50 protein-coding genes, 2 pseudogenes and 1 riboswitch (1 of these 53 running past the window's edge) are annotated in these 57671 nt (G+C 71.9%); of the genes and pseudogenes, 41 read left to right on the forward strand and 11 right to left on the reverse strand.

What is annotated here, in order from left to right:
* Window positions 1-481 (forward strand): annotated as a pseudogene (locus IA22_RS35450) (amidohydrolase family protein); the annotation flags it as partial.
* On the opposite strand, the pseudogene IA22_RS0128700 reads toward IA22_RS35450, so the two are convergent.
* Together IA22_RS0128700 and IA22_RS0128705 are read right to left on the reverse strand one after the other, a co-directional pair.
* Window positions 470-1051 (reverse strand): annotated as a pseudogene (locus IA22_RS0128700) (hypothetical protein); the annotation flags it as partial. The pseudogenes IA22_RS35450 and IA22_RS0128700 overlap by 12 nt on opposite strands.
* A gap of 130 nt (window positions 1052-1181) precedes the next feature.
* Entirely contained in the window at window positions 1182-2252 is a 1071-nt protein-coding gene (locus tag IA22_RS0128705) for a glycoside hydrolase family 43 protein (RefSeq protein WP_014153528.1), read from the reverse strand.
* Window positions 2253-2645: 393 nt separating this feature from the next.
* On the opposite strand from IA22_RS0128705, the gene IA22_RS0128710 reads away from it, so the two are divergent.
* From IA22_RS0128710 to IA22_RS0128720, 3 genes are all read left to right on the forward strand, one after another.
* Window positions 2646-3854: a CaiB/BaiF CoA transferase family protein gene (locus tag IA22_RS0128710; protein WP_030125277.1), complete on the forward strand. Its 1209-nt coding sequence runs from the start codon at window positions 2646-2648 to the stop codon at window positions 3852-3854.
* A gap of 500 nt (window positions 3855-4354) precedes the next feature.
* Window positions 4355-5902 (forward strand): pectate lyase family protein, encoded by a 1548-nt coding sequence (locus IA22_RS0128715; RefSeq protein WP_030125278.1) that lies wholly within the window; start codon window positions 4355-4357, stop codon window positions 5900-5902.
* Window positions 5903-6222: 320 nt separating this feature from the next.
* Window positions 6223-7440 (forward strand): cysteine desulfurase-like protein, encoded by a 1218-nt coding sequence (locus IA22_RS0128720; RefSeq protein WP_030125279.1) that lies wholly within the window; start codon window positions 6223-6225, stop codon window positions 7438-7440.
* A 121-nt stretch (window positions 7441-7561) separates the two neighbouring features.
* On the opposite strand, the gene IA22_RS0128725 is transcribed toward IA22_RS0128720, so the two are convergent.
* The gene (locus IA22_RS0128725) at window positions 7562-8350 is read right to left on the reverse strand and encodes an IclR family transcriptional regulator (protein ID WP_015579129.1); all 789 of its coding nucleotides are present in this window, start codon (window positions 8348-8350) and stop codon (window positions 7562-7564) included.
* Window positions 8351-8466: 116 nt separating this feature from the next.
* Here IA22_RS0128725 and IA22_RS0128730 point away from each other — a divergent pair, with 116 nt between their 5' ends.
* The gene (locus IA22_RS0128730) at window positions 8467-9804 is read left to right on the forward strand and encodes a gluconate:H+ symporter (RefSeq protein ID WP_030125280.1); all 1338 of its coding nucleotides are present in this window, start codon (window positions 8467-8469) and stop codon (window positions 9802-9804) included.
* Between the two features lie 58 nt (window positions 9805-9862).
* Complete coding sequence (locus IA22_RS0128735; RefSeq protein WP_015579131.1) at window positions 9863-11191, forward strand: enolase C-terminal domain-like protein; 1329 nt, start codon at window positions 9863-9865, stop codon at window positions 11189-11191.
* A 6-nt stretch (window positions 11192-11197) separates the two neighbouring features.
* Here IA22_RS0128735 and IA22_RS0128740 read toward each other — a convergent pair whose 3' ends face one another.
* On the reverse strand, window positions 11198-12172 hold the full coding sequence (locus IA22_RS0128740) for an SDR family NAD(P)-dependent oxidoreductase (protein ID WP_030125281.1): 975 nt from the start codon (window positions 12170-12172) through the stop codon (window positions 11198-11200).
* A gap of 45 nt (window positions 12173-12217) precedes the next feature.
* Here IA22_RS0128740 and IA22_RS0128745 point away from each other — a divergent pair, with 45 nt between their 5' ends.
* Window positions 12218-13153: a LysR family transcriptional regulator gene (locus IA22_RS0128745; protein WP_030125282.1), complete on the forward strand. Its 936-nt coding sequence runs from the start codon at window positions 12218-12220 to the stop codon at window positions 13151-13153.
* Between the two features lie 52 nt (window positions 13154-13205).
* On the opposite strand, the gene IA22_RS0128750 is transcribed toward IA22_RS0128745, so the two are convergent.
* Window positions 13206-14135, reverse strand: coding sequence for a hypothetical protein (locus IA22_RS0128750; protein ID WP_030125283.1), 930 nt, complete (start codon window positions 14133-14135; stop codon window positions 13206-13208).
* A gap of 191 nt (window positions 14136-14326) precedes the next feature.
* Between IA22_RS0128750 and IA22_RS0128755 the strand changes: the two genes are divergently transcribed.
* Together IA22_RS0128755 and IA22_RS0128760 are read left to right on the forward strand one after the other, a co-directional pair.
* Entirely contained in the window at window positions 14327-16600 is a 2274-nt protein-coding gene (locus IA22_RS0128755) for a heavy metal translocating P-type ATPase (RefSeq protein WP_030125284.1), read from the forward strand.
* Window positions 16601-16695: 95 nt separating this feature from the next.
* The gene (locus IA22_RS0128760; RefSeq protein WP_014153517.1) at window positions 16696-17148 is read left to right on the forward strand and encodes a flavodoxin family protein; all 453 of its coding nucleotides are present in this window, start codon (window positions 16696-16698) and stop codon (window positions 17146-17148) included.
* A 6-nt stretch (window positions 17149-17154) separates the two neighbouring features.
* Here IA22_RS0128760 and IA22_RS0128765 read toward each other — a convergent pair whose 3' ends face one another.
* Window positions 17155-17550, reverse strand: coding sequence for a TOBE domain-containing protein (locus tag IA22_RS0128765; RefSeq protein WP_014153516.1), 396 nt, complete (start codon window positions 17548-17550; stop codon window positions 17155-17157).
* A gap of 340 nt (window positions 17551-17890) precedes the next feature.
* Between IA22_RS0128765 and IA22_RS0128770 the strand changes: the two genes are divergently transcribed.
* From IA22_RS0128770 to IA22_RS0128785, 4 genes are all read left to right on the forward strand, one after another.
* Entirely contained in the window at window positions 17891-18538 is a 648-nt protein-coding gene (locus tag IA22_RS0128770) for a TetR/AcrR family transcriptional regulator (protein ID WP_015579136.1), read from the forward strand.
* Between the two features lie 92 nt (window positions 18539-18630).
* Window positions 18631-19815, forward strand: a complete 1185-nt coding sequence (locus tag IA22_RS0128775; protein WP_015579137.1) for an NAD(P)/FAD-dependent oxidoreductase — start codon at window positions 18631-18633, stop codon at window positions 19813-19815.
* Window positions 19816-19863: 48 nt separating this feature from the next.
* A complete protein-coding gene (locus IA22_RS0128780) occupies window positions 19864-21087 on the forward strand; it encodes a cytochrome P450 (protein ID WP_015579138.1) in 1224 nt (407 codons plus the stop codon).
* A 90-nt stretch (window positions 21088-21177) separates the two neighbouring features.
* Window positions 21178-21369: a ferredoxin gene (locus IA22_RS0128785; RefSeq protein ID WP_014153512.1), complete on the forward strand. Its 192-nt coding sequence runs from the start codon at window positions 21178-21180 to the stop codon at window positions 21367-21369.
* A 427-nt stretch (window positions 21370-21796) separates the two neighbouring features.
* Here IA22_RS0128785 and IA22_RS0128790 read toward each other — a convergent pair whose 3' ends face one another.
* On the reverse strand, window positions 21797-22027 hold the full coding sequence (locus tag IA22_RS0128790) for a hypothetical protein (RefSeq protein WP_014153511.1): 231 nt from the start codon (window positions 22025-22027) through the stop codon (window positions 21797-21799).
* A 383-nt stretch (window positions 22028-22410) separates the two neighbouring features.
* A riboswitch (cyclic di-AMP (ydaO/yuaA leader) is annotated at window positions 22411-22570 on the forward strand.
* A 2-nt stretch (window positions 22571-22572) separates the two neighbouring features.
* Between IA22_RS0128790 and IA22_RS0128795 the strand changes: the two genes are divergently transcribed.
* Together IA22_RS0128795 and IA22_RS0128800 are read left to right on the forward strand one after the other, a co-directional pair.
* On the forward strand, window positions 22573-23427 hold the full coding sequence (locus IA22_RS0128795; RefSeq protein ID WP_030125285.1) for a transglycosylase SLT domain-containing protein: 855 nt from the start codon (window positions 22573-22575) through the stop codon (window positions 23425-23427).
* 237 nt (window positions 23428-23664) lie between these two features.
* Entirely contained in the window at window positions 23665-24231 is a 567-nt protein-coding gene (locus IA22_RS0128800; protein WP_015579143.1) for a hypothetical protein, read from the forward strand.
* 112 nt (window positions 24232-24343) lie between these two features.
* On the opposite strand, the gene IA22_RS0128805 is transcribed toward IA22_RS0128800, so the two are convergent.
* Window positions 24344-25237 (reverse strand): SIS domain-containing protein, encoded by an 894-nt coding sequence (locus IA22_RS0128805; protein WP_014153508.1) that lies wholly within the window; start codon window positions 25235-25237, stop codon window positions 24344-24346.
* Between the two features lie 405 nt (window positions 25238-25642).
* On the opposite strand from IA22_RS0128805, the gene IA22_RS0128810 reads away from it, so the two are divergent.
* From IA22_RS0128810 to IA22_RS0128890, 17 genes are all read left to right on the forward strand, one after another.
* Window positions 25643-26629 (forward strand): MBL fold metallo-hydrolase, encoded by a 987-nt coding sequence (locus tag IA22_RS0128810; RefSeq protein WP_014153507.1) that lies wholly within the window; start codon window positions 25643-25645, stop codon window positions 26627-26629.
* Between the two features lie 81 nt (window positions 26630-26710).
* Window positions 26711-28153, forward strand: coding sequence for an ATP-binding protein (locus IA22_RS0128815; RefSeq protein WP_030125286.1), 1443 nt, complete (start codon window positions 26711-26713; stop codon window positions 28151-28153).
* Window positions 28150-28572, forward strand: coding sequence for a roadblock/LC7 domain-containing protein (locus IA22_RS0128820; protein WP_014153505.1), 423 nt, complete (start codon window positions 28150-28152; stop codon window positions 28570-28572). The genes IA22_RS0128815 and IA22_RS0128820 overlap by 4 nt, the downstream gene beginning before the upstream one ends.
* The gene (locus tag IA22_RS0128825) at window positions 28569-28922 is read left to right on the forward strand and encodes a DUF742 domain-containing protein (protein ID WP_030125287.1); all 354 of its coding nucleotides are present in this window, start codon (window positions 28569-28571) and stop codon (window positions 28920-28922) included. The genes IA22_RS0128820 and IA22_RS0128825 overlap by 4 nt, the downstream gene beginning before the upstream one ends.
* The gene (locus tag IA22_RS0128830) at window positions 28900-29514 is read left to right on the forward strand and encodes a GTP-binding protein (protein ID WP_030125288.1); all 615 of its coding nucleotides are present in this window, start codon (window positions 28900-28902) and stop codon (window positions 29512-29514) included. The genes IA22_RS0128825 and IA22_RS0128830 overlap by 23 nt, the downstream gene beginning before the upstream one ends.
* Window positions 29511-30755 (forward strand): cytochrome P450 family protein, encoded by a 1245-nt coding sequence (locus IA22_RS0128835; RefSeq protein ID WP_030125289.1) that lies wholly within the window; start codon window positions 29511-29513, stop codon window positions 30753-30755. Before IA22_RS0128830 ends, IA22_RS0128835 begins: the two co-directional genes overlap by 4 nt.
* A gap of 126 nt (window positions 30756-30881) precedes the next feature.
* Complete coding sequence (locus tag IA22_RS0128840) at window positions 30882-31289, forward strand: cell division protein SepF (RefSeq protein ID WP_014153501.1); 408 nt, start codon at window positions 30882-30884, stop codon at window positions 31287-31289.
* Between the two features lie 7 nt (window positions 31290-31296).
* Window positions 31297-32517: an AAA family ATPase gene (locus IA22_RS0128845; protein WP_030125290.1), complete on the forward strand. Its 1221-nt coding sequence runs from the start codon at window positions 31297-31299 to the stop codon at window positions 32515-32517.
* Window positions 32514-32873 carry a nucleotide pyrophosphohydrolase gene (locus tag IA22_RS0128850; protein ID WP_030125291.1) on the forward strand — a complete coding sequence of 120 codons (360 nt, stop codon included), beginning with the start codon at window positions 32514-32516 and terminating at the stop codon, window positions 32871-32873. The genes IA22_RS0128845 and IA22_RS0128850 overlap by 4 nt, the downstream gene beginning before the upstream one ends.
* Before the next feature lie 136 nt (window positions 32874-33009).
* Window positions 33010-33540 carry a DUF6099 family protein gene (locus IA22_RS0128855; RefSeq protein WP_014153498.1) on the forward strand — a complete coding sequence of 177 codons (531 nt, stop codon included), beginning with the start codon at window positions 33010-33012 and terminating at the stop codon, window positions 33538-33540.
* Between the two features lie 156 nt (window positions 33541-33696).
* Window positions 33697-34620, forward strand: a complete 924-nt coding sequence (locus IA22_RS0128860) for an LLM class F420-dependent oxidoreductase (RefSeq protein WP_014153497.1) — start codon at window positions 33697-33699, stop codon at window positions 34618-34620.
* A 153-nt stretch (window positions 34621-34773) separates the two neighbouring features.
* Window positions 34774-35709, forward strand: coding sequence for a homocysteine S-methyltransferase (gene mmuM, locus IA22_RS0128865; RefSeq protein WP_030125292.1), 936 nt, complete (start codon window positions 34774-34776; stop codon window positions 35707-35709).
* 43 nt (window positions 35710-35752) lie between these two features.
* Complete coding sequence (locus IA22_RS0128870; protein ID WP_030125293.1) at window positions 35753-37228, forward strand: 3' terminal RNA ribose 2'-O-methyltransferase Hen1; 1476 nt, start codon at window positions 35753-35755, stop codon at window positions 37226-37228.
* Window positions 37225-39768 (forward strand): polynucleotide kinase-phosphatase, encoded by a 2544-nt coding sequence (locus IA22_RS0128875; RefSeq protein ID WP_030125294.1) that lies wholly within the window; start codon window positions 37225-37227, stop codon window positions 39766-39768. The genes IA22_RS0128870 and IA22_RS0128875 overlap by 4 nt, the downstream gene beginning before the upstream one ends.
* A 66-nt stretch (window positions 39769-39834) precedes the next feature.
* On the forward strand, window positions 39835-41067 hold the full coding sequence (locus IA22_RS0128880) for an arginine deiminase (RefSeq protein ID WP_014153493.1): 1233 nt from the start codon (window positions 39835-39837) through the stop codon (window positions 41065-41067).
* Window positions 41068-41232: 165 nt separating this feature from the next.
* The gene (argF, locus tag IA22_RS0128885; protein WP_014153492.1) at window positions 41233-42249 is read left to right on the forward strand and encodes an ornithine carbamoyltransferase; all 1017 of its coding nucleotides are present in this window, start codon (window positions 41233-41235) and stop codon (window positions 42247-42249) included.
* A 191-nt stretch (window positions 42250-42440) separates the two neighbouring features.
* Window positions 42441-43913, forward strand: coding sequence for an amino acid permease (locus tag IA22_RS0128890; RefSeq protein ID WP_030125295.1), 1473 nt, complete (start codon window positions 42441-42443; stop codon window positions 43911-43913).
* Here IA22_RS0128890 and IA22_RS0128895 read toward each other — a convergent pair.
* A complete protein-coding gene (locus IA22_RS0128895; RefSeq protein WP_030125296.1) occupies window positions 43867-44313 on the reverse strand; it encodes an ATP-binding protein in 447 nt (148 codons plus the stop codon). The genes IA22_RS0128890 and IA22_RS0128895 overlap by 47 nt on opposite strands.
* Before the next feature lie 270 nt (window positions 44314-44583).
* Between IA22_RS0128895 and IA22_RS0128900 the strand changes: the two genes are divergently transcribed.
* Together IA22_RS0128900 and IA22_RS0128905 are read left to right on the forward strand one after the other, a co-directional pair.
* Complete coding sequence (locus IA22_RS0128900) at window positions 44584-45411, forward strand: enoyl-CoA hydratase family protein (protein ID WP_030125297.1); 828 nt, start codon at window positions 44584-44586, stop codon at window positions 45409-45411.
* Between the two features lie 4 nt (window positions 45412-45415).
* Entirely contained in the window at window positions 45416-47722 is a 2307-nt protein-coding gene (locus tag IA22_RS0128905) for a bifunctional salicylyl-CoA 5-hydroxylase/oxidoreductase (protein WP_030125298.1), read from the forward strand.
* Between the two features lie 84 nt (window positions 47723-47806).
* Here IA22_RS0128905 and IA22_RS0128910 read toward each other — a convergent pair whose 3' ends face one another.
* Both IA22_RS0128910 and IA22_RS0128915 read right to left on the reverse strand, forming a co-directional pair.
* On the reverse strand, window positions 47807-48628 hold the full coding sequence (locus tag IA22_RS0128910; RefSeq protein ID WP_030125299.1) for a GNAT family N-acetyltransferase: 822 nt from the start codon (window positions 48626-48628) through the stop codon (window positions 47807-47809).
* Between the two features lie 3 nt (window positions 48629-48631).
* Complete coding sequence (locus IA22_RS0128915) at window positions 48632-50299, reverse strand: AMP-binding protein (RefSeq protein WP_030125300.1); 1668 nt, start codon at window positions 50297-50299, stop codon at window positions 48632-48634.
* A 91-nt stretch (window positions 50300-50390) separates the two neighbouring features.
* Here IA22_RS0128915 and IA22_RS0128920 point away from each other — a divergent pair, with 91 nt between their 5' ends.
* The 7 genes from IA22_RS0128920 to IA22_RS0128950 form a co-directional block, all read left to right on the forward strand.
* Window positions 50391-51524: an acyl-CoA dehydrogenase family protein gene (locus tag IA22_RS0128920; protein ID WP_030125301.1), complete on the forward strand. Its 1134-nt coding sequence runs from the start codon at window positions 50391-50393 to the stop codon at window positions 51522-51524.
* Window positions 51521-51922, forward strand: coding sequence for a RidA family protein (locus IA22_RS0128925; protein ID WP_014153484.1), 402 nt, complete (start codon window positions 51521-51523; stop codon window positions 51920-51922). Before IA22_RS0128920 ends, IA22_RS0128925 begins: the two co-directional genes overlap by 4 nt.
* Window positions 51923-52088: 166 nt before the next feature.
* Window positions 52089-52322, forward strand: a complete 234-nt coding sequence (locus IA22_RS0128930) for a hypothetical protein (protein WP_015579163.1) — start codon at window positions 52089-52091, stop codon at window positions 52320-52322.
* Between the two features lie 159 nt (window positions 52323-52481).
* Window positions 52482-55385 (forward strand): Na+/H+ antiporter subunit A, encoded by a 2904-nt coding sequence (locus IA22_RS0128935; RefSeq protein ID WP_015579164.1) that lies wholly within the window; start codon window positions 52482-52484, stop codon window positions 55383-55385.
* The gene (locus tag IA22_RS0128940; RefSeq protein WP_014153481.1) at window positions 55382-55975 is read left to right on the forward strand and encodes a Na(+)/H(+) antiporter subunit C; all 594 of its coding nucleotides are present in this window, start codon (window positions 55382-55384) and stop codon (window positions 55973-55975) included. Before IA22_RS0128935 ends, IA22_RS0128940 begins: the two co-directional genes overlap by 4 nt.
* Entirely contained in the window at window positions 55972-57618 is a 1647-nt protein-coding gene (locus IA22_RS0128945; protein ID WP_015579165.1) for a Na+/H+ antiporter subunit D, read from the forward strand. Before IA22_RS0128940 ends, IA22_RS0128945 begins: the two co-directional genes overlap by 4 nt.
* Window positions 57615-57671, forward strand: partial view of a Na+/H+ antiporter subunit E gene (locus IA22_RS0128950; protein WP_030125302.1) — the 5' end (the start) only. 624 nt of this gene lie beyond the right edge of the window; only the first 57 of its 681 coding nucleotides appear in the window; its start codon is at window positions 57615-57617; its stop codon lies beyond the right edge, outside the window. Before IA22_RS0128945 ends, IA22_RS0128950 begins: the two co-directional genes overlap by 4 nt.

Here is a 57671-nt window from a genome sequence, read left to right on the forward strand (position 1 = left end):
GGAGTTCAAGTGCTGTCCGCCGATTCGTGAGGCGGTCAATCAGGACGCGTTGTGGGCGGGGCTGGCGGACGGCACGATCGACTGTGTCGTCTCCGATCACTCGCCGTGCACCACGGACCTGAAGACCCCTGACTTCGCGTCCGCCTGGGGCGGTATCTCCTCCCTCCAGCTGGGGCTTCCGGCGATGTGGACGGAGGCGCGTCGTCGTGGTCACAGCCTGGAGGATGTGGTGCGTTGGATGTCGGCGGGTCCGGCGGCTCTGGCCGGGCTGGGACGGAAGGGTGCGATCGAGGCGGGGCGGGACGCGGACTTCGTGGTCCTGGCTCCCGAGGAGAGCTTCACGGTCGATCCGGCCGGGCTCCAGCACCGCAACCAGGTCACCGCTTATGCGGGGAAGACCCTGCACGGTGTCGTCAGGTCCACCTGGTTGCGCGGGACGCGGATCGTGGCCGACGGGGTACTCGCCGAAGGCCCAGGGAGGTACCGGCCCGTCGAGGGGCCCGTCCGCCCCGGTGCGCGGGCGCAGTTCGTGACTGCGGTCCGCGTCCCAGAGGTGCCGGTGCAGGTCCAGGCGGAACCGCCGGTCCGGAGGGCGGTAGCCGCTCGGGCCGTACCCGTGTCCGTGCGGTGCGAGGCCGTCCCACACCGTGAGGCTGATGCGCTGCCCGCCCTCCGCCCACGCGGGCGCGGTACGCACCACGAGACGTACAGGACGGGGATGCCCCGGTTCGTCGTACCTGGCGAGCGTGAGCGTCGTGCCGGTGCGGAGCAGTCCGTCGGGCGCGGTCCTGGGCATGTGCCACCGCAACAGGTCCGGTGCCAGTCGGCGCAGGTCCGCCCGGAGACGGGCGGCCAGGTCACTGCCGTGGACACGTGCGACGGTACGCAGGTCGAGATCGACGTCGAATCCGGCGGCGGCGCAGGCCCCCGCCCAGTCGCCGGCGCGGCGCCGGGCCGTCGCGGTCCCGATCATGGAGGGCGGCACGGCGATCTCCCGCACGCGCGGCCAGAAGGAAATGCGGGAATCCTGGAACGCGGTCGTGGTGAGCATCAGCACTCACCTTGCGCGGTCAGGACCCCCAATCTGCGGAAACCTCGAGTAGTCATCGGCGGGAGCGTAGCCCGCCCGGGCGCCGGGGGCCACGTCTTTTTCCGGCGGCGGGCGGGTAGGCCGAGCGGTGTCACTCGAAGAACTTCAGGCTCCAGCCGGTGCTGGTGTTCGAGCCGGGGACGTTGGCCCTGCTGTACGTGGTGCCGCCCCACCAGGTGAACGTGCCGGTGTACCAGTAACGGTTCGCCCACGAGTACGGAGTCCCCTTGGCGACCGCGTGGAACATGAGGGGGAAGCGCGGGCCGGCCGGCGGGCTCGTCCCGATGTCGCCGTCGAGCAGGACGAAGCTGTGGTGGCCGGGGCCGTCGACGTACAGGGTGGGGTCCCAGCCGGACATCATCGTCGCGCGGGAGGAGCCGAAGAGGCAGCCGTTCGACTTGTACCAGTCCCATACGTACGTGGGGTCGCCGCCGGCCCGGAGCCGCAGATCGGCCAGGCAGTACTGGTCGCTCCAGCTGCCGTTTGCGCTGTACACGATGTGCAGCTGCCCGTTCGGGTCCTTGATCGCCTCGGGTGCCTCGTTGATGAACGGGTTGCCGACGACCCGTTCCCAGCTCTCGCGTGGCTGCGAGATCACGTACCGCGCGCCGGTCGGCGTCCTCGGGCCGCTCATCCGGCTGATGTAGAGGTTCTGCTCGACGTTCGTGTCGCCCGCCCAGCCGGACCAGACGAACCAGCGCTGCCCGTTGAAGGTGAACAGGGTGCCGTCGATGGCCCACTTGTCGTCGGCCAGCGCGAGCTTCGACTCCCCGGTGTATCCGCTGTCCGGTGCGGCCGAGTCGATGACGTACATCCGGTGGGCGGCGCCCCGGCCGGCCGAGAAGTAGATGTAGTAGCGGCCGCCGTCCCGCACGATCTCCGGGGCCCAGACCTCGCCGAGGCCGCGGGCGTCCGACCAGACCTGGCGGGCCGGTGCGGAGGCCAGGCCCGCCGTCGACGAAGCCTGCCGCACGGCTATGCCGCCCCCGGTCGACTGCACCGAGATGTAGGTGCCGCCGACGCGCAGGACGCTGGGATCCGCGGCCTGCATACCGGTACGGTCCGCCCGCGCGGTCCCGGCGGAGACGAGACACATCGCGGCGGCGAGCAGGACGGAGAGAGCGAACGCGGCGATACCGGAAAGGTGACGAGGAAGCTTCATCATCCCGCTCCATGGTCGGCCTCCGCGCCGCGCCGCGGCAACCGGGGGAGCGGTTGCCGGCACGCGGGCAGGGCTGGTCAGGGCCATGCCGGCGAGGGACGCGGGGATGACGGGCGGTCATGTCCCCGCCTCCGCACCGACATGTACATCGATGAAAAGAGCGCTCTCACAGCATCACGAGTGGATCTGCCCATGTCAATATCGAGGTGCCGTCGAGGACGGCCCGAGCGTCTCGCCCCCCCCGGAGGCCGGTGGCCCTCGGCACGGCTGCACGCGCCGGGGGCATGGATCCCTGCCCCCGGCCCGCCTGTGCGGCCCGGTCCTCCGTGGGCTGCGCGTGAACGCACATGATGGGGGCCCGCTCGGTTCACCGACACCCCCGAAGGACGACCCATGGCCGAGGAAAACGTGCCCGCCGACGAACTGCCGTTGTCCGGCATCACCGTCGTGAGCATCGAACAGGCGGTGGCCGCCCCCTTCGCCACCCGCCAGCTCGCCGATCTCGGAGCCCGGGTGATCAAGGTGGAGCGTCCGGGCGGCGGCGACTTCGCCCGCCGGTACGACACCACGGTGCACGGCCAGTCCAGCTACTTCGTCTGGCTGAACCGCTCCAAGGAGTCCCTGACGCTCGACCTGAAGACCGGGCGGGGGCGAGCAGTCCTGGAGGAACTCCTGGCGCGGGCCGACGTGTTCGTCCAGAACCTCGCGCCCGGTGCCGCCGCCCGCATGGGCCTGTCCGCCGACGACCTGGCGGAGCGGTACCCGACGCTGATCCCGTGCGCGGTCACCGGCTACGGATCGAGCGGGCCCTGGAAGGACCGGAAGGCCTACGACCTCCTGGTGCAGTGCCAGACCGGCCTGGTCTCCCTCACCGGCAGTGCCCGTGAGGCGGCCCGGGCCGGGGTGTCGGTCGCCGACATCGCGGCGGGCATGTACGCCTACAGCGGCATCCTGACCGCGCTGTTCACGCGGGCCACCCGGGGCACCGTGCGCGCCGTGGAGGTCTCGCTGTTCGAGGCGCTCGCCGAGTGGATGGGACAGCCCGCCTACTACACCGCCTACAGCGGTGCGCAGCCGCCGAGGGTCGGCACCCGGCACGCCACCATCGCCCCGTACGGCACCTACACCGCGGCCGACGGCAGGGACGTACTGCTCTCCGTGCAGAACGAGCGCGAATGGGCCGCGCTCTGCGAGCGGTTCCTCGGTGATCCCGGCCTCACCGACGACCCGCGCTTCGCCACCGGACCGGCCCGGGTGAGCAACCGTGAGGAGGTCGACGCGCTCCTGGCCGGGCGGATCGCCGCATCCGGCAGCGGCGAGGTGACGGCGCTTCTCGATGCCATCGGCATCGCCAACGCCCCCGTCAACGACGTGAAGCAGTTCCTGGAACATCCCGTACTGGCCGCCCGTGACCGCTGGCGGGAGGTGGCCGTGCCCGGCGGAGCGACGGTCGAAGCGCTGCTGCCGCCCGTCGACCTGGCGGGCACCACCCCGCGCATGGGTGCCGTCCCCGCGGCCGGCGAGCACACCGGACGGATCCTGGCCGAACTCGGCTACACCGCAGGGCAGATCGGCGAACTGCGTGCCGACGGCGCCGTCTGACTTTCGATGAGAGGGCAGGAGCGCGGCGGGAGTGCTGCCTCGAATGTCTCAAGTCCACTGACTTGAGCGGGTGTTGCCGTTAGTGCGCCGGGCGGGGTCCCGGATTTCATCTCTGTCATGAACCTTGTCAGTCCGGCGACGGGCCCTCTATTGTCGCGGACAGAAAGCGCTTTCCCCTTCTGGGTCCCGTCCGGTGGAAGCGTTCGTCCGCGACGGCCGTCGCGACGAACGCGCGTGAGCCGCCACCTGATCGGCCCAGGGCTTCACCGGGAGGCCGGCCCCACCGGCGGACGACGGTGCACCACACCTGTCCGCACCGGGCCCGGCCGCCTCGCTCGTCCCGGGACCGGCGGAGACCGCCGCCCCGACCGCTCGGAACGAACATGCACCACCGGCCGACGAGTGCTGCCCGGCGTCAAGCCGACAGCCCCGCCGGTTCGCCGTTGCGACCGCGGCATGGAGCAGCACCACAGCATGTGAACACGAATGGGGACACCAACATGAGACGACCAGTCGCGCTGCGACTCAACGCCGCTCTGGCCACGCTGGCCGTGGCGGCCGCGACCGGCGTGGTGCTGTCGATGCCCGAGGCGGCGTCGGCGGCGGCGACCGGGAGTGCCACCGGATACGCGACCCAGAACGGCGGGACCACCGGCGGCGCCGGCGGGACGACCGTGCGGGCCACCACGGGTACCGCGATCCACACGGCCCTGTGCAACCGGGCCAGCAGCAGCACCCCGATCACCATCCAGGTCGAGGGCACGATCAACCACGGCAACACCGCCAAGGTGTCCGGGAACAGCTGCAACACCGCAGCCGGTGTGATCGAGCTCAAGCAGATCAGCAACGTCACGCTCGTCGGCGTCGGCAGCGGTGCCGTCTTCGACCAGCTGGGCATCCACATCCGTGAGTCCAGCAACATCATCATCCAGAACGTGACCGTCAAGAACGTCAAGAAGTCCGGCTCGCCCACGTCCAACGGCGGTGACGCCATCGGCATGGAGAGCGACGTCCGCAACGTCTGGGTCGACCACACGACTCTCGAGGCCTCGGGCGGCGAGTCGGAGGGCTACGACGGCCTCTTCGACATGAAGGACAACACCCAGTACGTCACGCTGTCCTACAGCACCCTGCGCAACTCCGGCCGTGGCGGCCTGGTCGGTTCCAGTGAGACCGAGCTCTCGAACGGCTACATCACGTACCACCACAACCTGTACGAGAACATCGACTCGCGGGCGCCCCTGCTGCGCGGCGGCATCGCCCACATCTACAACAACTACTACGTGAAGCTCAACGAGTCCGGAATCAACTCCCGGGCCGGAGCGCGGGCCAAGGTCGACAACAACTACTTCAAGAACTCCAAGGACGTCCTGGGCACGTTCTACACGAACGCGGCCGGATACTGGCAGGTCGGCGGCAACACGTTCGACAACGTGACCTGGTCCGCCAAGGGCAGCGAGAACAACCCGGCCGGTCCCGACCCGAAGTCCAACACCACCGTCAGCATCCCCTACTCCTACAGCCTGGACAACGCGAGCTGCGTCCCGGCGATCGTGGCTGCGACCGCGGGTGCCAACAAGGGCCTGAAGGTGTCGGACGGCAGCTGCTCGCCGACGACGCCCACCCCCACGCCGGACCCCACGGACCCGACGCCGGATCCGACGGACCCCACCCAGCCCGGCGGCACCAACCTCAGCATCGGGGCCGGATCCGACGGCTCCAGCAAGGCGAGCGGATCCAGCTACGGAAACGTGCGTGACGGTGACATGAGCACCTTCTGGTCGCCGGCCGGATCGACGGGTTCCATCTCGATCAAGTGGGGGACCGCCACGTCCGTGTCGAAGGTCAACATCCGTGAGGCCTCCGGTTCCACCGGTGCCATCGGGGCCTGGAAGGTCGTCAACGGTGACACCGGCGCGGTTCTCACCTCCGGGACCAGGGCCGGTGCCATCACCGTGCCCAAGACCTCGCTGAAGAAGATCACCTTCGAGATCACCGGTTCGTCCGGGACACCGAAGGTCGCCGAGTTCGAGACGTACGCCGGATAGCGGCACGGCCCCGGCGCCCGTCCGGAGCCGTGCCGGAGCACCGGGCAGCCACGCGGGGCCGGTTTCCCGCCGCTGAACGCCCCGATCGGGGGCCGTCGGACGCGACGGCCCCCGATTCGGTGTTTCCGCGGCCCGCGTCCGGGGTCCCGGCGGGCGACACCACGTGGCCGCGAGGCTTCGGTGCCATCATGACCATCGAGTCCCTGGCGCGGCTCGGGGCGTACCCGAGCCGGGTCAGTCACCCGCCGCCCCGGGCGTGGGGGCGCGTCGGCCGGCCGGCGCGGCGCCGGCGCCCGACCTCACCCCTCCCGGAGCACCCCTTGAGCAGCGACACCGGCCACACCCTCGACGTGCAGGCGATCCGTTCCTGCTTCCCGGCGCTGAAGGCGGGAACCGCCCGCTTCGACGCGCCGGGCGGCACCCAGACGCCGCAGCAGGTCGTCGACGCGATCGCCGAAGCCCTCACCCGTCCCCTGGCGAACCGGGGCGTCCTCACGGAGGCCGCGCGCAACGCCGAGACGATCGTGGCCGACGCACGGTCGGCCCTGGCCGATCTGCTCGGCTCGGAGGCAGGCTCGGTGGTGTTCGGGCGCAGCGCCACCCAGCTCGTCTACGACCTGGCGCGCACCATGGCCAAGGACTGGGGACCGGGGGACGAAGTGGTGGTGTCCCGGCTCGACCACGACTCCAACATACGGCCCTGGGTGCAGGCCGCCGAGGCCGTGGGAGCGACGGTCCGGTGGGCCGATTTCGACCCCGGAACGGGTGAGCTCGACGCCGCACACCTCGAAGCCGTACTGTCCGGCCGCACCCGGCTCGTGGCCGTCACCGCGGCCTCCAACCTGATCGGCACCTGCCCCGACATCCCCGCCCTCGCCGCCCTGGTGCACGGCGCCGGCGCGCTTCTCCACGTCGACGCGGTGCACTACGCCTCGCACGCCACGGTCGATCTCACCGCCCTCGGCGCGGACACCCTGGTCTGCTCGCCGTACAAATTCCTCGGACCGCATCTCGGCGTGCTGACCGGGCGGCGGGAACTGCTCCACAGCCTCCGTCCGGACAAGCTGCTGCCCTCCAGCGACGCCGTGCCCGAGCGCTTCGAACTCGGCACGCTGCCCTACGAGTTGCTGGCGGGTGCGACGGCGGCGGTGGACTTCCTCGCCGGGCTCGCCCCGGGCGCCGGCAGCAGGCGGGAGCGTCTGGTCCGGGCGTTCACGGCGCTCGCCTCGCACGAGGACCGGCTGCACGGCCGCATCGAGGAAGGACTGGCCGGGCTGGACGGCGTCACCGTGTACTCCCGTGCGGCACGGCGTACCCCGACCACGCTGTTCACGGTGGCGGGCCGGGACTCGGGGGAGGTCTCCCGGCACCTGGCCGAACGCGGAGTGGACGCACCGGCCGGGTCGTTCTACGCCCTGGAGGCGTCCCGCCGGCTCGGACTGGGGGACGAGGGCGGCGTACGGGTCGGCCTCGCGCCCTACACCTGCGACGAGGACGTCGACCGGCTGCTGAACGCGCTCGACACGCCCCGCGGCTGACGCGGCGGAACGCCCTCGGGGCGCTGCCTCCCCCCGCGGCCCGACGCGGGGGGAGGCAGCGCCGGTCCGGGACGCAGGACGCGGCGGGTCGGCGCCGGTCGGGTGCACCGGAGGTGATGGGTCAGCGCCAGTCGGGGGCGCCGGAGGCGGGGGACAGGGCGCTCTCGATCTTCGTGCGGATCTCCCGCATCACCGCCACGACCCGCCTCTCGTGCTCCTCGCCGAGCCGCGCCACCGGCACCGAGCAGCTGATGGCGTCGACGGCCGGTGTGTCGTACCGCAGGGCGAAGCCGAAACCCGCGATGCCCGTCACCGTCTCCTCGCGGTCGATCGAGTAGCCGCGCTCGCGCACCCCGGCGAGATCGGCCAGCAGTGTGGCGCGTTCGGTGTGCGTGTTCTCCGTGCGGGGAGTCAGGGGCCCCTCCGGCAGAGGAAGTCGGTCATCGGGCCGCTCGGCGAGCAGGGCCTTACCGAGCGCCCCGGCGTGCGCCGGGATGCGGCGCCCCACCCTGCTGATGGTGCGCAGGTACTCGTGGGACTCACGCGTCGCCAGATACACGACGTTCGAACCGTCGAGCCTGGCCAGATGGATCGTCTCGCCGAGCGCGTCCGAGGCCTCGTCGAGGTAGGGGCGCGCCGCGCGCACATGCGGGTCGCTGTCCAGATAACTCGTCCCCGTGTGCAGGGCGCGGATGCCGATGCCGTACAGGGAGCCGGTGGTGTCGGTGCGCACCCAGCCGCAGTCGACGAGGGTCCGCAGCAACTGGTACATGCTGCTGCGCGGTACGCCGAGCTCCTCGGCGAGTTCGTCCAGCCGGGCCGGCCGGTCGCCCCGGGAGGCGAGGAGTTCGAGCAGGGCGACCGTGCGGGACGCCGACTTCACCCCACGGACCCCGCTGTTCTCCGGCATCCGCCCATCGTAAATCCGCGCTGTCACACCCATTGACCCTGTCGCGTTCACCGCCCTAACCTCCGTTCTCATACATATACGCCATCTGCATATGAGGATGAGATCGGGGAACTGGCATGTCGCTCGTCGTAGTCGGGATCAGCGTGGTGGTGCTGCTGCTCCTGATGACCCGTATGAAGCTCAACGGCTTCGCCGCACTGCTGCTCGTGGCCGTCGGCGTGGCTCTGGTCCAGGGGATACCGGCCGTCGAGATACCGGACGTCCTCTCGGCCGGAATCGGGGACCAGATCGGCGACACCATGCTCACCATCGGCCTCGGTGCGATGGTCGGGCGGATCATGGGTGACTCCGGCGCGGCCCAGCGGATCGCCGGCAGACTGCTCGACGCCTTCGGACCGCGCGGGGTGCAGCTGGCCATGGTGGTCACGTCCATGCTCATCGGCGTGACCATGTTCTACGAGGTCGCCTTCATCATCATCGTGCCGATCGCGTTCACGCTCGTCAGGGTCACCGGGGTGAACCTGCTGTGGGTGGGCCTGCCGATGTCGATCTCGCTGTCCACGATGCACAGCTTCCTTCCGCCGCACCCCGGTCCCACCGCCGTCGCCGCGACGTTCCACGCCTCCGTCGGCCACACCCTCTTCTACGGCCTCTTCATCGCCGTGCCCGCGGGTGCGCTCGTCGCGCTGCTGTGGCCGCGGCTGCCGTTCGTGAGGGCGATGAACCCCTCCATCCCCCAAGGCCTCGTCAGTGACCGGGAGTTCACCGACGAGGAGATGCCGGGCATGGGGTGGTCGCTGTTCGTGGCGCTCTTCCCGGTGGCGCTGATCGCCGGCGCGGCCGTGGTCGACATGGCCGCGTCCGGTGAAAGCCCGTTCCTGCACGGGATCGCCTTCGTCGGCTCCGCGCCGATCGCGCTCCTGCTGGCCCTCCTCCTGGCGGCCTGGGCGTTCGGACCACGGATCGGCCGCAGCCTGGCCGACGTCAGCGCCTCCTGCGCCTCGGCAGCCCGGGCGATGGCGATGATCCTGCTGGTCATCGGTGCGGGCGGAGCCTTCAAGAACGTCCTCGTCGAGGGCGGGATCTCCGACTACATCAAGGACGTCACGGAGCACTGGCCGGTCTCGCCGATCATCCTGGCCTGGCTCATCGCCGCCATCCTGCGCATCGCGCTCGGCTCCGCGACGGTGGCCGTGGTCACCGCCTCCGGCGTGGTGCTGCCGCTCCTCGCCGGGAGCGGCGCCCACCCCGAGATGATGGTCCTCGCCGTGTCGTGCGGATCGATCGCCTTCTCCCACGTCAACGACCCGGGATTCTGGCTGTTCAAGGAGTACTTCAACCTCTCGGTCATCCAGGCGATCAAGGTCCGCACCGGTTACACGACCGTGCTCGCGGTCCTCGGCCTCGGAGGCGTCCTGGCGGCCGAGTGGACCCTCGACGTCACCGGCCTCTGAAGGCACCGCATCCCGGCTCCCGGCCCGCTCCCTCTCGCACCCAAGGAACCCGACCAGCATGAACCAGCCGACCGTCACCCACTTCTCCGTCTATCCCGTCGCCGGCCGCGACTGCATGGAGCTGAACCTCTCCGGCGCCCACGGCCCGTTCTTCACCCGCAACATCGTCGTCCTGAAGGACTCCGAGGGCCGGACCGGGCTCGGGGAGGTGCCCGGAGGCGAGAAGATCACCCGGACCCTCCGGGACTCCGAGTCCCTGGTCCTCGGCGCGAAGGTGGGCGACCACAAGCGCGTCCTGCGCGAGATCGGAAGCAGGTTCGCGGACCGTGACTCGGGCGGGCGGGGTGCCCAGACCTTCGATCTGCGGACCACCGTGCACGCCGTCACCGCGGTCGAGTCGGCCCTGCTCGACCTGCTGGGCCAGCACCTCGACGTGCCGGTCGCGGCCCTGCTGGGCGACGGCATGCAACGGGACTCCGTACGGGTGCTGGGCTACCTCTTCTACGTCGGCGACCCCGACCGCACGGAGCTGGACTACGTCCGCGAACCCCGGTCCGACGTCGACTGGTACCGCATCCGCCACGAGGAGGCCCTCACTCCCGGGGCGATCGTCCGCCAGGCCGAGGCCGCCTACGACCTCTACGGCTTCCGGGACTTCAAGCTGAAGGGCGGAGTCCTCGCGGGCACCGAGGAGGTCGAGGCCGTCACCGCGCTCAAGGACCGCTTCCCCGGGGCCCGGATCACCCTGGACCCGAACGGCGCCTGGTCGCTCCGCGAGGCGGTCGAGCTCTGCTCCCCGCTGCTGGGCACCCTCGCCTACGCCGAGGACCCCTGCGGGGCGGAGGACGGCTACTCGGGGCGTGAGGTCCTGGCCGAGTTCCGCCGTGCGACCGGCCTCCCGACCGCGACCAACATGATCGCCACCGACTGGCGGCAGCTGACCCACGCCCTGGCTTTGCAGTCCGTGTCCATCCCGCTCGCCGACCCGCACTTCTGGACCATGCAGGGGTCGGTGCGCGTGGCACAGCTGTGCAACGCGATGGGCCTGACCTGGGGCTGCCACTCCAACAACCACTTCGACATCTCCCTCGCCATGATCACGCACTGCGGTGCCGCCGCCCCCGGGGAGTACAACGCCCTGGACACGCACTGGATCTGGCAGGAGGGCCTGGAGCGGCTCACCGTCGCCCCGCCCCGCATCTCGGACGGTGAGATCGCCGTCCCCGACGCACCCGGCCTGGGTGTCGAACTCGACATGGACCGCCTCCACGCCGCCCACGAGCTCTACCTCGAGAAGGCCCTGGGGGCGCGGAACGACGCCGACGCCATGCAGTACCTCGTGCCCGGCTGGACGTTCGACGCCAAGCGGCCCTGCCTGGTGCGGTAGAACCCGTCAGGACGCCTGGCCCGCCGCCGCCATGAGACCGGCCGTCCAGACCCGCACGGCCTCGGTGAGTCCGGGGGTGACGTAGGCCAGGAGCGTCCCGTCGACGGCGCCGCCGGGCCCGATCACCAGACCGGTGCGTCCGTCCAGCGCGGGGTCGGTGGCGGCGGCCAGCGGACCCGTCGCGGCCGCCGCCACCGGCGCCGAGACGCCCTTCCTGATCTCCTCCCAGTGGGGCCGCAGGGCGGGGGACAGGATGTCGACGGTCATCCGCGCGGCGTTGTCCGTCGCGGCGGCCCCGGGGTCGACGGCGAAGACCGAGACGCCCCGGGGGCGGAGCCGCTCGGCGAGCTCCACCGTGTGCGCGAGATGGGCCAGCTTGGCCCGTCCCGTGGCGGCGAGACCGTAGTGGGGGCCCGGCGGTTCGGCTTCCTCGAACACGGCCTGAGCGGCGGCGACGGCGCTCGACGTGACGTTCACGATGAGGCTCGGTGCCGCCGCGGCGAGCGCGTCGGTCAGCGTCCCGGTGAGGACGTAGGGCGAGAGGTGGTTGAGGACGATGCTCAGCTCGACGCCCTCCGGGCTCTCCCGGCGCTCGGTCCACATGCCGCCCACGTTGTTCACCAGCAGATCGAGGCCGCCCTCGCCGGCGAGGCGTTCCCCCAGCAGCCGGGTCGCGGCCAGGGACGACAGGTCCGCGCCGACGAACCGCCCCGCGCCGCGCCCCGCGGCCTCGTCGACGCGGGCCACCGCCGCCTTGCCACGCTCGGGGTCGCGGCCGACGAGGGTGAGGTCCCAGCCCCGGCGCGCCAGTCCGAGGGCCGTCTCCAGCCCGATGCCGCCGGTCCCGGCCGTCACCACTGCCTTGGGGGCGTACTTGGTCATGCCGTGCTCCTGCTCGATGCCTCGGCCGGGGCGGGTGCCCTTCGTCCGTACCTCCAGCAGACCGCCCCGGCGACGATCATGGAAGTTCCGTTCCGGCATGGCCCGATGCCGCGCGGGCATGCGTCCGGGTGGGAGGATGCGTGCATGGGTGACGTGGAGATCCGGCAGGTCCACTACTTCATCGCCGTGGCGGAGGAGGGCAACTTCACCCGCGCCGCACAACGCCTGTCCATGACGCAGCCGGCGCTCTCGCGCGCGATCCTCGCCCTGGAGAAGGCCGTCGGCGCCACCCTGCTGCTGCGTACGCCGAAAGGCGCCACACTGACCGCCGCCGGCCACGCGATGCTCGAGGAGGGCCGGTCGCTCCTGGCCCAGGCGGGGAACGTGACCTCACGGGTGCGCAGGGCGGCCGAGCGGAACGCCTCGGTGACACTGACCGGACCCGGATGCGACGCGGCCCTGCTCGACAGGATGGTCCGCTCGTACAACGAGGCCGACCCGGCGCACCCGGCCCGGACCGCCGTCGGCACGATCGACGACCAGCTCGGCCGGCTGCGTTCGGGGCAGGCCGACATCGCGCTCGTCCGCGCCCCCGTGGGCGGGAACGGACTGAGCAGCGTGGTGCTGCGCCGCGAACGGATCAGTGTGCTGGTGGGCGCCCGGCACCGGCTGGCGGGGGCAAAGACCCTGCGCGTCGCCGATCTGGCCGGTGAACCCCTGCTCGGCTGGCAGGGCCCAGGGGCTCAGCTCAACGACCCCAACCTCTGGCCGGACGGGCTGCCGGGTACGCCCGGACCCCAGGTGAGCGACGGTCTGCAGATGCTGGCGGTGGTCCGCCTGGGCCAGGCGGTCGCCCTTGCCGCGCCGCCGTCGGGAGGCGGCGGCGCACCCGAGGGAACCGTCAGCATCCGCCTGGCGGACGGGCCGGCCGTTCCCCTGCGGCTGGTCTGGCCGAAGGAGCGGACCACGCCGGGCATCCGGAGCTTCGTCCGGCACACCGTCACCGCGTTCCGGCAGCCGGGACGCACCGGGGCGCCCGGCGGAACCGCGGAGACCCCCTCCGCCGCCCGGGCCGGCTGACCCGCGGGAGCGTGGTCGGCCTCCGCCGCCGAGGTCCGGAACGGGGCAGCCCTCAGTGCCCGTGCTCCTGCGGAGGCGCCGTCGTGCCGGGGGCCTGTGCCGCCGCTGCCGACGGAACGGTGAAGGCCGCCGTCCGGACGGTGCCGTCGTGCTTGAAGTCCAGGAACAGCCGGTGGTCGGCGGAACCGGGCGCCGTCGCGGTGAAGGAGACACCGGGCCCGGGCTCCGTGGAGCCGTCCGGGTGGACGTGGAGGTAGGCGAGGTCTCCGGCGCGCAGCGCGACGAGGTGTCCGTAGGCGCCCAGATAAGGCTGCAGATCGGTCACCGGACGGCCGTCCTTCCGCACGGTGAACGTGAGACGTTCCGGCACGTCGGGACGCAGATCGCCGTTCAGGGACACCGTGTACCCGTCGACGACGGCCGTCCGGGAGGGCTTCGGGAGCTCCGCCGCCTTGTACGGCCCGGACACGGCCAGATCCGCTCCCAGGGTCAGATCCCCGGTGTTCGAGTCCGCGGGTGTGAAGTCGGCGAAGACCCGGTAGTCGCCCGCCGCCGGCAACTCGACCGGTGTGCTCCACGTCCCGTCGGCCGCCCGGGCCGGGTGCAGATGGCGATAGGTGACCAGATCGCGTGAGGCGAGGATCAGATGGAGTTCCTTGCCGTGTTCCCGGCGGAACTCCTTGACCGGCTCACCGGCCTCGTCCCGGACGGCGAACCGCAGTTCGCCCCGCTGCCCCGCCTCCAGTCGCGGGGTGCTCAGGTCGAGCGTGTACCCGCCCTCGGTGACCTGAAGGCCCCCTGCCGGGCCGGCCGCGCGGCTCTCCCGGGCGTGTGGTGCCGCCGTGCTCCGCGTGTGTTCGGCACGCTCCGGGGAGCTGGTGGTCCCGGCACCGGTGCCCACGGCGGAACCGATGCCGTACGCGGCGCCGAAGGACGCCGTGAGTGCGGTGACGAAGGCGGTGATCTTCGCGGCGGGGTTCATGACTGCTCCTGCTCCTGTGCTCCTCGAGGAGGGCCCGGGAAGGGACCGATTCCCTGAAACATATACCCTCAGGGGGTATGTGCGACAGGAGTGGCCGGACCTTGCCAAGTATACGGGTGGGGGGTATAGCTTGGGGAGGAAGAGGATACCCATGAGGGGTATGCTGGTCCCGTTCGTACGAGGAGCAGGAAATGACTCCCACCACGCCCGGCGCCGCCCGGGTCGAGCTCGCCATCGGCGGCATGACCTGCGCTTCGTGCGCGGCCCGGATCGAGAAGAAGCTCAACCGTATGGAGGGGGTCGAGGCCACCGTCAACTACGCCACGGAGAAGGCCCGGGTCGCGTACGCCGAGGACGTCTCGGTCGACGACCTGATCGCCACGGTCGAGGCCACCGGCTACTCGGCCCGGCGGCCCGCCCCGCCGCGACCCGGACCCGGGGACACCGACGGCCGGGGAGACGGTCCGGCCGAGGACGAGCCCGTCGACACCGAGCTGAGATCCCTGCGCCAGAGGCTCGTCACCGCCACCGTGCTCGCCGTGCCGGTCATCGCGATGGCGATGGTCCCGGCTCTCCAGTTCACGTACTGGCAGTGGCTGTCCCTCACGCTGGCCGCGCCGGTCGTCACGTACGCCGCCTGGCCCTTCCACCGGGCCGCCTGGACCAACGCCCGGCACGGCGCCGCCACCATGGACACCCTGATCTCGGTCGGTACCTCGGCCGCGTTCCTGTGGTCGTTGTGGGCGCTCTTCCTCGGGACCGCCGGCACGCCGGGCATGACGCACCCCTTCGCGTTCACCATCGGCCGGAGCGACGGAGCGGGGAACATCTATCTGGAGGCGGCCGCCGGCGTCACCGCCTTCATCCTGGCGGGCCGCTACTTCGAGGCCCGCTCGAAGCGCAAGGCCGGCGCCGCGCTCAGGGCGCTCATGGAACTGGGAGCCAAGGAGGTCACCGTGCTGCGCGACGGCCGTGAGATCACCCTGCCCACGGCCGGGCTGGAGGTCGGGGACCGTTTCCTGGTGCGCCCCGGGGAGAAGATCGCCACGGACGGCACGGTGGTGGAGGGCTCGTCCGCCGTCGACGTCTCCATGCTCACCGGCGAGTCGGTGCCCGTCGAGGTCGCCGCCGGTGACTCCGTCACGGGAGCGACGCTCAACGCGGGCGGCCGGCTCGTGGTCGAGGCCACCAGGGTCGGTGCCGACACCCAGCTCGCCCGGATGGCCGCGCTGGTGGAGGAGGCCCAGAGCGGCAAGGCCTCCGCCCAGCGGCTCGCCGACAGGATCTCCGCGGTCTTCGTACCCGTCGTCATGGTGCTGGCGCTCGCGACGCTCGGCTACTGGCTCGGTTCGGGCGCCGGACTCACCGCCGCGTTCACCGCGGCCGTCGCCGTGCTGATCATCGCCTGCCCCTGCGCGCTCGGCCTGGCCACACCCACCGCTCTCCTGGTCGGCACCGGCCGCGGTGCCCAGCTCGGCATCCTGATCAAGGGACCGGAGGTCCTGGAGAACACCCGCAAGGCCGACACGATCCTCCTCGACAAGACGGGCACCGTCACCACCGGCCGTATGACGCTGATGGAGGTCCACACCGCCGGATCCACGGACGAGACCGAAGTGCTCCGTCTCGCGGGTGCGTTGGAGCACTCCTCCGAACATCCGATCGCCCGCGCGGTCGCCGAGGGCGCCGCCGCGACGGTGGGCACACTGCCCGTGCCCGAGGACTTCGCCAACGTTCCTGGCCTCGGTGTGCAGGGCGTGGTCGACGGCCGCGCCGTGCTCGTCGGACGCGAGAAACTGCTGGGCGCATGGGCCGTCGAACTTCCCGAAGGGCTCAGGGCCGCCAAGGAGGAGGCCGAAAGGAACGGGAGGACCGTGATCGCCGTGGCCTGGGACGGTGAGGCCCGGGCGGTCCTGGAGGTCGCCGACGCGGTCAAGGACACCAGTGCCGAAGCGGTCCGCCGGCTGCGCGCGCTCGGTCTGACACCCGTCCTGCTGACCGGCGACAACAAGGCGGTCGCCGAATCCGTCGCGGCTCAGGTCGGCATCGACGAGGTCGTCGCCGAGGTCCTTCCCCAGGACAAGGCCGACGTCGTCAGAGGGCTCCAGGCCCAAGGGCGCAGCGTCGCCATGGTCGGCGACGGGGTCAACGACGCCGCCGCGCTCGCCCAGGCGGACCTGGGCCTGGCCATGGGGACCGGTACGGACGCCGCCATCGAGGCGGGTGACCTGACACTCGTACGCGGGGACCTGCGGGTGGCCGCCGACGCGATCCGGCTCTCCCGCAGGACGCTGGGCACGATCCGCTCGAATCTGTTCTGGGCCTTCGCCTACAACGTGGCGGCCCTTCCGCTCGCCGCGGCCGGTCTGCTCAACCCGATGATCGCGGGCGCGGCCATGGCCTTCTCGTCGGTCTTCGTCGTCGGCAACAGTCTCCGGCTGCGCGGCTTCCGGGCCGCCGGCTGAGGCGTTCCCCTGCCCCCGCACCGGCGTCCGGGAGCCGCGCGTTCCGGGCGTTGCGGTTTGCGTCCCGGGGGGCCGGGGCGGCAGGGTTCGGTGGTGTGGCCACTCTGCTGATCGTGCATCACACCCCGTCCCCCAACTGCCAGGCGCTGTTCGAGGCGGTGGTCGCCGGCGCGACGACGGAGGACATCGAGGGCGTACGGGTCGTGCGGCGGGCCGCGCTCTCCGCCACCGCGTCCGACGTGCTCGCCGCCGACGGCTATCTGCTCGGCACCCCCGCGAACCTCGGTTATATGTCCGGCGCGCTGAAGCACTTCTTCGACCAGGTCTACTACCCGTGCCTGGACACCACGAAGGGCCGGCCCTTCGGCTACTGGGTGCACGGCGGAAACGACGTCACCGGGGCCGTGCGCGGCATCGAGACCATCACGACGGGCCTCGGATGGCGTCGCACGGCCGACGCGGTGACCGTCACGGGCGAGCCGGGCAAGACCGACACCGAGGCGTGCTGGGAGCTGGGGGCGACGGTCGCCGCAGGGCTGATGGACTGACGGGTGTCAGGCGCGGTCGATGTGCACGCTGGTCGACTTCACGCGCGCCGTCGCCTGCATGCCGACCTCCAGCCCCAGCTCCTCCACGGCCTCCCGGGTCAGGAGGGACACGAGGCGGTGCGGTCCCGCCTGGATCTCGACCTGGGCGGCGACGTCACCGAGCTTCACCGCGGTGACGATGCCGGGGAAGGCGTTCCGCGCCGAGGTGTAGGGGGTCTCCTCCTCGCCTGACCCGGCCTGTGCGACCTCGACGGAGAACGCAGCCAGGTCACGGCCGTCGACGAGGCGTCGCCCGCTCTCGTCGCGATGGGTCGCGACCCGGCCGGCATCCGCCCAGCGTCGGGCGGTGTCCGGGCTCACGCCGAGAAGACGTGCCGCCTGGCCGATGGTGTAGGACTTCATGGGCGACACCATATGTGGAACGTGCGCGCCGTCCTCACCACGCGCGCACACCCCCGGCGCCGGGACGGCCTGGACGGCTTTGCGCCAACTCCGGGCACCGGCCCCACCCGTACGACCCGCTGTCCCAGGGCCACCGGGCGGTATGCGGGCCACGCGCGGAAGCCGGCACGATGCCGCCGACGGCCTGGATGACCGCAGGTGGGAGCTGTCCTGAGGACGTCCGCGGCCTCGGGTGAAGCGGGTGTGACCATCTCGGCCATCTTTAAAGCAGTTGCTTGACCGGGCTGCGGGGGCCGGATTGCCTGGACCTCCGAGACGCCTTCGAGCGAGGAGCCGGCGAATGGAACGCACGGCGCGGGCCGAACAGGCCGGCGGTACCAGGGAACGGATCCTGAACGCCGCCGAGCGGCTGTTCGCCGAGCACGGGGTCTACGCGGTGTCCAACCGCCGGGTCAGCGAGGCCGCACAGCAGGGCAACAACGCGGCGGTCGGCTACCACTTCGGGACGAAGGCCGACCTGGTGCGCGCGATCGCCCGGAAGCACAGCCGGCAGATCGAGGAGACCCGCGAACGCCGGCTGGCCCGGATCCAGGACCCCTCGGACATAGGGGAGTGGGTGGCCTGCCTGGTGCGTCCCACCACCGAGCATCTGGCCGCCCTCGGCAGCCCCACCTGGTTCGCGCGGTTCTGCGCCCAGGTCATGACCGACCCCGCGCTGCAGGACATCATGGCCGAGGAGTCGCTCGCCTGCCCGCCGACCCTGCGGGCCCTCGAAGGGCTCAACCGCTGCCTGCCCGACCTGCCCGCCGACGTCCACGTCGAGCGGGCCGCCATGTCGACCAACCTGATCCTCCACACCTGCGCGGAGCGTGAACGCGCCCTCGCCGCGCACACCTCCACAACGCGCGCGAACTGGCACGACACCGCCACCGGTCTGATCGACGCCGTCGTCGGACTCTGGACGGCACCGGTCACGCCCCGGCGCTGATCCCTCCGCTCCACCCCGGCCCGTCCACCCTGTCCCCCATCCGTGCTCCGGCGGCCCGATCCGGGCTGTCCCGAGCCGAGAACAGAGGCTCCATGACCCCCTCCCGCGTTCTCGTCGTCGGTGCGTCCGCCGCCGGGCTGGCCACCGCGGAGGCACTGCGCCGCAAGGGATACCGCGGCACGCTGACGCTGCTCGGCGACGAACCTCACCCGCCCTACGACCGCCCGCCCCTCTCCAAGCAGGTGCTGGCCGGCAGCAGGACCCCCGACACGACCCGGCTGCGGACCCCCGAAGTACTGGCGGCCCTGGACGCCGAACTGCTCCTCGGCGACCCGGCGGTCCACCTCGACCCCCGGACCCGCACGGTGCGGACGGCGTCCGGGCGCGAACTGGGCGCCGACGCGGTCGTCGTCGCCACCGGACTACGGGCCAGGAACCTCCCCGGCACGGACGCCGAGGGCGTGCACGTCCTGAGGACGCTCGACGACGCCCTCGCGCTGCGCTCCGGACTGCTGGCCGCGCGGCGGCTCGTCGTGGTCGGAGAGGGGGTGCTCGGCTGCGAGATCGCCGCCACCGCCCGCTCCATGGGCCTCGACGTCACCCTGGCCGGCCCCCGGCCCGGACCCATGCTCGCCCAGTTCGGACCCGTGGTGTCGGAACTGCTCGCCGCGCTGCACACCGCCAACGGCGTACACCTGCGGCTGGGCCACGCGGTCACCGGACTGACCACCGCCGAGGGCCGGGTCACCGGGGTGCGTCTGGACACGGACGAGGTGCTGCCCGCCGACGTGGTGGCCGTCGCCATCGGGGGAGACCCCGCCACCGGCTGGCTGGCGGACAGCGGGCTGCGCATCGAGAACGGCCTCGTCTGCGACGCGCGCTGCCGCGCGGCGGAGGGCGTCTACGCCGTCGGGGACGTGGCCTCCTGGCACCACGAACTCTTCGACGCCCCGATGCGCCTGGAGAACCGTACGAACGCCACCGAGCAGGCCGTCGCCGTCGCCGCGAACATCCTCGGCGCCGACCTGCCCTACGTCCCCGTGCCCTACTTCTGGACCGATCAGTTCGACGCCCGGATCCAGGCCCACGGCCGGCTCGGACCGGACGCCGGGGTGACCGTCGTGGAGGGCGATCCGGAGACCGGACGTTTCGTCGCCCGCTACGAGCGCGACGGCAGGGTCACGGGAGTCCTCGGCTGGAGCATGCCCAAGCAGGCGCGACTGCGCCGCCAGGAGATCGGCGGCCCGGTCCCGTCCCTCGAACCGTCGGCGCCGTGACCCCGGCCGGCGGCACGTCAGCCACCCGCACGAGGAAGTGAGGAAGCGATGACCAGCACGGTACGCACGGGAGGGGCGCAGGCGCCCTCGGCCCCGGAATTCCCGATGCCCAGGGCCGAGGGCTGCCCGTTCGACCCGCCGCCCGCCCTGAAGAAGGAGCAGGAGCAGGGTCCGCTCAGGAAGGTCCGGCTCTGGGACGGGTCCACACCCTGGCTGGTCACCCGCTACGCCGACCAGCGCGCCCTGCTGGCCGACCCGAGGACCAGCGCCGACATCACCCGCCCCGGCTACCCCAGTTCCGCGCCGGTCCGGGGGTCGAGCTTCAGCTTCATCCTCATGGACGATCCCGAGCACGCCCGCCAGCGCCGCATGGTCACGGCTCCCTTCACGATCAAGCGGGTCGAGGCGATGCGTCCGGCCGTCCAGAAGATCGTGGACGGTCTGATCGACGACATGCTGGCAGGCCCCCCACGGGCCGACCTCGTCCAGGCGTTCGCCCTCCCCGTCCCGTCGCTCGTGATCTGCGAGCTGCTCGGAGTCCCCTACGCCGACCACGACTTCTTCCAGGAGAACAGCAAGATCCTCATCAGCCGCAGCGCGGCACCCGAGGAGCGGGGCGCGGCCCACGCCAAGCTGATCGGCTACCTGGACGAGCTGATGGGCCACAAGATCGCCCGGCCCGCCGACGACCTCCTGTCAGGGCTCGGCACCCGCGTCGGGGCCGGGGAACTGTCGCGCCGGGAGGCGGCGGAGACGGGCGTACTCCTGTTGATCGCGGGACACGAGACCACCGCCAACATGATCGCTCTCGGCACCCTCGCGCTGCTGGAGCACCCCGACCAGCTCGCCCTCCTCCGCGACTCCGACGACCCGAAGGCGGTCGCCGGCGCGGTGGAGGAGCTGCTGCGCTACCTCAACATCACCCACGGGGGCCGCCGCCGCGTGGCCGTCGAGGACATCGAGATCGGCGGCGAGGTCATCCGGGCCGGTGAGGGGATCATCGTGCCCAACGACATCGGCAACCGTGACCCCGAGGTCTTCGCCGACCCCGACCGGCTCGACCTCGGGCGGGACGCACGGCGTCACGTCGCCTTCGGTTTCGGCGTCCACCAGTGCCTCGGGCAACCGCTGGCCCGCATGGAGCTGCAGGTCGTCTACAGCACCCTCTACCGGCGGATCCCCACCCTCCGCCTGGACGCCGGCCTGGAGGACCTGTCGTTCAAGCACGACGGTGCCGTGTACGGCGTGTACGAACTGCCCGTGGCCTGGTGACCTCCCGGTCACCGGCCCCGCCGCTCGGCGGACCTCGCCACGGAGCACCACCCCCACCCCCCCCGCACACATCACGACCGAGGAGTGCCCATGAAAGTGACTCTCGACCAGGACAAGTGCGTCGCGTCGGGCCAGTGCGTCGTCGCCGCGGACGATGTGTTCGACCAGGACGACGACGGCATCGCCGTGCTGCTCGACCCCACCCCGCCGTCGGACCGGGCCGAGGACGTCGAGCAGGCCGCGGCCGTCTGCCCCGCCCTCGCCATCCGCATCCAGGGCTGACGCGAGGGGGATCCCCTCGCTCATCACCGCGGGGAGGGCACGGGCCCGGTCCCGCCGGACGAGCCGTCGTCCGGCGGGACCGGGCCCGTACGGCGCGGTGCGCCCGACCCGCGTCCTCCTCCGCGTGCAGCCGTCCGAGCCGGACGGCACGTCTGAGGCGTCCGTGCGGGCGCCCCGACCCGGCGACGGCCGGATCGAGCGGCCAGGGTCCACGGTCCGCCGTACCCGCTGATCACCGGGCCGGGCCGGACCACTCCGGCCGAGCAGTGGCTCACCGGCCGGACGGCCCCTCTGCGGGCGGCCCTCGGCACCGCGCTCGATCTGCCGCGCCCGGCGGCCGCCACGCCGCCTCCCTCCGCGTCCCGACGGGCGGGCCGGGGCCCACGTACGCGTCCCGGGCCTGAGCGCCGCACGGGCGCGGCTCCACTCAGTGCGGTTTCCAGCTGAGCTTGCCGCCTCCCACCCAGCGGACCGCGGCCGGGTCGTCGAGGTCGTGGACCGGGATCCCGGCCGTCGCGGCGGCGATCAGCACGTCCGTCATGGCGGTCGCGCTCCCGATGACCTCTCCGTCGATCTCCACCACACGGAAGGGCGGATCCCCCGGCTGGACGGGCAGGACGGTGATCCGCGGGGCCGAGGCGTGTGGGTTCTCAGTCATGGCCGATCGGTTCCACGCCGGTCTTCCCGGTATGCGCGACGGCCTCAGCGTGAGTCGTATGCCCGTTTTAGTACGTTTTTAGAATTTAATCCCGTAATCCATAAAAGGCCATTTCATGTGACCTGAACCCCTTCGCGTCGGAGCGAATCGCCCAAATCGGACGCCGTGACCAGGGTCACTTCATGCCGTCCGGACGCGCGGGAGCGACGGGCGGTTCCCTTCTGCGCCAAGAGAAATGGCCGGGGTGATGTGGGGTGGATTACATGAATTCCCAAAAATTGATCTTGCGAATGAATTGTGATCACCGAACCAGGCTTGTTCCTTTCCCTATTTCTCGCCTACGGTCACCATCACTCCGGGCGGAACGCCGAATCCTGCCGCCGCCCGATTACCCGACCACTTCTCGTACGGCAGGAGCGGGGGACCCAAGTAAGTGCCGATCCGGTTTCCGGAGCGGCTCGGGGTGAAGTCGCATTCGTGTGCGACCGGGCATCTCCAGCCCGAACCCGACAGCTCACTTCGCAGGCGACGGAGAGGAATTCAGCATGCCCGAAAACGGTAAGCACCGTCGTTTCAGGACCAGTTCGCTCACCCGCGGCATCATCGCCGTGACCACGGGTGGAGCCGCCCTGGCTCTCCCCGTGATCGGTGCGACCGGCGCCTTCGCGGCCCCGGCCCCGACGGCCGCCGTCGAAAAGGCCGCGACGTCGACTGCCGCGTCCGGCAAGGGAATTGCCGCGCAGAAGTCCGAGTCCACCAGCTATTCCGTGATCTTGGGTGACACCCTCGCCAAGATCGCTCGCGAGCATTCCGTCAACGGTGGCTGGAAGGCCCTGTACGAGGACAACCAGAAGGCTGTCGGCGGAAACCCGGACCTGATTCACCCCGGTCTGAAGCTGACGATCGGCGCCAAGGCCGACAGCAAGCCGGAGAAGGCCGAATCCAAGGCCTCCACCACGTCCGACCGTGCCGAGAAGGGCGCCGACCGCGCCGACCGCTCGGAGCGCACGAACACCTCGCTCGCCGCGGAAGGCGCTCCCGCCGCCGAGGCCGCCCCCGCCGCCGAGTCGGTCAGCTACACGAACGACCTCGACGGCTGGATCAAGGAGTCGCTCGCCGTCATGGCGGAGCACGGCATCCCCGGCACCTACGAGGGCATCCACCGCAACATCATCCGTGAGTCCGCCGGTGACCCCCAGGCGATCAACAACTGGGACATCAACGCGATCAACGGCGTCCCGTCCAAGGGCCTGCTCCAGGTCATCGACCCGACCTTCCAGGCCTACCACGTGCCCGGTACGTCGATGGACAGCTACGACCCGGTCGCCAACATCACTGCCGCGTGCAACTACGCGGCGGACAAGTACGGTTCGATCGACAACGTCTTCGGGGCCTACTGAGTCCTCGCCCAGGCGAAGCCTCCGGCACGCGGGTGTGTGACGGAGGGACAGGAATGAAGCGGGTGGTACGGGTTCGGCGGAACCCGTACCACCCGCTTTCCGTCGTCCGGGCCGTCCTTGCCCGAGGCCGCCGCATCACGGGGTCGCGGCGGAAGGGGCGGGTGACGTCCCTGCGACAGGCCCCGGCGGTGGCGGGCTGACTGGTCTCGTACAGGTTCGTCGTCCATACTGCCCGCCGTGGAGCAGCGTATAGATTCGAACACGAAGCCCGAGTTCGCCGCGGGGACAGACCCGGCGTACATCCCCGGCCTGACGGCCCCTGCCCCCGCGCGGACGGAGGCGGAAGCGGAGAAGGCGGAGCCCGAGGAGATCCGGGACGCCGAGCCTGCGGAAGCGCCTTCCGAGGGAGTCGCGGACGAGGCCGTGGACGACGCCACGGCAGCGGCCGACGCGACCCCCGGCGCCGACGTGGAGCCCGAGGGTGCCGAGACGGCCGGCGCCGGCGGGAAGGCCGGAGGCGAGGACGGCCCCGTCTTCGAGGTCAGTGACCGACGCGGGTCCATCAGGTTGGACGCCGAAGGGGTCCGCTTCCGCCTGGACGACCAGGAGGCGGAGTTCGACTGGTCCGAGATCGGCGCGGTCGAGGTCAGGACCGGACGCTTCGGACGCCGGTTCACCGTGACCGTCCACCTGTCGAGCCGCCGGTGGTTCAACGCCGAGGTCGAGGCCGGGTCCCGCGGCGACCTCAAGACCTGGACCGCGGAGTTCGACGAGGCGCTGGACGCCTACTTCGAAGAGGCCTGACCTCCACGGTCACGGCCGCGCACCGGGCCGGACGACGGACGCGCCCGGCCGACGGATCCCGATCCGCCGGCCGGGCCGCCCTCCGGCCCGGTGCTCGGCCTGCCGTGAGACCTCAGGCCCCGGCGGTCGTGCCGAGCACCACCGACCGGGTGAGGTGGCGCGGCTGGTCGGGGTCGAGCCCCCGCGCGGCCGCGCGCGCGATCGCCAGACGCTGGACCCTGACCAGGTCGGCCAAGGGGTCCAGGCCGCTCTCCACCCAGCGGGCCCCGGTCGCCCGCACCTGTTCCCGCAGCCCCTCCGGGGCGTCGCCGAACATCCAGGTCGCGGTTCCGGCCGTGGCGATGCTGATGGGGCCGTGGCGGTATTCCATCGCCGGGTACGACTCCGTCCAGGACAGGGACGCCTCCTTCATCTTGAGGGCCGCCTCGTTGGCGAGCCCCACCGTCCAGCCCCGGCCCAGGAAGCTGAACTGCTCGCATTCCACCAGGCCTTCGGGCAGCGGCTCCGCCAAGGCGGTCTCCGCGTCCCGCACGACGTCGTCCGTGTGCAGCCCGAGGTGGGCGCGGAACAGGGTCAGCGCGGTGGTCGCGAACCTCGTCTGGACCACGGACCGCTCGTCGGCGAAGTCGAGCACGACCACGTCGTCGGCGGCGTCCATCACCGGGGTCCGCGGGTCGGCGGTCACGGCGACGGTCCGGGCGGTGCCCCGGAGCCGGCTCAGCAGGTCGAGGACCTCGGTGGTCGTCCCGGAACGCGTCAGCGTGACGACCCGGTCGTACGCGCGCCCGAAGGGGAACTCCGAGGCGGCGTACGCGTCCGACTCGCCCTGTCCGGAGGCCTCGCGGAGGGCGGCGTACGCCTGCGCCATGTAGTACGAGGTCCCGCAGCCGACGACGGCGACGCGCTCACCGGTGACGGGCAGGGCCGTCTTCCGGTCGGCGGCGACCTCGGCCGCGCGGCGCCAGCACTCCGGCTGGCCTGCTGTCTCGGTCTCGACATGCGACATGTCCGCACTCCGCTTCCGCTGCTGCTCGCACCTGGTGGGGTGAGCTGGGTGAAATCGACGCCTGATTGTTCAATTCTGCATGTTACTCAGGTGATTCGAGCAAGAACAAGCAAAATGCTCCTTGCTCTGCGATCGATATGGCGGCTGTTTTCGGCCATGCTCGGTGGGTGATCGGCTCAATCAGGTTCCGCCGCCGTGACGTGGGTACTCCCTCGCCATCCGGAAACCTGCTGGAAACATGTCGCATAAAAGACGCAAAATCGCCCACGGGGGCGATCTTCGGCAACCCCGGACGGTCACCGCCGGGTGAAGAGCCGTGCGGGAGAAGGTCGGTATCGCGCCATCGATGCGGAGTACTGGCCGAGTTCGAACGCGCGGTCGGATCCAGGTCGGCATAATCACCCCATGTCGATCACGGGTGGGGACGTCGTTGACCTCGGCAGGGGCCTGTACGCCTGGATGCCGCCGAAGCGGGGCTGGGGGCTGGCCAACTGCGGCCTCCTGGTGTCGCCGCGCGGCGCGCTGTGGATCGACACCCCCTACGACCCGGTGCTGGCCGGCCAGTTCCTGGTGGAGAGCCAGAAGCGGCTCCCCGACGGCGTGGACATCGGCCGTGTGATCGTCACCCATGCCAACGGGGACCACTTCTGGGGCGCCGGAGTGCTGCCGGACGCGGAGATCATCGCGACCCGGGAGGCCCGGGAGCACATCCACTACGACCCCACCCCCCAGCAGCAGCACGCCCTGGTGGCCGGAAGTGATCCGTCCACACCGCTCGGTTCCTACCTCGCCCGCCACTTCGGCGGCTTCGACTGGTCCGCCACCGAGGCGGTGCGGCCGACGACGTACTTCACCGGGGAGCTCGAACTGACCCTGGGGGATTTCGCGGTACAGGTGTCGTCCCTGCCGCCCGCGCACACGGCGGGCGACCTCATGGTGTACCTGCCCGCGCAGCGGACGGTGTTCAGCGGCGACGTGATCTTCTCGTCCACCTCCCGGCAGCCCGGGGACCATCCGGTCCACTGGTCGGGGCCCCTGGACAACGTGATCGACGCCTGCGAACGCGTCCTGGCCACCGGGGCCGAGGTGATCGTGCCCGGTCACGGACCGGTGCTCGACCCGGCCGGGGTGCGGGAGCACATGGCCTACCTGGCCTACGTACGCGAGCGTGCCCACAGCCTCCACGCGGCGGGCGTGCCCGCGGTCGAGGCGGCCCGCCGGGTGATCGGTGAGGGCCGCTACCCGGCGCTCGGCCTGCCCGAGCGGCTCGTCGTCACCATCGGAAGCGAGTACCGCCACCTGGACGGCTCGGAACTCCCCGGAGTGCTCCAGGTGATGGCCGACGTGGCGGCCGTGGCCCACGACGTGGCGTGTACGGGCGGGCCCGCGTGACGGCCGGCCGGTGCGGCAGCCGGACGCCCGGCCGGCGCGTGGGCTGCCGGCGCACCCCGACAACAGAGACGCGGTGACGCCGTGCTGGGTTGGATCGTGGCCCTGGTCGCCGTGGCGGTGGCGACCTCGTCGGCCGTCCGTACGTATCAGGCCAGGCGGGAGGCGTACGGTGCCTCGGCCCGCGCGGAGCTGAACGAGCGGCAGGCCAAGGCGGCCGAGGCCCGCACCCTGGCCCTCACCGAGGAGATCCGCCAGCTCGCCCGCAGGCGGATACCCGCCGCGGCCACCGCCCTGTCCCACCGGACGGCGCCCGTCCCCGGACTCCGGGAGGCCGCCGGCATCGACGGCGAGGCCGCCCGGCTGCTGGGCGAAGCCGTACAGGCCGCCCGCACGGCCGTCCTGGAAGAGCGCGGACGTGTCGACGCGGCGGCGAGATCGGCCATGCGCGGCACCTCGGCGAAGATCCAGTCCCTGCTGAACCAGTCGCAGCACCTGCTGCACGAGCTCCAGCACGAGTACGACGACCCCCGGATCCTGCAGCTCGACTTCCGCAACGAACTGGCCCTGCGCCGCACCCAGGCCACCGCCGTGCTCTGCGACGCCTGGCCCGGTCTCGCCCGGCAGAACTCCTCGCTCGTCGAGGTCGTGCTCGGCGCCCAGTCCCGCGTACCGGGGTACGAGCGGATCAAGGTCGCCAACCACCTGCGCCAGGAGAGGCTCGCCCTGGTCGCCCGGGCGGCCGAACCCCTCGCGATCGCACTGGCCGAGCTGCTGGCCAACGCAACCGCCTACTCCCACCCGGACACCGAGGTGCCGGTGACGGTCCAGCAGACCGCGGGGCGCGGTGCCCTGATCCTGGTCGACGACGCCGGGATCGGCATGGACGACGACGCCCTGGAACGGGCGCGCACGCTGCTGTCGGGGCCCTCCGAGGTGCTGCTCACCGAGCTGGGGGACCCTCCGCGGACCGGCTTCGCCGTGGTCGGCCGGCTGATCGCGCGCTACGGATTCAGCTGCCACATCGAGTCCTCGCCCTACGGCGGGATGCGTACGATCCTCCGCATACCGGCCCATCTGCTGACCGTGATGGACGACGACCGCGCCCTGTCCGTGCTCGCACCGAAGCCCGTGCACGCGCGGGGAACCGGAGCCCCCGAGCCCTCCGGACCGCAGGATCCGGCCGCGACCACCGGCCCCGTCGGGCACTTGCCCGCCGAACCGGTCGCGCCCACATCCGCCGAACCTGCCGAACCCGCCGGGCGCGCCCCGGCCGCCGAGGCCGAAGCGCCTCCGGCAGAGCTGCCCACCCGGCGGCGCAGAGCACGTCGGACGGACTCCCCGGAGCCCTCCACGACCCGGCCGCAGACGGTGGAGGAGCCCACGCTCCGCACGCCCGAGCAGGCCGGAGCAGCCTGGGCCGCCCTCCAGGAGGGCACCCTCAGCGGCAGGAAGGCGCCCGGGCCTCCGGCACAGGCGCCGCCAGCAGCATCCCCATCGGACGACCTAGGAGACGACGAGACGTGAGCACCACCCCCACCGCCGGTGATCTCGCCTGGGTGCTGACCCCCCTGCTGGAGCTGCCCGGCGTCCAGCACGCCGTGGTCGCCACCGGCGACGGGCTCGTCGAGGGCGCCTCGCCCGGCCTGGACCGGGCGTCCGCCGAGCGTGTCGCCGCGATGACGGCCACGCTGCACGCCGCGGCCCGTGCCTTCACGACCGCCTTCACCGAGGCTGAGTCGCCGCGCCTGGCCCAGACGGTCGTGGAGTCCGACCTCGGCTTCGCCATCGTCGTACCGGCCGGGAAGAACACCACCCTGGCGCTCTTCGCCGCGCCCGACGCGCACCTGGGGAACATCGCGTACCAGATGCAGGTGCAGGTCACCGCCCTGACCCGCGCCATGCACGCTCCCACCCGCCAACCGGACGCTGCCACCCGGCCATGACCCCCGGCCCAGGGCGCCGCCTGATTCCCGCCTACCTGGTCACCGGTGGCCGTTCCGCGCCCACCGGCCCCGCGCTCGACCGGCTCGCCGTGCTCATCCGTACGGAGTCGTCACTGCCGCCGGACACCGGTTCGGAGCAGCGCAGGCTGTGTGAACTCCTGGAACCGGGAGCCCTCACCGTCGTCGAATGCGCCGCCCATCTGGAACTGCCGGTCAGCGCGACGGTCTTCCTGGCCACGGACCTCGTGGCCGCAGGACACCTGCACGCTCGACCACCGATCCCCAGCGCCGGCGAGATCGCCCGGTCGCTCGTCGAGAGGCTGCTCGTTGGACTCCGTTCCCTCCACTGACCGGGGCGGCATCGGCTACCTGCCGAGCGCCGCCGAGACCCTGATGAAGCTCGTCGTCACGGGTCCGTTCGGCGTGGGCAAGACGACCCTGATCCGCACGCTGTCCGAGATCCCCACGCTGCACACGGAGGAGGCGATGACGCAGTCCAGCACGGGACTGGACGACACCGCCGGGCTCCCGGAGAAGACGACCACCACCGTCGCCATCGACTTCGGCCGGCTGACCGTCCAGGACGACCTGGTGCTCTACATGTTCGGCACGCCGGGCCAGGAGCGGTTCATCCCCCTCTGGGAGGACATCGCGCGCGGTGCGCTCGGGGCCCTCGTCATGGTCGACACCCGCCGCCTGGAGGACTCCTTCGCCGTCATGGACATGGTGGAGGAGCAGGGGCTCCCGTACGCCGTGGCCGTGAACCGCTTCCCCGACGCCCCCGCCCATGCGGACGAGGTCCTGCGCAAGCACCTCGACCTCGACCCACGCACCCCGCTCGTGCAGTGCGACGCCCGTGAACGCCAGGGCAGCATCGACGCCCTGATCGCCCTCGCCGAGCACGCGCTGAACAGTCTGCCCGCGTCCCAGGAAGCGTCATGACCCCTCCCGTGCCCGGCACCGCCCCCTCGCTCCTCGAACCGCTCGCGCTCTACGGCGCCGGCTTCGCCGCCGATCCGCACGGCCATTACCTGACACTGCGCGCCCAGGGGCCGCTGGCCAGGGTTCGCATCGCCCCCGACGTCGACGCGATGCTGGTCACCGACTACCACGCGGCCGTCGACCTGCTGCGGGACACCGAGACCTTCACCAAGGACCCGCGCGCCTGGCAGGCGCGCGTGCCCGCCGACTCGCCGGTCCTGCCCGTGCTCGGACACCGCCCCACCGCCCTCTTCACCGACGGCGCCGTCCACGCCCGCTATCGCGACGCCATCAACGACACCCTCGCCCTGATCGAGCCGCACCTGCTGCGCGCGGAGGTCGCCCGCGTCGCGCAGCGGCTCATCGCCGGTTTCTCGGCCACCGGCACCGGCGACCTCATCGCCCAGTACGCCCGCGGACTGCCCCTGCACGTCTTCACGGCCTCCTTCGGCGTGGCCCCCGAGGACACCGAGCGGGTGGTCCGGGGAACGGCCGGGATGATGGACCCGATGGCGGACGCGACGGCGGCCTACGACGAACTCGTCGGCGTCGTCACCGCGCTCGTGGCCGAACGGCGCCGCCGGCCGGGCCGCGACCTCACCACGTATCTGCTCGCGCATCCGGCAGGTCTCGACGACGACGAGACGGTGCGTCAGATCACGCTCATCATGAGCGCGGGTCACGATCCGACGACCAATCTGATCGGCAACGCGCTCCTGCGGATGCTGAGCGACACCGGATACGGGGGGTCCCTGCACGGCGGCGCCATGACCGCGCACGAAGCGGTGAACGAGGTGCTCTGGCGGGATCCGCCGCTGGCCAACATGGGGGCCCACTTCCCGCGCCACGACACGGAGTTCCACGGTGTCCCGCTGCGCGCCGGGCAGCTCGTACTGGTCTCCTTCGCCGCCGCCAACACGCAGTCGCCGCCGTCCTTCACGGACCCCGCGGTGCGTTCGGGGGACGGCGCCCACCTGGCGTGGTCGACGGGACCGCACCGGTGCCCGGCCAAGCAGCCCGCCCTGCTGATGGCGATGACCGCGATCGAGCAGCTCACCAGCCAGCTCTGCGATCTGGAACTGGCCGTCGAACCGGACGCGCTGGTGTGGCGACCGGGCCCCTTCCACCGTGCCCCGGCCCATCTCCCGGTGCGCTTCACTCCGCTCGACGCGGTACCCGAACCGGCCGGTCCGAACGTCTGAGCGGTCATGGATCTCCTTCCGAACCGTGTCGGTGGTACGCCGAACGGGTGAGGGACGAGAGAATTGCCCGATGAACAGCGAGCGCAGCCGGCGCACAGCCAACCGGCATACGGACGGGGTGGTCCTGTGAGCAGGTACGACAGGTACGACAGATACGACCCCACCGACGAACAGTGGGAGGGGCTCGCGCAGGTCGTACCCCTGAGGGGCCGCAACGAATGGCCGTCACGGGTCGACCACAGGGCGGTCCCCGAACAGCGGGGGGCGGCGGAGCAGCGACGCCTGGTCGTCCTGCGGGTCCAGGTCTTCGCGGACGCGCGCGAGGTGGCCGAATACCTGGTGGCGCAGATTCCGGTCCTGCTGGACCTGACCGGCGCGGAGACCGATGTGGCCAAGCGGATCCTGGACTTCAGCAGCGGCGTGGTCTTCGGGCTGGGCAGCGGGATGCACCGGGTGGACCGCAACGTCTTCCTGCTCGCGCCGGTCGGCATGGAGGTTGAGGGGGTCACCGCGGCGGGCGTACCTCAATCGTAGGAAGGCCGTGCGGGCGGAACGGTTCGCCGCCCACGGCCGTGCGTACGGTCCGCTCATGACTGTGATCTCCTCCGTACCGACGGCTCCGTCGCCGTCGGGCGCGGCCCGCCCGGCACGTCCCCTCGTCGGCGAACTCCGGCTCGACGCCTTCGCCTCGCACCGCCGCACCGTCATCCCGCTCGGGCCGTTCACGCTGCTCGCCGGAGGCAGCGGCACCGGGAAGTCGACCGCCCTGCGCGGATACGAGGCCCTCGCCCGGCTGGCCGCCGGCGATCCGCTGGAGGACGTCTTCCCCGAACCGGGGGCATGGGTACCGGAGCGGGCGGAGGCCGACGCGCAGGGGCGGCGCGGATTCAGGCTCGGCTGCACGGTCGAGGGCCCGGCCGGCCCGGTGAGACTGGACCTCGCCGTGCAGGCCGAGCCCGCCCTCCGCATCGTGGGCGAGCGGCTGACGGGCGGCGGGGAGACCCTGTTGGCCACCGCGCTGAGGGACCCCCGCCGCTCCCACGTCCAGGCCGCCTGGCACACCGCGGGAGCCGTGCCGGTGACACGGGCTCCCCTTCCCGACGACCGGCTCGGCACGGCGCTGCTGCCGCTGCGCGTCGCGGGGACCACCGCCGGGCAGCTCAGGGTGCTGGCCGCCGCCGAACAGGTGGTGGTGGCCTTGCGCTCCGCCTTCGTCTGCGACCCTCGGCCGTGGCGGATGCGCGCGGCGGTGCCGGTGGGGGAGGGGCAGCTCACCTCGAGCTGCGACAACCTCGCCGACGTCCTCCACCGCACCCGAGGCCTCTGCGCCCAGCGGCACGCGAGACTTGTCGCCGCGGCGGACACCGGGTGCGCGGGACCGGTGACGGGACTGACCGCCGAGCGTCTTCGGGACGGCACCGTGCGCGCCCTGGCCGGGCGGGGCCCCGGCCGCAGTACACCCCTCGGCCGCCTGGGCGACGGCGAACTCCGCTATCTCGCCCACGCCCTGGTGCTGCTGACCGGCCCGCAGGTGCTGGGGGTGGACCCGGCGGTGGAGGTGCCGGACGCCATGCAGGCCCTCACGGTCCTGGCCGACGGGCTCGACCGGGATCTGGACGCGCGGCAGACCCGGGCGCTGCTGGCTCTCGCGGCGTCGGTCTGCGCGGACGGACACGTGCGCCTGCTGGGGACCGTCGGCGAGGCTGCAGCCGCGACGGCCCGGGGGACAGCCGGTACGACGGTGGTAGACCTGGGGCCGTGACGGATCTGGATATTGCGCAACTGCAGCGGCGACTGGCCGACTTCGCGGCGTCCCGGCACTGGGAGCCCTACCACACCCCCAAGAACCTGTGCGCGGCGCTGAGCGTGGAGGCCTCCGAACTCCTGGAGATCTTCCAGTGGCTGACACCGGAGCAGTCGGCGAGGGTGATGGAGGACGAGGACACCGCGTTCCGTGTCACGGACGAGGTCGCGGATGTGCTCGCTTATCTGCTGCAGTTCTGCGAGGTGTTGGGTGTCGACGCGCTGGCGGCGCTCTCGGCGAAGATTGACCGGAATGAGGCGCGTTTCCCGGTGCCGGACGGCGTCGAGCCGTCAGGTCGTCACTCTTCGGAGTGATCGACTTATGCACAATCGACTTCCTGTCCACAGATTTCCGATTTCCTCTGGCATTCGTGTGCCATGACCCTCACTGTGGGTAATGAAGAGGTGAGCGGGTTCTTTGTACGGGTGGTCTCGGCGACGGGGGAATCGCATGGAAGCGGAGCGACTGATCGCGGCGGGCCGGAGCGCGCTGGCGGGGAGCCGGGGAGTGCCGGCCGTCATGGCGGAGGCCTGGCAGGCCCAGGCGCTCGCCCGGGCGGTGGGCGGGCAACTGGCGCGGTACGGCCCGGCGGAGTTACGGACGGACGCGCGCGGACTCAGCGAGACATGCGCCCTGGGCAGTGCCGTGCTCGACCACCCGATGGTTCCGGCGGGGGGAGTGAGGGCGTCGCAGTTGACCGAAGTGGCCCATGTGGCACGGGCCTTGGCCGCTCTCGCGCTGCTCCTCGGTGAGGCGGGCATCGCCCTCGTGGGCGTCGCCTGCGGGACGGAGGAGGAAGGACTGTACTGGCAGTGCATCGAGTCGATAGACGCCGTCGACGAATCCGTGGACCGGGTGCAGAGCATGCTGAGACGGCTTGCCGAGCAGGAGCGCGAGCGTGACCGGCCGCCGGAACGGGAGCGGGACGGCCCGTTCGGAGTGGTTCACGGGCCGGCGGGTTTCGTCGCGGGTCAGCCGTGAGCGGGTCCGCGGCCAGGTGACCGCCGGCGGAGAGCCGGCCGGGGATTCGCCGGGGGCCGGTCCCGAGGCGTAGCGGGAGAGGCGGGGGACGGCCCTCACAGGCGGAGAGGGGAGGGGAGACGAGGTGCGGCGGCTTCGAAGGTGCAGGATGGAGACATGGATCTTCGAATCTTCACCGAGCCCCAGCAAGGGGCGAGCTACGACACCCTGCTCACCGTCGCCAAGGCCACCGAGGACCTCGGCTTCGACGCCTTCTACCGGTCCGACCACTATCTGCGCATGGGATCCGGCGACGGCCTGCCCGGCCCGACCGACGCGTGGATCACCCTGGCCGGACTGGCCCGTGAGACCAAGCGGATCCGTCTCGGCACCCTGATGACGGCGGGCACCTTCCGTCTGCCGGGGGTGCTTGCCATCCAGGTGGCCCAGGTCGACCAGATGTCCGGCGGCCGGGTCGAGCTGGGTCTGGGGGCCGGCTGGTTCGAGGAGGAGCACAAGGCCTACGGCATCCCCTTCCCGAAGGAGAAGTTCGGCCGGCTGGAGGAGCAGCTGGCGATCGTCACGGGCCTCTGGGAGACCGAGACCGGCAAGACGTTCAGCTACGACGGGACGTACTACCAGCTCACGGACTCGCCGGCCCTTCCCAAGCCCGCCCAGGCCAAGGTGCCTGTCCTGATCGGCGGACACGGCGCGGTCCGCACCCCGCGTCTCGCCGCGCGGTACGCGGACGAGTTCAACATCCCCTTCGCCTCGATCGAGGACAGCGAGAAGCAGTTCGGCCGGGTCAGGGACGCCGCGGTGGCGGCAGGCCGCGCGCCTGACGACCTCGTCTACTCCAATGCCCTGGTGGTGTGCGTCGGGAAGGACGACGCGGAGGTGGCACGGCGTGCTTCCGCCATCGGCCGGGAGGTCGAGGAGATCAAGGCGAACGGGCTGGCGGGATCGCCCGACGAGGTGGTCGACAAGATCGGCCGCTACGCCGCCATCGGGGCCTCGCGGATCTACCTCCAGGTCCTGGACCTGGACGACCTGGATCATCTGGAACTGATCTCGTCGCGGGTCCAGTCACAGCTGGCCTGACGGGAGAGGCCCGCGTGATCCGCCGGCCGTCGTACCGACGGCGACCGGCGGGCCGGAGCCGACGGGTCGGTGCAGGCGGCAGGCGGCAACAGGCAGGACGGGATCGCGGGAGCGCGGGACCGACTGCGGTCAGCAGACAGCGAAGGAGCAGTGGTGCACACCGTCCGGACACAGGAGGCCCGGCCTCGACGTACGCTCGGCCAGGCGCTCGCCGAGGGGACCGTCCTGCTGGACGGCGGCCTCTCCAACCAGTTGGAGGCCCAGGGGTGCGATCTGTCCGACGCGCTCTGGTCGGCCGGACTGCTGAGCGATGAGCCCCGGCAGATCGAGGCGGCCCATCGCGCGTACGCACGGGCGGGTGCCCAGGTGCTCATCACCGCGAGCTACCAGGCCACCTTCGAAGGGTTCGCGCGGCGCGGGATCGGGCGGGCCCGGGCGGCGGAGCTGATGGCCGGCAGCGTGGAGCTGGCGCGCCGGGCGGGGGCGGACACGGGGCGTGAGTCCTGGGTCGCCGCCTCGGTCGGTCCGTACGGGGCGATGCTCGCGGACGGCAGCGAGTACCGCGGCCGGTACGGGATGACCGTCCGGGAGCTGGTGCGCTTCCACCGGCCCCGGGTGGAGACACTGGCCGCGGCGGGGCCCGACGTACTGGCCCTGGAGACGGTGCCGGACGCCGACGAGGCCGAGGCCCTGCTCCGCGCGGTCCAGGACCTGGACGTGCCGGTCTGGCTCTCGTACAGCGTGGCGGGGGACCGGACCAGGGCAGGCCAGCCCCTGGCGGAGGCCTTCGGGCTGGCCGCCGGCATCGACCAGGTGGTGGCGGTCGGCGTGAACTGCTGCGACCCCGCCGACGCGGACCGCGCGGTGGAGGTGGCGGCCGCGGCCACCGGCAAGCCGGTCGTCGTCTACCCGAACAGCGGTGAGGAATGGGACGCCGACGGACGGGACTGGACGGGGAGAAGCACGTTCGAACCGGGCCGCGTGCGGCACTGGCGGAACGCGGGCGCACGACTGGTCGGCGGATGCTGCCGGGTGGGGCCCTCGGACATCGAAGCGCTGGGGGCCCGGCTACGGACTCCGACAGCGTGAAAACTCCTGGTGGGAGACGGATCGCCGGACCATACTCGGACACGTGTTCCTGACTATCAGCACGACCGGCACCCCTGAGCGCCCCGCCACCGATCTCGGCTACCTGCTGCACAAGCACCCCGACAAGGCGCAGACGTTCTCCACCGCGCACGGCACCGCGCACGTCTTCTACCCGGAGGCGACCGCCGAGCGCTGCACAGCCGCGCTGTTGCTGGAGGTGGATCCGGTGGCGCTGGTCAGGCGCGGCAAGGGCAAGGGCCGCGGCGGGGCCCCCGACGCGGCACTCGCGCAGTACGTCAACGACCGGCCGTACGCGGCGTCCTCGCTGCTCTCGGTCGCGATGACGACGGTGTTCAAGTCCGCACTGAACGGGGCCTGCCGGGCCCTGCCCGAACGGGCCGGGGAAGCGCTCCCGCTGCGGATCGAGGTTCCCGCACTGCCTGCCCGCGGGGGCGCGGAGCTCGTGCACAGACTCTTCGCTCCGCTCGGCTGGACACACGTCGAGGCCGTGGCCGTGCCGCTGGACGAGCGCTTCCCGGAATGGGGCGACTCGCGCTACGTACGACTGGTGCTGGAGGGCGAGCTGAGGCTCGCGGACGCTCTCCGTCAGCTGTACGTGCTGCTGCCCGTGCTCGACGACGCCAAGCACTACTGGGTCGCACCCGACGAGGTGGACAAGCTCCTGCGGGCCGGGGAGGGCTGGCTGGCGCGGCACCCGGAGCAGCGGCTGATCACCAGCCGATATCTCTCGCGCCGCGGAGGTCTCACCCGGCAGGCGATGGAGCGGCTCGAACTGGTGCGGCTGGCCGAGTCGGACGACCTGGAGGTGGAGAGCGTCGACAACGCCGTGGACGAGACCACCGACACGGAGGAGAAGCCGGTGCCGCTCGCCGAGCGGCGCCGCGACGCGATCCTCGAGGCGCTGCGGGCGGCCGGGGCGAGCCGGGTGCTCGACCTGGGCTGTGGTCAGGGCCAGTTGCTGCAGGCACTCCTCAAGGACGTGCGCTTCACCGAGATCGTCGGGGTCGACGTGTCGATGCGGGCCCTGACCGTGGCGGCCCGCCGGCTGAAGCTGGACCGGATGGGCGAGCAGCAGGCCGGCCGGATCACCCTCCGCCAGGGCGCGCTCACCTACACCGACAAGCGGCTGAAGGGGTATGACGCCGCCGTCCTGAGCGAGGTGATCGAGCATCTCGACCTGCCGCGGCTCCCCGCCCTGGAGTACGCGGTGTTCGGCTCCGCGCGACCGCGCACCGTCCTCGTGACGACGCCCAACGTCGAGTACAACGTCCGCTGGGAGACGCTCCCCGCCGGGCATGTGCGCCACGGGGACCACCGCTTCGAGCGGACCAGGGAGGAATTCCGGGACTGGGCGGGGCAGGTGGCCGGACGCCACGGTTACGCCGTGGAGTTCGTGCCCGTGGGACCGGACGACCCCGAGGTGGGGCCACCGACACAGATGGCCGTGTTCACGATGACCACGGCCCCCGGGACGACGAAGGAGGAGAAGGCCGCATGACCGGTACCTCTCGTACACTGCCCGTGACCGACCTGTCCCTCGTCGTCCTCGTCGGCGCCAGCGGCTCGGGCAAGTCCACGTTCGCCCGCAGGCACTTCAAGCCGACCGAGATCATCTCCTCCGACTTCTGCCGGGGACTGGTCGCCGACGACGAGAACGACCAGAGCGCCAGCGGTGACGCCTTCGACGTCCTGCACTACATCGCCGGCAAGCGGCTCGCCGCGGGCAGGCTCACCGTCGTCGACGCCACCAACGTGCAGCCCGAGAGCCGCAAGCAGCTCGTCCAGCTGGCCCGCCAGTACGACGTGCTGCCCATCGCGATCGTGCTCGACCTGCCGGAAGAGGTCTGCCAGGCGCGCAACGCCACCCGCCCCGACCGTGCGGGCATGCCCCGCCACGTCGTGCAGCGGCACCGCCGTGAGCTGCGCCGTTCACTGCGCGGTCTGGAGCGCGAAGGCTTCCGCAAGGCCCACGTCCTGCGCACCGAGGAGGAGGCCGACACGGCCGAAGTCGTCCTGGAACGCCGGTACAACGACCTGCGGCACCTCACCGGGCCCTTCGACATCATCGGTGACATCCACGGCTGCAGCTCCGAACTCGACACCCTGCTCGGCAAGCTGGGCTACGAGAACGGCTCGCACCCCGAGGGGCGTACCGCCGTGTTCGTGGGGGACCTCGTGGACCGCGGTCCCGACAGTCCCGGTGTGCTGCGCCGCGTGATGTCCATGGTGTCCTCGGGCGACGCGCTGTGCGTCCCGGGCAACCACGAGAACAAGCTCGGCCGTTACCTCAAGGGGCGCAAGGTCCAGCACAGCCACGGACTCGCCGAGACGGTGGAGCAGCTGGAGCGCGAGGACGCGGAGCACCCCGAGTTCCGCGAGGAGGTGGCGGACTTCATCGACGGACTGGTCAGCCACTACGTCCTGGACGGCGGCAGGCTGGTCGTCTGCCACGCGGGGCTGCCCGAGAAGTACCACGGGCGCACGTCGGGGCGGGTCCGTTCGCACGCGCTGTACGGGGACACCACGGGTGAGACCGACGAGTTCGGCCTGCCCGTGCGCTATCCGTGGGCCGAGGAGTACCGAGGCGCGGCCGCGGTGGTCTACGGCCACACGCCGGTGCCCACCGCCTCCTGGGTGAACAACACCCTGTGCCTGGACACGGGTGCCGTCTTCGGAGGGAAGATGACCGCCCTGCGCTGGCCGGAGCGCGAGATCGTCGACGTCCCTGCCGAGCGTGTCTGGTACGAGCCGGTGAAGCCGCTGACCACCGAGGCCCCCGGGGGCAGGGAGGGCCGGCCGCTCGACCTGGCCGATGTGCAGGGCCGCCGCATCGTGGAGACCCGGCACATGGGCCGGGTCTCGGTGCGCGAGGAGAACGCGGCCGCGGCGCTCGAGGTCATGAGCCGCTTCGCCGTCGACCCCCGCCTGCTGGCCTACCTCCCGCCGACCATGGCTCCGACGGCGACCTCCCGCGAGGAGGGCTTCCTGGAGCACCCCGCGGAGGCCTTCGCGCAGTACCGGGCGGACGGTGTCACCAAGGTCGTCTGCGAGGAGAAGCACATGGGCTCGCGCGCCGTGGCACTGGTCTGCCGGGACGCCGGCGCCGCCCGTGAGCGCTTCGGCACGGACGGGCCGACCGGCGCCCTGCACACCCGCACCGGGCGGCCGTTCCTGGACGACACCGCGCTCACGGAGGTCCTCCTCGGCCGGCTGCGTGCCGCCGTCACCGCGGCGGGGCTCTGGGAGGAGTGGGACACCGACTGGGTGGTGCTCGACGCAGAGCTGATGCCCTGGTCCCTCAAGGCCGCCGGGCTGCTGCGCTCGCAGTACGCGGCCGTCGGTGCGGCCGCCGGAGCCGTCCTGCCCGTCGCGGACAAGGCGCTGACCGCTGCGGCCGCCCGCGGGGTCGACGTCGGCGCGCTGGCCGGCCGCCAGCGGGAGCGGGCGGAGGACGCGGCCGCCTTCACGGAGGCCTACCGCCGCTACTGCTGGAGCACCGAAGGGCTCGACGGCGTACGTCTGGCACCGTTCCAGATCCTCGCGGTGCAGGGCCGCTCGCTCGCCTCCGTGCCGCACGACGAGCAGCTGGCCTGGCTGGACCGTCTGGTCGAGCACGACCCGACCGGGCTTCTCCAGGTCACCCGGCGCCTCGTCGTCGACACCGGGGACGAGGCCTCCGTGCGCGCGGGCACCGACTGGTGGCTGGAGATGACCGGCCGCGGGGGCGAGGGCATGGTCGTCAAGCCGCTGGGAGCCCTCGTCCGCGACGAGAAGGGCCGGCTCGTCCAGCCGGGCGTCAAGGTGCGCGGCCGCGAGTACCTGCGGATCATCTACGGGCCCGAGTACACGCGTCCGGAGAACCTGGAGCGGCTGCGCTCCCGCTTCCTCGGCCACAAGCGCTCGCTGGCCCTGAGGGAGTACGCCCTCGGCCTGGAGGCGCTGGACCGGCTGGCCGACGGGGAGCCGCTGTGGCGGATCCACGAGGCGGTCTTCGCGGTGCTGGCCCTGGAGTCGGAGCCGGTCGACCCCCGGCTGTGAGGTTCCGACCGGAATCGGGTGGCGGTTCGCAGGGTGAACGGTGCCCCGCGCGGTGAGGATGAGGACATGGGATTCCATGTCGATTCCGAGGCCGGGCGGCTGCGCCGCGTCATCCTGCACCGTCCCGATCTGGAGCTGAAGCGGCTCACCCCCAGCAACAAGGACGCGCTGCTGTTCGACGACGTGCTGTGGGTGCGCCGCGCCAGGGAGGAGCACGACGGCTTCGCCGACGTGCTCCGCGACCGCGGTGTGGAGGTCCATCTCTTCGGTGATCTGCTCAGGGAGTCCCTCGACATCCCGGTGGCGAGGCGCCTCGTCCTGGACCGGGTCTTCGCGGAGAAGGAGTACGGCCCGCTCGCCACCGAGCATCTGCGCGCCGTCTTCGAGGAGCTGTCCGCCGCGGACCTGACCGAGGCCCTGGTCGGCGGGATGACCAAGCGGGAGTTCCTGGAACGGCACGCCGAACCGACCTCCGTCCGCTTCCACGTGATGGATCTGGACGACTTCCTGCTCAGCCCCCTGCCCAACCACCTCTTCACCCGTGACACCTCCGCCTGGATCTACGACGGGGTGTCCATCAACGCGATGCGCTGGCCCGCCAGGCAGCGCGAGACCGTCCACTTCGAGGCGATCTACCGGCACCACCCCCTCTTCACCGGCTCCGAGGCGGGGGTCTTCCACCACTGGTCGGAGGGCCAGGACGACTACCCGTCCACGATCGAGGGCGGCGACGTCCTCGTCATCGGCCGGGGCGCCGTCCTGATCGGGATGAGCGAACGTACGACGCCGCAGGCCGTGGAGATGCTGGCCAGAGGGCTCTTCGACGCCGGGTCGGCCCGGACGATCGTGGCGCTCGACATGCCCAAGCGCCGGGCGTTCATGCACCTCGACACGGTGATGACGATGATCGACGGCGACACGTTCACCCAGTACGCCGGACTCGGCATGCTCCGCTCCTACACGATCGAGCCCGGCTCCGGCCCCCGCGAGCTGAAGGTGACCGACCACCCGCCGGAGCACATGCACCGGGCCGTCGCGGCCGCTCTCGGCCTGGACAGGATCCGGGTGCTCACCGCCACCCAGGACGTGCACGCCGCCGAACGGGAGCAGTGGGACGACGGGTGCAACGTGCTGGCCGTGGAGCCGGGTGTCGTCGTCGCCTACGAGCGAAACGCCACCACCAACACCTATCTGCGCAGGGAAGGCATCGAGGTCATCGAGATCCGGGGCAGCGAGCTGGGCCGGGGCCGGGGCGGCCCACGCTGCATGAGCTGCCCCGTGGTGCGCGACGCGGTGTGAGACGGCGGGTGCACCCGCGGGGCGGCGCCGCACCGTGGGCGAGAGCACGGGCGGGGGAGCCGTTCCGCGTACCGTCACGGATGCTCCTGTATAGCAATACGGCGCCTCGTATAGACTTCCAGGAAGGAGTCCATACGTCCGTAGTCCGACCCGGGAGCAGTCACCATGGCCATAGACCTCACAGGCCGCCATTTCCTCAAGGAGCTGGACTTCACGGCCGAGGAGTTCCGCGGCCTGGTCGCCCTGTCCGCCGAGCTCAAGGCGGCCAAGAAGGCGGGCGCGGAGGTGCAGCGGCTGCGTGGCAGGAACATCGCCCTGATCTTCGAGAAGACCTCGACGCGTACCCGTTGTGCCTTCGAGGTGGCCGCCGCGGACCAGGGTGCGTCCACGACCTACCTCGACCCCTCGGGCTCCCAGATGGGGCACAAGGAGTCGGTGAAGGACACCGCCCGGGTCCTCGGCCGGATGTTCGACGCCATCGAGTACCGGGGCGACAGCCAGCCCGCCGTCGAGGAGCTGGCGGCGTACGGCGGCGTGCCGGTCTACAACGGGCTCACCGACGACTGGCACCCCACCCAGATGCTGGCCGACGTCCTCACGATGACGGAGCACAGCGCCAAGCCGCTGGAGGAGATCACCTTCGCCTACCTCGGCGACGCCCGCTTCAACATGGGCAACTCCTACCTGGTCACCGGCGCGCTGCTGGGCATGGACGTCAGGATCGTCGCCCCCGCCGCCTACTGGCCGGCCCAGGACGTCGTGGACCGCGCGCACGAACTCGCCGCCCGCAGCGGCGCCCGCATCACCCTCACCGAGGACATCACCGAAGGCGTCCGGGGCGCCGACTTCGTCGTCACCGACGTCTGGGTCTCCATGGGGGAGCCCAAGGACGTCTGGGACGAGCGCATCGCGTCCCTCTCGCCGTACGCCGTGACCATGGACGTCCTGCGCGCCACGGGCAACGACGACGTGAAGTTCCTGCACTGCCTCCCGGCCTTCCACGACCTCGGGACGAAGGTGGGCAAGGAGATCCACGAGCGGCACGGACTGTCGGAGCTGGAGGTCACCGACGAGGTCTTCGAGTCCTCGCACTCGGTCGTCTTCGACGAGGCCGAGAACCGGATGCACACGATCAAGGCGGTCCTGGTCGCGACGCTGGCCGAGCGAGGCCGGCCCGCATGAACATGCACCCGATTGGGTGAACATGCGTACAAGTGGCTACGATGGTGCTACTTGGTGGGGTTCGGGCTCGCACGCCCGAACCCCTTTTCATGTGCCCGGTCCGGAGCGTTCGACCAGGTGAGAGCCCAGGTGAGAGCCCCCCACAGGCTCCGTTTTCCCCCGCACCGCCAGAGAAGAGACACCGTCCCCCCATGAGTGCCGTCTCCCCCACCCCCCCAAGCCCTTCGCGCAGGACCGGGGCGCGCGTCAAGAGCCCCGAGCTGCTGCTCGCCGAGTCCGGAGCCGACCTGGAAGGCCACGGTCTGCGGCGCACCATGGGGCTGTTCCAGCTCGTCTGCTTCGGTGTCGGCGCGATCGTCGGCACCGGGATCTTCGTCGGCCTGTCCGACAGCGTCGCGGAGGCGGGCCCCGCCGTGGTGGTGTCCTTCGTCCTCGCCGCCGTCACCTGCATCTTCACCGCCTTCTCGTTCGCCGAGCTCGGCGGCGCCATCCCGGTCTCCGGCAGCTCCTACTCCTTCGCCTACGCCACGCTCGGGGAGCGGGTCGCCTTCCTCGTGGGCTGGTGCCTGCTCCTGGAGTACGGCGTCTCGGTCTCGGCCGTCGCGGTCGGGTGGAGCCAGTACGTCAACGAACTGCTGGACAGCGTCGTCGGCTGGAGTCTTCCGGCCGCGCTCTCCGCGGGGCCCGGTGACGGCGGTGTGATCAACCTGCCGGCGATCGTCGTGGTCATGATGGCGGCCACGCTCCTGGTACGCGGTATCAGGGAGAGCGCGCGGGCCACGGCGGCGATGGCGGTGCTGAAGATCGGCATCCTCGTCGCGTTCTGCGCGATCGCCTTCACCGCCTTCGAGGACGGGCACCTCTCGCCCTTCGCCCCCGAGGGCATGGCCGGGATCACGGCCGGCGCGTCGGTGGCGTTCTTCTCGTACATCGGCTTCGACGCCATCACCACCGCGGGCGAGGAGGTCAAGAACCCCCGCCGGAACATCCCGATCGCGATCCTGATCTGCATCGGCCTGGTCACGCTGCTGTACTGCGCGGTCGCCCTCGGGGCCATCGGGTCGCTGGGCGCCGACGCCGTGTCCGACAAGCCCGCCGCACTCTCGCTGGTCGTCGACAAGGTGACCGAATCGAGCGTCGGGGGCGGGATCATCGCCTTCGGCGCGGTCGTCGCCATCGCCTCCGTCGTCCTGGCGGTGATGTACGGCCAGACCCGGATCCTGATGTCGATGTCCCGTGACGGACTGATCCCCCGGGTCTTCGAGCGGGTGTCGCCGAAGACCCGCACGCCGGTCGCCAACACCTGGATCGTGGCGGTCCTCTTCGCCGTTCCCGCCGCGTTCTCGTCCCTCGACGTCGTCGTGAACCTGACGACGATCGGCACGCTCGCGACCATGGCGGTGGTCAACGTCGCCGTCATCGCGCTGCGCCGCCGCAACCCGGAGCTGAAGCGTTCCTTCCGGGTGCCGCTGTACCCGGCCAGCCCCGTTCTGGGCGTCGGCTTCTGCCTGTACCTGATGTACGGGACGGGCTGGACGACCTGGGTGCAGTTCGTCGTCTTCCTGGCCGCCGGCGCGCTCGTGTACGCGCTCTACAGCCGCAGCCGCTCCCGGCTCGTCAGGGAGCCGCAGGACCGGGCGGTACCGGGCCCGACGGAAGGGTGAACCACACCGCCTTGCCGTGCGCGGTGGGGCGGTGACCGCAGGCGGAGCTCAGGGCGCGGATCAGCAGGAGACCCCTGCCGTGCTCCTGCCAGGGATCGGGGGTGCTGCCCGGGAGCAGGCCTGACAGGTCGCCCGGCGGCCCGGGGTCGTGGTCGTGCACCTCCACCTGGCAGCCGGAGGCCAGGAGCTCGACCACCAGCTCGATGGGCCCGGAGCCGTCGGTGTGCTCCACGGCGTTGGCGACCAGCTCGGCCGTCAGCAGCTCGGCGGTGTCGCTGTCCGCGGGTGCCTCGAGTTCCGCCAGCGCCGTACGGACCAGCGCGCGGGCGATCGGCACCGCGGCCGTGGAGTGCGGCAGGGTGATGCGCCAGGAGGGCTGAGGGGGGGCGTCGGGCGGCACAGTGGGGGCTTCCGTTCGGCAGCGGGACATCCGGCGGAGGCGCGGGGGCGCCCCGCCGGCTGCGTCCTGGTGCGCGTGGTCCGTACCAGGACTTCCTGCGCTCAACCATACGAAGCGAGGCCCGCCGGACATAGAGGCGGTCGGCCGGTACAAAAGGGACCTTCGCCACAGTGGGCGGCGGGCTTATCGCGTCCTCGTGACGGAAGTCATGTACCGGTGATAGCTTCGAAGCTCATCTGCAGCAGCCCGACGGCCGGAGGAGACCCTCCCATGAGCCCGTTCACCGGCTCCGCCTCGCGGACCGAACGCTGGAAGCATCTGCGCCTGACCACCGACGACGGCGTGGCGACCGTCACCCTCGCCCGCCCCGAGAAGATCAACGCACTCACCTTCGGCGCCTACGCCGACCTGCGTGACCTCCTCGCCGAGCTCTCCCGCGAACGGTCCGTGCGCGCCCTCGTGCTCGCCGGTGAAGGGCGGGGGTTCTGCTCGGGCGGCGACGTGGACGAGATCATCGGCGCCACCCTCGCGATGGACACCGCCCAGCTCCTGGACTTCAACCGGATGACAGGCCAGGTCGTACGAGCCCTCCGCGAGTGCCCGTTCCCCGTCGTCGCCGCCGTGCACGGAGTCGCCGCCGGTGCCGGAGCGGTCCTCGCCCTGGCCGCCGACTTCCGGGTCGCCGCCCCTTCCGCCCGCTTCGCCTTCCTCTTCACCGCGGTAGGCCTCTCCGGCGGCGACATGGGCGCCGCCTACCTGCTGCCCCGTGTCGTCGGCCTCGGACACGCCACCCGGATCCTGATGCTCGGCGAACCCGTCCGCGCCCCCGAGGCCGAGCGCATCGGACTGATCAGCGAGCTGACCGGCGAAGGGGAGGCCGACACCCGGGCAGCCGTTCTGGCCCGACGCCTCGCCGACGGGCCGGCCCTCGCCCTCGCCCAGACGAAGGCGCTCCTCACCGCGGAGCTCGACATGCCGCTCGCCGCCGCCGTGGAGATGGACGCGGCCACCCAGGCCCTCCTGATGAACGGCGAGGACTACGCCGAGTTCCACGCGGCCTTCACCGAGAAACGGCCGCCGAAGTGGCGGGGCAGGTGACGCGATGCCCTCCCGGGACACGGAGCGGATCGCGGTCGTCGGCGGGGGACCCGGCGGGCTCTACGCCGCCGCGCTGCTGAAACGACTGCGCCCCGGCCGCGAGATCACCGTCTGGGAACGCAACGCCCCGGAGGACACCTTCGGCTTCGGTGTGGTCCTCTCCGACGAGACACTCGGCGGCATCGAACACGCCGACCCCGTCGTGTACGCGGCGCTGAGCGACGCGTTCGTCCGCTGGGACACCATCGACGTCGTCCACCGGGGCACCACCCAGACCTCCGGCGGCCACGGCTTCGCCGCGCTGGAGCGCCGCACGCTCCTGCGGATCCTGCACGAGCGCTGCGCGTCCCTCGGTGTGCGGCTCCGCTTCCGGACCGAGGCACCGCCCACCGCCGAGCTCGCCGCCGGCCACGACCTGGTCGTCGCCACGGACGGGGTGCACAGCGCCACCCGCGAGGCACACGCCCGTCACTTCCGTCCCACGGTCACGCACCACCGCAACCGCTACATCTGGCTCGCCGCCGACGTCGCGTTCGACTCCTTCCGCTTCGAGATCGCCGAGACCCGGCATGGTGTGATGCAGCTGCACGCCTACCCCTTCGCCCGCCCCTCGCCGGGCGACCCCGGCGCCTCCACCGTCATCGTCGAGATGCGCGACGAGGTCTGGCGGGCCGCCGGACTCGACACCTGCGGCACCGCCGAGTCGGCCGAACGCTGTGCCGAGGTCTTCGCGAAGGCGCTCGGCGGCCGGCCGCTGCGCTCCAACAAGTCCTCCTGGCTCACCTTCGCCACCGTCACCAACCAGCGCTGGTCGCACGGCCGCACGGTCCTCCTCGGAGACGCCGCCCACACCGCCCACTTCTCGATCGGCTCCGGCACCAAGCTCGCCGTCGAGGACGCACTCGCCCTCGCCGCCTGTCTCGAGGAACAGCCCGGCCTGTCCGCCGCCCTCGCCGCGTACGAGGCCGAGCGCCGCCCCGTCGTCCTGTCCACCCAGCGTGCCGCCGCGGCCAGCCTGCGCTGGTTCGAGGAACTGCCGCAGTACGCGCACCAGCCGCCCCGGCGGTTCGCCTTCAACCTGCTCACCCGCAGCCGCCGCGTCACCCACGACAACCTCCGGCTCCGCGACCCCGGCTTCACCGCAGCGGTCGAGGAGGAGTTCGGCTGCCCGCCCGGCACCCCGCCGATGTTCACCCCGCTGCGGCTCCGCGGCCTCGAACTCCGCAACCGGATCGTCGTGTCGCCCATGGACATGTACTCCGCCGACGCCGACGGCGTGCCCGGCGACTTCCACCTGGTCCACCTCGGCGCCCGGGCGCTCGGTGGCGCCGGTCTCGTCATGACCGAGATGGTCTGCGTGAGCCCCGAGGGCCGCATCACCCCCGGCTGCACCGGCCTGTGGACCGATGAACAGGCCGACGCCTGGACCAGGATCACGCGTTTCGTCCACGACACCGCCCCCGGTGCCGCGATCGGGGTCCAACTGGGCCACTCCGGCCGCAAGGGCTCGACCCGGCGGATGTGGGAGGGCATCGACGAGCCGCTGGAGGACGGGAACTGGCCGGTCGTGGCCGCCTCGCCCCTCCCGTACGCGCACGGGGTCAGCCAGGTCCCGCAGGCGCTCGACAGGGGCGGGATGGACGCCGTCCGCGACCGGTTCACCGAGGCCGCCCGCCGCGCCGCCCGCTGCGGGTTCGACCTCCTCGAACTGCACTGTGCCCACGGCTACCTGCTCTCCGGATTCCTCTCCCCGCTCACCAACCGGCGCACCGACGCCTACGGCGGTTCCGTGGAGAACCGGCTGCGCTTCCCCCTGGAGGTCTTCGACGCCGTGCGGGCCGCCTGGCCGCGGGAGCGGCCGATGACCGTACGGATCTCCGCGACGGACTGGTCCCACGGCGGGACGAGCGACGAGGACGCCCTGGCGGTCGCCCGCGCCTTCGCCGCTCACGGGGCCGACGCCATCGACGTCTCCACCGGCCAGGTCGTCCCGGAGGAACGCCCCGAGTACGGCCGCTCGTACCAGACCCCTTACGCCGACCGCATCCGCAACGTCCTGGGCGTACCCGTCATCGCCGTGGGCGCCATCTCCTCCTGGGACGACGTCAACTCGCTGCTGCTCGCGGGCCGGGCCGACCTCTGCGCCCTGGCCCGCCCCCACCTCCACGACCCGCACTGGACCCTGCATGCCGCGGCCGCACAGGGCTATACGGGACCGGGTGCCCCCTGGCCGCTGCCGTACCGCGCGGGCAGCCGTCCTCCGCCGACGGGCCGCACCGACGCCCCGAAGCCTCGCCTCACGCTTGACTGACCGTCAGGCACGCGCCGCCGGCGACGCGCGCGGGGCGGGCCCCGGTTCCGCCCACCGGACGCGACGGACGGTGGGACCCGGGCCTCACTCCGGCTCCGCGGTGATCAACAGGCGGTCGGAGACGGCCTCGTAGCCGATCCGCAGGTACAGGGCGTTGCTCGTCGGGTTCGCGAGGTCGGCGAAGAGCAGCACCTCCGCGGCCCCGTCCTCCCGGGCTGGACGGCCGGCCTCCGCGGTGACCGCGGCCGCGTAGCCCCGGCCCCGCTGCTCCGGCGGGGTGTAGACGGCCGAGACCCGCACCGTGCCCGCGATCCTGCGGGAGACGCCCGCCATCGAGACCGGCACCCCGTCCGTCTCCCAGAGGGTCAGCCCGCCGTGCGCGGTGCGCTCGTCCACGACGCGTTCCGCGCGGTCGCCGGACTGCCCGGTCTCCGCACAGAACGCCCGCGTCCACGCGACGAGCAGCGCACGGTCGGCGGTGTCCGCCGCCCGTGGCCTCCCGGCGGGTGCGGGGAAGGGCGGCACGGCCGCGCCGAGCCGGTACAGCCGGTGCTCCTCGTCGACGCGGTGGCGAGGCCAGCGGGCGGCCAGTGCCGTCGCCGCCGCACGGTCCGCGTCGATGCGGGGCAGCGGGAGCGCGTCGGCCAGAGCCGCGACCGCCTCCGGGGCCGCCGAGCCGAGGACCGGCGGGTGGGGCGGCGTGCGCACCAGGGCCCCGGCCACCTCCCCGTCCGCCCCGCGCCACCAGCCCAGCACGGGGTCCCCCGCCCCGTAGGCGTGCGGTCCGCCCTCCCGCAGGGTGGCGGTGACGGTCAGCAGCAGGGTGTTCTCGGCGGGCCGGGCGGCCAGTGACGGCCCGGCCGTCTCCAGGAAGGCGTCGACGTCGTCGGTGAAGGTCCAGGACATGCCTCATCCTGTCCGGCCGTCCGCCTCCCGGTCATCCCGGTTTCCGGCCGGGCGCCCTGGAGCGCCGGGCCCTCGCAGCAGGAACCGCTGGAGCTTCCCCGTCGCGGTCCTCGGGAGCGCCGGCACGAACTCGACGGTACGCGGGCACTTGTGCGGTGACAGCGCGGCCTTCATGTGGGTGCGCAGGTCGTCCGCCGACAGGGACGCCCCCTCACGCAGGACGACGTAGGCGGCCACGATCTGCCCGCGCAGTTCGTCGGCCCGCCCCACCACCGCCGCCTCGGAGACGTCGGGGTGGCGCAGGAGGGCCTCCTCGACCTCGGGGCCGGCGATGTTGTAACCGGCGGAGATGATCATGTCGTCGGCGCGCGCGACGTAACGGAAGTAGCCGTCCGGCTCGCGGACGTAGGTGTCACCGGTGATGTTCCAGCCGTGGCGCACGTACACGCGCTGACGTTCGTCGGCGAGGTACCGGCAGCCGACCGGACCGCGCACGGCCAGCAGGCCGGGCTCCCCGTCGGGCAGCTCCACGCCGTCCTCGTCCACCACACGCGCCTGCCAGCCGGGCACGGGCACGCCCGTGGTGCCGGGCCGGATCGCCCCGTCGGCCGCGGAGATGAAGATGTGCAGCAGCTCGGTGGCCCCGATGCCGTTGATGATGCGCAGGCCCGTCCGTTCGTACCAGGACCGCCAGGTCGCGGCGGGAAGGTTCTCCCCGGCCGAGACGCAACGGCGCAGGGCGGACAGGTCGTGGCCGTCGAGTGCGTCCAGCATCACGCGGTAGGCGGTCGGTGCCGTGAACAGGACGGAGACCCGGTGCTCGGCGAGCGCGGGCAGCAGCTGCCTGGGTCCCGCCTGCTCCAGCAGCAGGGCCGAGGCACCGGCCCGGAGCGGGAAGACCACCAGTCCGCCCAGCCCGAAGGTGAAACCGAGCGGCGGGCTGCCCGTGAACACGTCGTCGGGGCCCGGACGCAGGACGTGCCGGGCGAACGTGTCGGCGACCGCCAGCACATCGCGGTGGGCGTGCATGCAGCCCTTGGGCCGGCCGGTGGTACCCGAGGTGAACGCGATGAGCGCGATGTCGTCGGCGGCGGTGTCCACCGCCCGGTAGGGCCCGGGCCGCGCCGCCGCGAGCTCCGTCAGGTCGTCGGCGGAGTCGCCCCCGTACGTCGTGACGCGCAGCCCGTGGACCCCGGCGCCGAGCAGGTCGTCCACCGATCTGACGTCGCACAGGGCGTGGCCGACACGGGCGAGGGAACAGATCGTGGCGAGTTCGGAGGCCCGTTGCCGGTCCAGGACGGTCACCGCGACCGCCCCGGCCTTCATCACGGCGAGCCAGCAGGCCGCGAGCCAGGGCGTGGTGGGACCGCGCAGCAGCACGCGGTTGCCGGGGACGACGCCCAGGTCATGGGTCAGCACCTGCGCGATCCGGTCCACCCGGTCGCGCAGCTCCCCGTAGCTCCACACCGTCCCGTCGCCGGTGCGGAAGGCGGGGCGGTCGGGGCCGAAGCCGGCGACGGTGCGGTCGAGCAGCTCGTATCCGCAGTTCAGCCGGTCCGGGTAGGCCAGTTCGGGGAGGTCGAAGACCAGCTCGGGCCAGTCCTCGGCGGGTGGGAGATGGTCGCGCGCGAAGGTGTCGGTGTGCGCGCTCGCGGTACCTGACGGCTTCATGAAGCATCGCCCCCTTGTCGCCCTTGGAGCGTATCGTTCGAGTGACGGTAGTCAACGGTCCGCGATAAGACGCGACAAGAGAGGCGCCGCCATGACGGCATTCTCCCTCGATCCCGGTCGAACCGCCTGGTGCGAAGAGCTGTACGCACTCGCCCGTGAGGAACTCCGCCCGCTCGCCGAGAAGGGCGAGCCGGGCAAGGTCAACCGCCCGCTCGTCGCCGCGCTCGGCGGACTGGGGCTCCTGGACCGGCTCCTCGGCTCGGGTGCGCTCGATCTCTGCCTGCTGCGCGAGTCGCTGGCGCGCGGCTGCACGGAGGCGGAGACCGCGCTCGCGCTCCAGGGCCTCGGAGCCGGTCCGGTCCGCCTGGCGGGAACCGAGGCCCAGCGCGCGCGCTGGCTCCCCGAGGTGCGCGCCGGCCGCGCCGTCGCCGCCTTCGCGCTCAGCGAGCCGGGCGCGGGGTCCGACGCGGCTGCCCTCGCCCTCGCCGCACGGCCGGCCCCCGGTGGTGACGGCTGGCGGCTCACCGGCGAGAAGTGCTGGATCTCCAACGCCCCCGAGGCCGACTTCTACACCGTCTTCGCCCGGACGGGGGAGGGCGACGGAGCCCGTGGCGTCACCGCCTTCCTCGTGCCCGCCGACCGGCCGGGGCTCACCGGCGAGGCACTCGACATGCTGTCCCCGCACCCCGTCGGGGCACTGGACTTCGACGGTGTACCGGTGCGCGCCGACGACGTGCTGGGTGAGCCCGGCCGGGGATTCCGGGTGGCCATGGACACCCTGAACCTCTTCCGCCCCAGCGTCGGGGCGTTCGCGGTCGGCATGGCACGCGCCGCGCTCGACGCGACCCTGGAACACACCGCGCACCGCAGCGCCTTCGGGGCGCCGCTCAAGGACCTCCAGGCCGTCTCGCACCAGGTGGCCGAGATGGCCACCCGCACCGAGGCGGCCCGGCTCCTGGTCCTCGCGGCCGCCGCCGCGCACGACGCCGGTGAGCCGGGGGTGCCCCGGCGCGCGGCCATGGCCAAGCTGTACGCGACCGAGACCGCGCAGTACGTCGTCGACACGGCCGTCCAGCTGCACGGCGCCCGCGCCCTGCGCCGGGGCCATCTGCTCGAACACCTCTACCGGGAGGTCCGCGCGCCCCGGATCTACGAGGGAGCCACCGAGGTACAGCGCACGATCATCGCCAAGGATCTGTACGCCACACAGGAGACCCCCGCATGAATCCGATCACCCGGATCAACCCCGCCGAACTCTCCCCGCCCCACGGCTTCTCGCACGCTGTCACGGCCACCGGCGGCCGGTTGGTCTTCCTGGCCGGGCAGACCGCGCTGGACGGTGACGGGAAGGTCGTCGGGGCCACCCTGCCGGAGCAGTTCGAGACCGCCCTGGGGAACCTGCTCACCGCCCTGCGCGCGGCAGGCGGCGCCCCGACCTCGCTGGCCAGGGTGACGGTCTACACCACCGACGTGGCCGGCTACCGCGCCCACGCCCGTGAACTGGGCGCCGTCTGGCGGAGGCTGGCAGGGCGCGAGTACCCGGCCATGGCGGTCGTCGGGGCGGTCAGGCTGTGGGACGAACAGGCCATGGTCGAGATCGACGGAATCGCGGTGCTGGACTGATCCGCCGGCGGACAAGGCGGTCCGGCGCGTCGCACGTGACGAGGGCCGGGCCGCCGGCAGGCGAAAGGGGCGGTGCGTGACGACCGCCCCGGTGGCGGCGCGCCCGCTCCGGAGTGACGCTGAAGGCGCAGGCGCAGCTCCTGCCGCGCACAGGAAGGCGACGGCGGTGACCCGAGAACTCCCCCCGCACGCGGTGCACAGGTCACCCGACGGTGACGGCATCACCGAGCGTGGCGAGGCGCGCTGCGGCCTCCGCGTCAGCGGGACCGGCCGGGGGCTGCCGGACGAGGCGCCCGACGAACCGTGCCATCTCTCCCTGAACGCCGACCGGGTGTTCCGCGAGGACGAAGCGCCCGGCGCGCCGGAACGTTCCCACGTCATGCCGTGTGCGCGCGGATGAACAGGGCAGACGCCGTGCTGTGACCTCAATGGGACGAAGGGCGGCCGCCACCGGCGCGGACCGGAACCAGTGGGCCGACCGCCGCGCGGCGCGCCGGACGGGTGAACCGGTCCGGGGGATATATCTGTATTCGGTGGCCTTTGTTCCGGAACACCCGTCGTGACCGTCCTCGTCCTCTGCCATTTCGTACTGGCGGCGTGCGCCGTGCCGCTGGTGCGGCGCCTCGGCCGCCGGGCCTTCGTCGTGCTGGCCCTGCCTCCCGCGGCCACCACGGTGTGGGCGTTCACCCAGTGGGGCACCACGGCCGACGGCGGGACGGTCACCTCGTCGTGGGACTGGATCGCCACCTACGACGTCACGGTCGCCCTGCGCCTGGACGCACTCGCCGAGCTGATGGTGCTGCTCGCGGCCGGCGTCGGCATGCTCGTCCTGCTGTACTGCGCGTCCTACTTCACCGACGGCTCGCCCCAACTGGCGCCCTTCGCGGGAAACCTGCTGGCCTTCGCCGGCGCCATGCTCGCTCTCGTCCTCGCGGACGACCTGATCACCCTCTACGTCTTCTGGGAACTGACCACCGTCTTCTCCTACCTGCTGATCGGGCACACCAGCGAACGCAAGAAGAACCGCCGCTCCGCCCTCCAGGCCCTGACGGTCACCACGCTGGGCGGACTCGCCATGCTGGTCGGCTTCCTGATCCTCGGTGAGGCGGCCGGCACCTACCGGATCTCCGCGATCGTGGCCGACCCTCCGGAAGCGACCGTCGCCGTGTCCGTGGCCGTCGTGCTCGTGCTCTGCGGGGCCCTGTCCAAGTCGGCGATCTGGCCGTTCAGTCTCTGGCTGCCGAACGCCATGGCCGCGCCCACCCCCGTCAGCGCCTACCTGCACGCCGCGGCGATGGTCAAGGCCGGCGTCTACCTCGTGGCACGGCTCGCTCCCGCCTTCGCCGACGTACCCGTCTGGCGGCCCGTCGTCCTCGTGCTGGGGGGAGCGACCATGCTCCTCGGGGGCTGGCGCGCCCTGCGCCTGCACGACCTGAAACTCGTCCTCGCCTACGGGACCGTCAGCCAGCTCGGATTCCTCACCGTGCTCGCCGGGGCGGGGAACCGGAACGCGGCACTCGCCGCGGTCGCGATGATCCTGGCGCACGCGCTGTTCAAGGCCGCCCTCTTCCTTGTCACCGGCATCGTGGACCACGCGACCGGCACGCGTGACCTGCGTGCGCTCTCCGGCCTCGGCCGGACCATGCCCTACCTCTGCGCGGTCGGCGTACTCGCCGCCGCCTCCATGGCCGCCGTGCCCCCCTTGCTCGGCTTCGCCGCCAAGGAAGCCGCCCTCGAAGCGCTGCTGCACGGCGACACCGCCGACCGCTGGGAACTCGCCGTCGTCGTCCTCGGCTCGGTGCTCACGGTCGCCTACACCCTCCGCTTCGTATGGGGAGCGTTCGCCCGCAAGCGCGGAGTCGCCGACACCCCCGCCCACCGCGTCGGCGCCGCGCTTCTCGCCCCGCCCGCGGTGCTCGCCGTCGCCGGTCTCGTCCTGGGCCCCGGAGTCGGATGGACGGACCGTCTGTTCGCCGCGTACGCCGACGTCTTCCCCGCCCCCGCGCACCCCTACCACCTCGCGCTCTGGCACGGCTTCGGGACGGCCCTGCTGCTGTCCGCCGTGACGTGGGCCGGCGGCGCCGCGCTGTTCGCGGCACGCGGGGCGGTCACCAAGGTCTCCCGCCGCGTCGCGTGGCCCACCGCGGACAACGTGTTCGGCCACCTCCTGCTCGGCCTGGAGCGCGTCGCCCTCCAGGTCACCGGTTTCGTCCAGCGCGGCTCCCTCTCCGGCTACCTGGCCATCACCATGTCGGTGATGCTGGCCGGCCAGCTCGCGGTGCTGGTCACGGACCGCCCCTGGGAGGGCGCGGTCGCCCCCCGGGTGTGGGACGTTCCGCTCCAGGGCGCGGTGGCCTTCCTCACCTGCGCCGCCGCTCTCTCCTGTCTGACGGTCAGCCGCCGGATGAAGGCCGTCGTCCTGGCCGGACTCACCGGGTACGGGGCCGCGCTCCTCTTCGTCGTACAGGGCGCGCCCGACCTCGCGCTCACCCAGTTCTGCGTCGAGACGGTGTCGATGATCGTGTTCGTCCTGGTCCTGCGCCGGCTGCCGGTGCGCTTCGAGGAGTCCATCGGCACCTGGCGGCGGGCGCTGCGGATCCCGGTCGCGCTGGGAGCGGCGGCGACGGTCGGCGTGGCCGTCTGGGCGGCGGGCGCCGCACGCGTCGCCGAGCCCGCGGGCGCCGCGATGGTCGAGGAGGTCGCCCACCACGGCCTCAAGGACGTCGTGGCCACCATCCTCGTCGACCTGCGCGCCTGGGACACCATGGGGGAGTCGGCCGTTCTCGCGGCGGCGGCGATCGGCGTCACCAGCCTCATCTACCTGCACCGCCGCGGCGAGGCCTCCATGAACAGGGAGGAGCTGCGGGGGGAGACCGCCTGGACGCTGTCGGGCCGACGCCTCACCGGACTGCCGCAGGGCGACGACACCGCACCCGAACGGAGCTGGCTGGCCGCCGGATCCACTCTCGCGCCCGAGCACCGGTCCGTCGTCTTCGAGGTGGTGGGCCGCCTCCTCTTCCACCCCATCCTGGTGCTCTCCCTGTACCTGCTGTTCTGCGCGGAGAACATGCCGGGCGGCGGTTTCGTCGCCGGGCTGGTGGCGGGACTCGCCCTCATCACCCGCTACCTCGCGGGAGGCAGATTCGAGCTCGCGGAGGCCGCGCCCCTGCAGCCGGGCCTCTTCACCGGGCTCGGACTGTTCGTGTCCACGGCGGTCGCCCTGGGCGGCCTCGCGGAGGGCACGGTGCTGCACGCCTGGACCTACCACGGACACCTGCCCGTGTTCGGTGACTACCACCTGAGCACCTCGGTGCTCTTCGACTTCGGCGTCTACCTGCTGGTCCTCGGCGTCGTCCTGGACATCGTGCGGGCGCTGGGAGCCAAGGTCGACCGGCAGATCGAGCGGGCGGCGGGCGCGCTGGCGCCCGCGACGGATCCCGGGACGGGGGAGCCGAACCGATGACCATGAGCGTCTCGCTCCTCGCCACCGCCGTCGTCCTCTGCGCGGTCGGCGGCATCCTCATGCTCACCCGGCCGCTCACCCGCATCCTGCTCGGCGCGGTGATCGCGGGGAACGGCATCAACCTGCTGGTCCTCTCGTCGACCGGGTCCGCCGGGGCGGCGCCCCTGCTCTACGGGGTGCCGCTGCGCCGGGTCACCGACCCGCTGCCCCAGGCCATCGCGCTCACCGCCATCGTCATCACGCTCGCCACCACGGCCTTCCTGCTCGCCATGGCCTACCGCAGCTACCAGCTCACCGGCACCGACGAGGTCCACGACGACCTGGAGGACCGGCGCATCTTCCTGCGCGCCGAGGTGCTGGGGGAACGTGCCGAACTGCGCGAGGAATACCGGGCGGAGCCCGGACGCACACGGAAGGAGCGCGCACGCTACCGGCAGGAACGCCACCGCCTGCGCGCCCGGCTGCGCGCCGACCGCGCACTGCAGGCCCGGGGCCGGGACGCCGGCGGCGACCTGTGGCACGACGTGCTGGGCGCCGATCCGGAGGACTACGTGAACGACACGCACGACGACCGAGGAGCCGCCGGATGAACGCGCTCGTCCCGCTGCCGGTCCTGCTGCCCCTCTGCGCCACCGGGGTCAGCCTCGCCTTCGGCGTCAGGCTCGCACGCTTCCAGCGCTTCATCAGCGTCGCCGTGCTCACCGCCGTCCTCGCGCTCTCGGTGACCCTGATGATCGCCGCGGACCGGCAGGGCCCCCTGTCCGTCCACCTCGGGGACTTCGCCCCGCCGCTCGGCATCACGCTGGTCGCCGACCGGCTGTCCGGACTGATGCTGACCGTCTCCTCGGCCGTCACCCTCTCCGTGCTCGTCTACTCACTCGGCCAGGGCATGGCGGACCGGGACAAGGAGACGCCGGTCGCCGTGTTCCACCCCGCCTACCTCATCCTGGTCGCCGGGGTCTCCCTCACGTTCGTCGCGGGCGACCTCGTCAACCTCTACGTCGGCTTCGAGATCATGCTGGTCGCCAGCTTCGTGCTGCTCACGCTCGGCGGTACCGGACCCCGTATCCGGGCCGGCTCCACCTACGTGATCATCTCGCTGTTCTCCTCGATGCTGTTCCTGACGGCGATCGCCATGACCTACGCCGCCACCGGCACCGCCAACTTCGCCCAGCTGGCCCAGCGGCTGCCCGACCTGCCGCTCGGTGTGCAGACCCTGGTCCAGGCGATGCTCCTCACCGTCTTCGCCATCAAGGCCGCCGTGTTCCCCCTGGCCGCCTGGCTCCCCGACTCCTACCCGACCGCGCCCGCGCCCGTCACCGCCGTCTTCGCGGGCCTGCTGACGAAGGTCGGCATCTACTGCATGCTGCGTACCGAGACCCTGCTCTTCCCCGGCAACCGGCTCGGTGACCTGCTCATGGCCGTCGCCCTCGCCTCGATGATCGTGGGCATCCTCGGCGCGGTCGCCCAGACCGACCTGAAGCGGCTGTTCTCCTTCACCCTCATCAGCCACATCGGTTACATGGTCTTCGGGATCGGTCTGGCCACCCGCGAGGCGTACGGCGGTGCGATCTTCTACGTCGCCCACCACATCACCGTCCAGACGAGTCTCTTCCTCGTCGCGGGGCTCATCGAGCGCCGGGGCGGCACCAACGAACTCACCCGGCTCGGCGGGATGGCCAGGTCGGCCCCGCTGCTCGCGCTCCTCTTCTTCGTCCCCGCCATGAACTTCGCGGGGATCCCGCCGTTCTCCGGCTTCATCGGGAAACTCGGACTCATGCGGGCCGGTGTCTCGGACGGCGGTGTCTGGGCCTGGATCCTCGTCGCCGGAGCGACCGTGACGAGCCTGCTCACCCTGTACGTGATGGCCAAGATCTGGAACCTGGCCTTCTGGCGCACCGAACCACCGGGCCAGGCCGCGTACGGCACCGTCCTGGAGACCGCCGACGACAGCGACGACGACGAAGGCCCCGGGCCCGACCGCATCCCGGGCACCGGCGACGAAGGGGTCGGGCCGGCACCGGCCGGCCGGACCGTGGCCGCCACCCTCCAGGGACAGGCCGTCACCACCACGGTCCGCCCGCCCCGGGCGATGACCGCCGCCACCGCGGGCGCCGTCGTGCTCGGGCTGGCCTTCACCGTGCTGGCAGGGCCGCTGACGGCCTTCACCGACCGCTCGGCGGCCGAACTCATCTCCCGCCGGCCCTACGTCGAGGAGGTGCTCGGCCCGTGAAGCGCCTGATCACCCTGTCGTCCGGCGACCCCGATCTGCCGCCCTTCAGCATC

The organism is Kitasatospora papulosa, from assembly GCF_000717245.1.
In the GTDB taxonomy this organism is placed as follows: Bacteria; Actinomycetota; Actinomycetes; order Streptomycetales; family Streptomycetaceae; genus Streptomyces; species Streptomyces papulosus.

Coding starts and splice junctions, on each gene's coding strand:
- IA22_RS0128825 (WP_030125287.1), top strand. CDS start 28,569: ATGACCCCCGGCCCAGGGCGCCGCCTGATTCCCGCCTACCTGGTCACC.
- IA22_RS0128715 (WP_030125278.1), top strand. CDS start 4,355: ATGAGACGACCAGTCGCGCTGCGACTCAACGCCGCTCTGGCCACGCTG.
- IA22_RS0128910 (WP_030125299.1), bottom strand. CDS start 48,628: ATGTCCTGGACCTTCACCGACGACGTCGACGCCTTCCTGGAGACGGCC.
- IA22_RS0128900 (WP_030125297.1), top strand. CDS start 44,584: ATGAGCCCGTTCACCGGCTCCGCCTCGCGGACCGAACGCTGGAAGCAT.
- IA22_RS0128740 (WP_030125281.1), bottom strand. CDS start 12,172: ATGCCGGAACGGAACTTCCATGATCGTCGCCGGGGCGGTCTGCTGGAG.
- IA22_RS0128765 (WP_014153516.1), bottom strand. CDS start 17,550: ATGAAGTCCTACACCATCGGCCAGGCGGCACGTCTTCTCGGCGTGAGC.
- IA22_RS0128855 (WP_014153498.1), top strand. CDS start 33,010: ATGGAAGCGGAGCGACTGATCGCGGCGGGCCGGAGCGCGCTGGCGGGG.
- IA22_RS0128770 (WP_015579136.1), top strand. CDS start 17,891: ATGGAACGCACGGCGCGGGCCGAACAGGCCGGCGGTACCAGGGAACGG.
- IA22_RS0128905 (WP_030125298.1), top strand. CDS start 45,416: ATGCCCTCCCGGGACACGGAGCGGATCGCGGTCGTCGGCGGGGGACCC.
- IA22_RS0128925 (WP_014153484.1), top strand. CDS start 51,521: ATGAATCCGATCACCCGGATCAACCCCGCCGAACTCTCCCCGCCCCAC.
- IA22_RS0128780 (WP_015579138.1), top strand. CDS start 19,864: ATGACCAGCACGGTACGCACGGGAGGGGCGCAGGCGCCCTCGGCCCCG.
- IA22_RS0128915 (WP_030125300.1), bottom strand. CDS start 50,299: ATGAAGCCGTCAGGTACCGCGAGCGCGCACACCGACACCTTCGCGCGC.
- IA22_RS0128750 (WP_030125283.1), bottom strand. CDS start 14,135: ATGAACCCCGCCGCGAAGATCACCGCCTTCGTCACCGCACTCACGGCG.
- IA22_RS0128835 (WP_030125289.1), top strand. CDS start 29,511: ATGACCCCTCCCGTGCCCGGCACCGCCCCCTCGCTCCTCGAACCGCTC.
- IA22_RS0128745 (WP_030125282.1), top strand. CDS start 12,218: ATGGGTGACGTGGAGATCCGGCAGGTCCACTACTTCATCGCCGTGGCG.
- IA22_RS0128940 (WP_014153481.1), top strand. CDS start 55,382: ATGACCATGAGCGTCTCGCTCCTCGCCACCGCCGTCGTCCTCTGCGCG.
- IA22_RS0128730 (WP_030125280.1), top strand. CDS start 8,467: ATGTCGCTCGTCGTAGTCGGGATCAGCGTGGTGGTGCTGCTGCTCCTG.
- IA22_RS0128810 (WP_014153507.1), top strand. CDS start 25,643: ATGTCGATCACGGGTGGGGACGTCGTTGACCTCGGCAGGGGCCTGTAC.
- IA22_RS0128785 (WP_014153512.1), top strand. CDS start 21,178: ATGAAAGTGACTCTCGACCAGGACAAGTGCGTCGCGTCGGGCCAGTGC.
- IA22_RS0128945 (WP_015579165.1), top strand. CDS start 55,972: ATGAACGCGCTCGTCCCGCTGCCGGTCCTGCTGCCCCTCTGCGCCACC.
- argF (WP_014153492.1), top strand. CDS start 41,233: ATGGCCATAGACCTCACAGGCCGCCATTTCCTCAAGGAGCTGGACTTC.
- IA22_RS0128775 (WP_015579137.1), top strand. CDS start 18,631: ATGACCCCCTCCCGCGTTCTCGTCGTCGGTGCGTCCGCCGCCGGGCTG.
- IA22_RS0128860 (WP_014153497.1), top strand. CDS start 33,697: ATGGATCTTCGAATCTTCACCGAGCCCCAGCAAGGGGCGAGCTACGAC.
- IA22_RS0128735 (WP_015579131.1), top strand. CDS start 9,863: ATGAACCAGCCGACCGTCACCCACTTCTCCGTCTATCCCGTCGCCGGC.
- IA22_RS0128755 (WP_030125284.1), top strand. CDS start 14,327: ATGACTCCCACCACGCCCGGCGCCGCCCGGGTCGAGCTCGCCATCGGC.
- IA22_RS0128805 (WP_014153508.1), bottom strand. CDS start 25,237: ATGTCGCATGTCGAGACCGAGACAGCAGGCCAGCCGGAGTGCTGGCGC.
- IA22_RS0128705 (WP_014153528.1), bottom strand. CDS start 2,252: ATGAAGCTTCCTCGTCACCTTTCCGGTATCGCCGCGTTCGCTCTCTCC.
- IA22_RS0128890 (WP_030125295.1), top strand. CDS start 42,441: ATGAGTGCCGTCTCCCCCACCCCCCCAAGCCCTTCGCGCAGGACCGGG.
- IA22_RS0128725 (WP_015579129.1), bottom strand. CDS start 8,350: ATGCCGGAGAACAGCGGGGTCCGTGGGGTGAAGTCGGCGTCCCGCACG.
- IA22_RS0128790 (WP_014153511.1), bottom strand. CDS start 22,027: ATGACTGAGAACCCACACGCCTCGGCCCCGCGGATCACCGTCCTGCCC.
- IA22_RS0128875 (WP_030125294.1), top strand. CDS start 37,225: ATGACCGGTACCTCTCGTACACTGCCCGTGACCGACCTGTCCCTCGTC.
- IA22_RS0128710 (WP_030125277.1), top strand. CDS start 2,646: ATGGCCGAGGAAAACGTGCCCGCCGACGAACTGCCGTTGTCCGGCATC.
- IA22_RS0128920 (WP_030125301.1), top strand. CDS start 50,391: ATGACGGCATTCTCCCTCGATCCCGGTCGAACCGCCTGGTGCGAAGAG.
- IA22_RS0128795 (WP_030125285.1), top strand. CDS start 22,573: ATGCCCGAAAACGGTAAGCACCGTCGTTTCAGGACCAGTTCGCTCACC.
- IA22_RS0128880 (WP_014153493.1), top strand. CDS start 39,835: ATGGGATTCCATGTCGATTCCGAGGCCGGGCGGCTGCGCCGCGTCATC.